The sequence below is a fragment of the Rickettsia endosymbiont of Pantilius tunicatus genome, from assembly GCF_964291875.1.
Lineage (GTDB): Bacteria > Pseudomonadota > Alphaproteobacteria > Rickettsiales > Rickettsiaceae > Rickettsia.
The window spans coordinates 922,007-978,449 of record NZ_OZ198175.1 but is presented as its reverse complement, the minus strand read 5'-3'; the positions used below and the strand labels follow the sequence as shown (position 1 = coordinate 978,449).

Below are 56,443 nucleotides of genomic sequence, written 5' to 3'. Positions count from 1 at the left end.
AAGCTACAAAATCAAGTATTACTTAATTTACAATGACTAAAATAAGACTTGATGAATTTTTACTGCAAAAAGGTTTTGCTCCAAGTATCCAAATAGCACAAAGTCTAATTATGCAGGGTAAAGTGCATAGTAAACATGAGCAATTAACCAAAGCCGGAACACAAGTTAATGTAAATGACACTGACATTAAGGTAAAACTGCCAAAACATAATTATGTTTCAAGAGGAGCATTGAAGCTAATTGGTGCTTTAGATCATTTTAAAATTAACCCGAGCGGTATGGTTTGCATTGATCTTGGAAGCAGTACTGGTGGTTTTACGGAAGTTTTATTAGAGCGGGAAGCAAAGTTAGTTTTTGCGGTAGATGTTGGTTATGGTGAGCTGCATCATAGATTGCGTGATAACCCACAAATTATAGTGCTTGAAAAGACTAATGCACGATATTTAACCGATAAACAAATAACTACTCAGCCTGATTTGATAGTTTGTGATGCAAGCTTTATTAGCTTAACTACTATTTTGCCAGCTTCATTTACCTTAGCTAAGAAAGATTGTTTGCTTATAGCTCTAATCAAGCCACAATTTGAAGTCGAAAAGCATGAGGTAGAGGAGGGGGGAATTATTAAAAATCTGTTACTCCATCAAAAAGTGTGCGATAAAATTAAAACTTGGCTTGAGGAAGAGCATCATTTTGAGATATTCGGTATTATAGAAAGCCCAATACTCGGAGCTAAAGGAAATAAAGAGTTTTTAATAGTAGGTCAGAGAAAAAAGACACTTTAAATCAATTTATTATTAATTGCATCCTCTAATGTATAATTATTAAGTGTTTTTATAAATGCATTGCTTGCCTCCTTAATAAAATGTTTAAATTGGCACGAATTAGTAATTCTGCATTGATTAGTATCCTTATTAAAACACTCTACTATATCCATATTAGGCTCTAACTTCTCTATTATATCTCCAAGTTTTATAGAAGAGGGGGGAGATGCTAATCTAATTCCACCTCCTTTTCCTTTACTACTACTAATATATCCTAATAGTACTAATTTGTGTATTACCTTTACTAAATGATTAAGTGAAATATTATAGTACACTGCTATTTCTTTAATACTACAAATTTTCCCCTGTTTAGATGCAAGATATATAAGACTACGTAATCCATAATCTGTAAAACTTGTTAACTGCATAAAAATTTTACTTATTTTTATCTTGAATATACAAAAAAACATTTATATAAGTCTATATATTATAATATGTATTTAAAATACATATTATAATATATTTACCATTATAAACAAGGAGTGACTATGTCTAAAGTAATTACAGCAAAAGAAATGAAAGATGCAACCAGACTATTTAAAAATTTCGATATTACTAAATCATTAAATTTTTATGGGAGTTTGGTAGCTAATTATAAAGCTGTGGTAGATGAATATTTTAATAGTAGTAGCTTCAATTCAAATGAACCAGAAAAGGGAATACAACCAAATTTAATGAAAAATTTTTTAAATCTTACTGGAAATGCTATTTTAAAGGTTTTAAATTCATATAATGAAACAGATGAAGTAAATATTTCAGAAATTATACAATCAGCTTTAGATAATGATCATAAATTCAATGAAGCGGTAGCAAAAATTGTTAGCTTACATGTAGGGCGTAATATTCCTGCACATCTATATCCCCCTGTTGCTGAAAAGCTTATATCAAATGTAGAAAATGGTAATGAGTTAGTAAAAGAAATATTAAATGAAGTAGGAGCGTATTTTGTAAAAACTGAAGAAAAGTAATATAAAGAGTTAAAAGAATATAAAATAGAAAGTTTTGAAGAGCATAAAATAAAGATAGAAATGAAAAATGCTGATGGAAATACAGCAAAAATAAAATTTTATAGACAGAATGAACAAGAAGTAACACCTCATAAACATGGACAAATTATTACTATTAAAGTAGGAAGCAAATATAGTGAATTTACAGTTATGAAAACTGGTCATGATGATGAGGGGCATTATTATGAATGTTTAATAAAGAAAAACCCTAATGGGACTGTAACAAATTATTTATTTAATAATGAAAATCAGCTAGTAAAAGTGCAGCCCTCATATATTGAGTCAGATATAGAAACCACAAAAGATCTTGTTCTTATTAGTGGTGGATCAGGAGAAAGCCATTCTATCTCTATAATAAATGAGATAATAAGTAAAAAGGATATTCCGTTCCAACAATACATCCATGTTATTCATTCTACTAAAAATGAAAATAGTGATACATTTCAATTAGATGAAGTAATCAATATTGCAAAGTCACATAATATTAACGTTTCTTATCATAAACATTATACTCATCATAGCGGTAGAATGACTAAAAAATCTTTAAGCGATATTTTAGAAAATCACGATAGCCATTATGAAGTTTGCACTTCTAGCTCTTTTAGTACTGCTATACAGCAGACATTAAAGGGATGGGGCGTTGAAGATGTTGATATTCATATAGAGGGGTTTGGTTCGATACCAGAAGCTTTTGATTCACCATTAATAGGTGTTTGTCCGTTTCATTAGAACATATAGTTCTTTTTATTGTCAAATAAATATTGCCAATATATATTTACTAGTGTATCCTGCCCTTATAAGGGAAACAAATATAAAAATAAATGAAGGTGGGTTATCCCACCTTTTTTGTTACAAATTTACAAATGCAAATTATTGAACAACAAATAACAGATCTGATAGAAGAAACCTTAAGTGATATGGGGGTTGAGTTAGTGCTTGTGCGTGTTAAAGGTCTAAGCTCTAAAGTAGTTGAGATATTGATAGACAAGCTTGATGATCAAAAAGTAACAGTAGAAGATTGCACTAAAGCAAGCAATACTATTTCGGCTATTTTAGATGTTGAAGATTTGATAGAAGAGGCATATTATTTAGAAGTTTCGTCAAGTGGTGTTGAACGTCCATTGGTAAAATTTGAAAATTATAAAAGATTTGCAGGACGAGAAGTTAAAATTAAGCTTAAAGAATTATTAAATGGTAGAAGCCGTTATCAAGGTACGATAATTGAGGCTAAAGACGATAAAGTATATTTAAAATGGGAAAACCAAGAAGTAATAATTAATTACGATTTAATTAAAAGTGCTAACCTAGTTTTAACGGAAGAAATGTTTAAAAAATTATTAGGTTCTGAGAATAAAAGTAATACAAGGTAATATAATATATGTCTAATATAGGTAACATAGAAATTTTACAAATTATAGATTCTGTAGCTCGTGAGAAAGGGATATCAAAAGAAGTTTTGATATCAACTGTAGAACAAGCAGTGCAAGTAGCAGGGCGAAAAAAATACGGCAATGAATATAATATCAAAGCACAAATAAATAGAAAGACAGGTGAAATAAATCTTTTAAGAGTGTTTAAAGTAGTAGAAAATGTAGAAGATTATTTAACACAAATTTCAATTACCGAAGCTTTGCAAAAAGATCCTGAAGCTAAAATTGATGGTGAAATATATGAATATTTGCCTTCAATTGATCATGCAAGAGTAGCAGCTCAAGCCGCAAAGCAAGTCATAACACAACGCGTTATAGAAGCAGAGCGTGAAAAACAATATCATGATTTCAAAGATAGAAAAGGTGAAGTTATAAATGGTGTTGTCAAAAGAATAGAATATGGTGATATAATAGTTGATCTTAATCGTGCTGAGGCAATAATAAAGAGAGAACAACAGATTAAAGGAGAAAATTTTAAAGTTGGTGATCGTGTTAAAGCATATGTGCAAGATGTAAGGCACGAAACAAAAGGTCCGCAAATATTTTTGTCTAGGGCAGATGATAGGATGCTTGCTAAACTATTTGAGTTAGAAGTAACAGAAATTTATGAGGGAATGATCGAAATAAAAGCAGTAGCACGCGATGCTGGTTCAAAAGCTAAAATAGCTGTATTTGCTTCAGAAAATGGTATAGATCCGATAGGTTCATGTGTTGGTATTAGAGGCAATAGAGTAAAAGCTATAACAAATGAGCTAAATGGAGAAAAAATTGATATAATATTGTGGAATAGGGATGTTGCACAGTTTATAATTAATGCTCTTGCACCTGCTGAAATTTTAAAAATTCTTATTGATGAAGATAAAAGAAAAGTAGAGGTAGTAGTTTCGCAGGAGAATCAAAGCCTTGCAATAGGCAGAAGAGGGCAAAATGTGAGACTTGCTGCTAAGCTCACAGGATGGAACATCGATATAATGACTGAAGAGCAAGAATCAAAACGAAGAAATGAAGAGTTTGTAACTTCTACAGAATTATTTATGGAAGCTTTAGACGTTGAAGAAGTAATCGGGCAGCTTTTATCAGTTAGTGGATTTAATACAGTAGAGCAAATTACAAATAGCGATATTAATGCTTTAATGAATATTGAAGGTTTTGAAGAAGAACTAGCTGTAGAGATTAGAAATAGAGCTATTAATTATGTTAATCTTAAAAATGAAAAGATTGTTAAAGAACTTGAAGAGCTTGGAGTTGAACAGGAATTAATAGATATATTAGAAATACATCCTGAATTAATATTAAAATTTGCTGAATATGGTATTAAGACTATAGAAGATTTAGGTGAAATGAGTGCAAATGAATTTAAAAATCTAGCTCCAAATTCTAATATAACAGATGAAAATATTAAATTATTAATTAAGACTGCTAAACAACATAGCGAGCTAAAAGAAGAATAGTGTCATCTCGTGGCGGCATTGCCTGTGTGGATCATTTTTCCCTGTCACCCCGTGGCTTGTACCTGCGGAGCCCAGCTAAAAAATACCAATATTATTAGTATTTTTTATTGTTTTTCTGGATGCCGTGGACAAGCCACGGCATGACATCGAGAGTGCTTTTCGATCCATGCAACAAAGCCAGCGTGTCCACAGGGTGACACCGGTACTAAACACAAAGGTTTAAATATGACGGATAACCAGGAAAACAAACCCAAAAAGTTGACACTTAGCAATACGAAATTGTCGCTTAACAAGTCTTTTGACTCTCTTGCGAGTACTCAAAATTTTGTCAATGCTAAGTCGAAAACATTAGTAGAGGTTAGAAAAAGCTCTAGTGGTTCTACTACCACCCTTTCATTAAATAAAGAGAAAGGTAGTTTAGAAACTGGTTCAAGTAGTGGTAGTGAAGAATTTAACAGACGCTTATCTATTCTAAAAAAAGCTGCAGAACAATCAAAATTAAATGATAATTCACAAATAAGTACTTTAAGTAAACTTGCAAGTATTAATCAATCTATTGCTTCACAAGAAGATCCTGTAGAAGTTGAGCAAGAAGAAAGCAGCGATACTAACAAAGTTAAAGAAGAGCCAAAAATAGAAGAAGTAAAAGATACTGAGGAGTCTGCACTTCAAACTCCTAAAAAGAAAGAAGATATTTTTGTAAAATCTCCGTTAGTAGGAACTAGAACACGTTACGGTATAGAATCAGAAAAAACTGTAGATAAAGTAACCGAAAATAAGGTGATTGCACCAAAGCCTAAAGTTGAAGAATCAAGAAAGTTTAAAAAGACTGACCTCTTCAATATGGTTGGTGACGATGAAAACGACAATAGAAATAGAACTAGAACTAGAACTAGAAGTCTTGCTTCTATAAAAAGAGCAAGAGAGAAAGAAAAGCGTAAATCATTAGTACAAGCCCCTGAAAAAGTATATAGAGAAATAACGCTACCTGAAGTTATTGGAGTTGGTGATTTTGCAAACGCAATGTCTGAGCGTGTAGCTGATGTTATTAAAGAGTTAATGAAACTTGGCATTCTTGCTAATGCTAGCCAAACAATTGATGCTGATACTGCAGAATTGGTAGCTACACATTTAGGACACACTGTCAAAAGAGTTCAAGAATCGGACGTTGAAAATATCTTAATTACCAATGATAAAGAAGAAGATTTAAGATCACGTGCACCAGTTGTTACAGTTATGGGACATGTTGATCACGGAAAAACTTCTCTACTTGATGCTTTGAAATCTACAGATGTAGCATCCGGTGAGACAGGAGGAATTACCCAGCATATTGGGGCTTATAGAGTAACGCTTGCTGATGGTAGAGCTATTACATTTATTGATACTCCTGGTCATGAAGCGTTCTCAGAAATGCGTTCAAGAGGGGCGGGTGTCACTGATATAGTTATCATAGTAGTTGCCGCAGATGATGGAATTAAGCCGCAAACTGTTGAAGCGATTAACCATGCAAAAGCAGCAAATGTTCCGATAATAGTTGCCATTAATAAGATTGATAAGTCTGATATTGATATTGAGCGTGTAAAAAACGAACTCTATATGTATGAAATTATCGGCGAGGAAGCTGGGGGTGATGTTATGGTTATTCCAATCTCGGCACTTAAAAAAATTAATCTAGACAAGCTTGAAGAAGCAATTTTATTGATTGCAGAAATGCAAAATTTAAAAGCTAGCCCGTTCGGATCAGCTAGTGGTGTCGTAATCGAATCAAAAATTGAAAAAGGAAGAGGTGCGTTAACAACCATACTAGTTCAGCGTGGTACTTTAAAAAGCGGTGATATTATAATAGCTGGAACTGCGTATGGTAAAGTCAAAAAAATGACTAACGATAAAGGAGTAGAGGTTTTAGAGGCTACCCCATCCGTTCCGATAGAAATTCAGGGCTTGAGTCATGTTCCTCATGCCGGTGATACGTTTAACGTAGTACAAACTGAAAAGCAAGCAAAAGACATAGCAGAATATAGAGAGCGAGTTGCTAAAGAAAAGAAAATATCTATAGCACCACGTTCAAGTTTAGAAGATTTATTCTTAAAAGCTTCTGGCAGTAGTAAAATTAAAGAGTTACCTTTAATTATTAAAGGTGATGTTCACGGGTCAGTTGAAGCTATTGCGGGTAGTTTATTAAAGTTACCAAATGATGAAGTTAAGCTACGCATTCTTCACAGTGGTGTAGGTCCTATAACAGAATCAGATGTATCACTTGCTCATGCCTCTTCAGCTATTATTGTTGGTTTTAATGTTAGAGCAGGTGCAAATGCAAAAACTGCTTCAGAGAAAGAAAAAGTTAAAATTAGATATTATAGCATAATATATGATCTATTAGATGACGTGAAAGCAATTATGAGCGGAATGCTTGATCCAATTATCAGAGAACAATATATTGGATCAGTAGAAATTAGACAGATATTTAACATTACTAAAATTGGTAAAATTGCTGGTTCTTATGTTACTAGAGGTATTATTAAGAAAGGAGCAGGGGTACGCTTATTACGTGATAATATAGTAATTCATGAGGGCAAGCTGAAAACTTTAAAACGCTTTAAAGAAGAAGTTAAAGAAGTTAGAGAAGGCTATGAGTGTGGTATCGCATTTGAGAATTACGAAGATATTAGAGAAAGTGATACAGTCGAGGTATTTGAGCTTATTCAAGAGAAAAAACAGTTATAGCTTAGTTCCTGTCACTGCAAGAAGAAACTGTAAGTTTCGATGAAGCAATCTAGTAAAATGCATAGCATTTTTTATTATTTTCTTAGGTTGCAGCTTTGCTTCATTCCTCGCAATGACGACTTTTGAGTCACTTAACAACAAGGTCATGTAAGATGACATATAATATATGACTATGGAACTTACCGGAAATGAGTTAATTAAGTCCAAGCTTATAGATACTCCTGAGCGTTCAGGAGTTTATCGTATGTTTGACGTTAATAAGCAGATTATCTATGTTGGTAAAGCCAAGAACCTTAAAAAACGTCTTACTAATTACATTAAAATAGATTTAGATACTAAAACGCTTCGGATAGTTGCAAATACTTGCTTTTTAGAGTATAGCATTACTAATTCTGAAGTTGAAGCACTGCTTTTAGAAGCTCAGCTAATCAAAAAATTTCAGCCAAAGTTTAATATTCTTCTTAAAGATGACAAATCTTTTCCTTTCATCAAATTACGTTTAGATCATGATTTCCCTCAACTACTAAAGTATCGTGGCAGAGCCTTAGATGATGGAAAGTTTTTTGGTCCGTTTGCTTCAGCAAGCCAAGTTAATACTACCTTGTCAGAACTACAGAAAATCTTTAAACTGCGTTCTTGTACAGATAATTACTTCAATTCACGTGCTCGTCCTTGCCTGCAATATGAAATCAAACGTTGTTATGCTCCATGCGTTGGTAAGATCAATAAAAAAGATTATGCGGAACTAGTAGGGCAGGTGAAAGATTTTTTACAAGGACGCAGTAAAGAACTTCAAGAAAATCTATCGAAGAAAATGGAAGAATTAAGCGAACAGATGCGTTTTGAAGAAGCGGCAGAAATCAGAGATCGTATTAAGGCATTAAGTTACGTGCAGCTTAAAGCCGGTATTACCGACATCATTAAAGATGCAGATATAATTGCTATTGTAGAAAAGAAAGGACATTATTGTGTAGAAGTATTTTTATATCGAATAGGGCAAGCTTGTGGTAATATTCCGTATTTTCCTACTTCTACAGAAAATAGTACTAAAGAAGAAGTATTAAAGCATTTTTTATCACAATTTTACCAAAAACAACAAGTACCTCCGGAAATTATTATCAATCATGAAATTGATGACAAAGAGAATATCATAGAAGCGATTAGGAACATTAATAACTTTGCTAAGCTTAGCATTACAATTCCTGCTAGCGGTGGTAAGCTTAAGCTAGTTCAAAATGCTGAAGAAAATGCCTTATTTTCGCTTGAGCAATATTTGAAAAAATTTGCGAAAAATCAAGAAATTATGTTTGAGGTTAAAGAGTTATTTAACCTTACTGAAATTCCTGAACGAATTGAAGTGTATGACAATAGTCATATTCAAGGCAAGTTTGCCGTCGGGGTTATGATAGTTGCTGGTAAATCTGGCTTTGATAAAAAAGAATATCGGGTTTTTAATGTAAGTGTAAGTCATTCCAGTTCTCTACAATGTCATTCCAGCAACGACATAAGAAATGATGCTGTAGGTGATGATTATGAAATGCTACGTCAAGTTCTTACCAGAAGGCTTACACGATTAAAACAAGAACCACATAGGTTGCCAAGTCTAATGATTATAGATGGCGGTAAGGGGCATTTAGGTATTGTTAAAGAAGTGATGAATAAGCTTCAAATGGATATTCCGTTTGTTTGTATGTCAAAAGGACCTGATAGAAACGCTGGTCTTGAGCAGTTTCATATGGTAGGTAGAGAAGTATTTACGTTAAACAAAAATTTACCGCTCATGAAATACTTACAAATTCTGCGTGATGAAGCTCATAATTTTGCAATAAAGAATCATAGACTTAGTAGATCACGAGCTATAAAAGTCTCAAGTCTTGATGAAATAGAGGGAATAGGGGATACACGTAAAAAAGCATTACTACATTATTTCGGTTCATATAAAGCGGTATCAGATGCGAGTGCAGATGAACTTTCTAAAGTAAAAGGCATTAGTAAATCACTTGCGAAAATGATCTTTAATGCCTTGCATAAAAGCTAAATTATTAAGCTTTGTCTGTAGGATTATTAGTAGTAGTGTTATTAGACTCACCTAACAATTTTTTTGCCCAAGCTTGTGCATCATCATTATTAGTATATTCAGCAATATCATGATGATTATCATATTCCTCAGCAAAAGCAAGTTCTTCAGGTGATAAAAATTCGTTATCTGTATCGTTTGGTTTCTTTGGCATATTATTACCTACCTAGTTGATTATGTTGTACCATTTTAACATTTTTATTACTATTTGTCAATCCATCAGAAGTTAATTTAGTTTCTAGTTTTTCTTTAATTATTTGAGCTAAATCAAGAACTTTTTTATAGCTTACTGTTAGATCTAAATTATTATCATTAAATTTATAAGTAGGAGTTTTTTGAGAATAACCTTCGTTATATAATTCCTGTGGGTTTTGTGCTTTAGGATTTAAGTTTTCTTTGCGTAAAAATTCATCTAACCTAGTTTTATCGTGTACCACTACTTTTTTTTCTTTAAGATTACCTTGTTCTATTAATATTGGTTTTTTACCTCTTTCCACATCATTGTCTACTATTTTATATTCAATATTTTTTCCAATATTCTTAGAGCCTGTCTTGAAATTAAGGTTTAGTCAATTTTTTAAGCATAAGTGTAATCATATTGATATAAATAATATGTTCAGAAGTTTTATAGTTATGCTCATAGTCTTTACTCATACGACGAAAATTATTGAGTCAGCTAAAAGTACGTTCAACTATCCAACGCTTGGGAATCACTTTAAACCCCACTTGATCAACAATTTTACGAGAAATTGTCAGTAATGCTCTTACAGTTAAAAAACACCAAATTTGTAATGCTCCAGCATAACCACTATCTGCAAAAAATTTGATAATACTAGGATATTTTGCTTTTGCCTTGATTATTACATTTTTAGTACCATCTCTGTCTTGTATACCTGCTGAATGTACTTCACATGATAATACTAAACCAAGTGTATCTGTAACTATATGGCGTTTCCTACCCTTAATCTTCTTGCCTGCATCATATCCTCTAGCTCCCCTTTTTGGGTAGTCTTAACAGACTGACTATCTATAATCCCTACAGTAGGAGTGGATTTCTTACTTTCTTTCTCCCTTACTTTTTGGACTAATCTATCATGTATTTCTTGCCATCTACCATTCTTACGCCAACGTAAATAATAGTCATATACTGTTTGCCATGGGGGAAAATCTTTAGGTAATAATCGTCACTGACAACTACTCCTCATTACGTAACGAATGCCATTAATTATATCTCTTATATTATGTTTACGTGACCGTCCTATCTTGCAAGGACCAACAAATGGAGCTAAATGTATCCTTTCTTCTTCCACTATATCACTGGGATACATATTCCTACTTTATTATTTTTTGACAATATAAATTATTTCTTATATCTTTTCAAGACAGGCTCTAAGACATAATATCATGAAAATTCTTTGGGACGTTAACATTTGCATTGATAATATAATCAGTTGGTACAAATCGTTGTTCTTCTTTTCCTCGTTCATATGCTCTTTCTACACATTTTTCTGCTGGAATTGAGATAACATCAATTAGAGCTTTACCACCATTTTTAACTGCCATATCAAATATATATTGATTAGGCATTATAGTATCAACTAGCATATCAGGAGCTTTATTGTCATTAACTTTTTTCTCTTATAAACGATATGACATATTAGAAATAAATCCTGCTTCTGCATGGTTAAGAGGTGATTTATTTTCAATTTTACTAGTAGTTAATCTATCATCTATAATAAAATCTCTATGACTGTCAGTATTAATTTTTACTATATCAGACCAATTTTTTCCTTGCTCGATTGCCTCCTTTCTACGCATTGCTACAGATGTTCCTTTTCCAGATGCCGGTGCCCCATAAAAACAATAAGTAGTTCTATCTTTTGAATGTTCGGTTAATTTTTTAAACCCTTGTTTTTCTGCTTCTTTTAATAATTTTGGTTCTAGATCAGATATTATTGTATCTTCCAAAGCTTTCATTTTAATGTCCCCCTTCGGGGATCAAAAATCCCTCGCCTTTAGGCGAAGGGAAGATATAATGAAATTGCTTTAGCAATGAATTTATATCAAGAAATATGAGAAGTTATAGAAAGAATAGTCATAGTCAGTATGATTTAAAAGTGTATCTTATATGGATACCAAAATATAGGAAGAGAATATTGATAGGCAAAGTATCGGAAAGGACTAGAGATTTACTGAGGCAGATTTGTATGGAACATGAAGTACATATAATTTCAGGGAAAATATCATGTGATCACGTACATATGTTTATCTCATATAAGCCGCAAATATCTCTTAGCAAGTTAGTACAGTATTTAAAAGGCATTAGCTCAAGAATTTTATTGCAAGAATTTACTCATTTACGAAAACAATTTTGGGGCAATCATTTGTGGGCTAGGGGCTATATGGCAGTCAGTTCAGGTAATATAACTGATGAAATGATACAGCACTATATTGATGAACAGGAAGGTGAACCTGTGAATGATGATCGATTTCTAATCGATTCCACTTTATAACCCCTCAGCTTATAGCTGAGGGTTGTTTAGTTTTATCAGATAATATTTTTTCTAAATATTGTTCTGGTGTTTTTGAACGAGAACTTTCAGGTAATTTGGAATAATTTGTTTTTATAGTTTCATATAAATTTTTTGCGTCTAGTTCTTCTTTATTTAATATTGTTGTATCTGTATTACTAATAGCTTTAGATTCTAAAGTTTTAGCTTTAGCTTCTGAGCTTAGAGTTACCGCATTTACTTTTTCTTTAAATTCCTTGCTGCTACTGTAATCTAACACATAAGAATATAGTTTTTCAAAAGTAGGTTTTAGATCTGCTTCTTTTTCTATCTGCAAATTAGTATTTATAATAGCAAGAGAGGCATATTTAGCCATACGCGTTGCTGGTAAGCTAGCTACGATTGTTAAATCAGTTGTACCTGTTAGTATTATATGTTCAGCAGTTGTTCTAGGATGGTTTTCTGAATTTTTAATAATGGTGGGGATTTCTGTATCCGTTCTTGTATTATTTAAATCTCGAGCTTTACTGAGTGTATCAACTCCAGTAACTTCCCAGGCTTCATTTGGTTTATCTTTCATAATATTAATTTTTTTTAAATGAAATTTTATATTAGAATTACTTATCACCTTATCAGAATGAATTAATAACTGAATTTAAACTTTAATAGAAAATACAGTGTATTTTTGCAATTTATATAATTATTGTTAAGTTTTGAAATATTTTTGTGTATTTCACCAATATTTAAATAATATAGTTGATTATTAATTAAAAAATTAATATTATATTAAATAATTAACTTTTTATTAAATAGTAGGAAAGGGGATATGATTATATTTAATTTTAAGGATAAATTTAGTTATTCTTATTTGTTGGAAGTTTTAAAAGAAAATGATCCTAATATAGTTGGTTTAGATATTAGGGGTAATTTTACGTCTAAGCAATTTATAGAATTATTTGAAGCATTAAAAGAAAATAGCACAGTTAAAAAATTGATTCTTAGGGGAAAAGCTTATAAATGTGATTTACATGATAAAAATATATATTTAGGTTTAAGCAGTTTTTTATAAAATAATAAAACTATTGAAGAGCTTACCTTATATCATACTGATATTCAAGATAATGGTATTAAATCTATAGCTAATGCTTTAGAAGAAAATAATGGCTTAAAATATTTTAAAATATGTGGGCATAGTCTAAAAGCAACAGGTGAAATAGCTTTATTTAATGGGACATGAAAGTATAATTATGTATAGCTCCAACCAATAAGGTTGATACATGAAATTGTCATCCCGCGACTTGATCGCGGGATCCAGTTAAAAATACTAATAAAATTAGTATTTTTTATTATTTTCTGGATACCGTGGTCAAGCCACGGTATGACACCGAGGGCGTTTTTTGATCCACGTGGGCAATGTCTTCCCGCGTAGGCGGGAATCCAGTATAAAGCGAGATAACCTAAACTTTTAATTTTAAAAATTTGCTACTTTTATGTTTATTTTTCTGGATTCCTGCTTTCGCAGGAATGACATCGGAACTACGCAACAATGCCTATGCAGGAATGACATCCAGGACGTTTTTCGATCCACGCAGGCAATCCCATCATATTAGTTAAATCCTAACTAATATATGCCTTTTCTTACCAGCAGAGAGTTTAATAACATTATTCTCAAGTAAGAAAGTAGTATTAATTACCATATTTTCGTCTTCTACAAGCTCATCATTCACCTTAGCACCTTTTCCTCTAATAAGCTTGCGTGCTTCTGATTTAGAAGTAGCAAGACCTGTTTCATGAAATAGTTCGAATGCAGTAATACCCGCTTGTAATATTTCCGGCTCTAAAACTATAGTAGTCAAGTTCTCATCAATTTGTCCGTGCTCAAATATTTTTACCGCAGTTTCTAAAGAAATCTTAGCCTCTTGTTCTCCATGGCATAGTTTAGTCAATTCATAAGCAAGCTGCTTCTTAGCTGCATTAATATCTTCAGCTGCTAAATTTTCAAATGCTGTAAGCTCTTCACTTGCTAGCTCGCTATATAATTTAGCAAATCTAATCACGTCAGCATCTTCACAGTTACGCCAATATTGGTAATAATCATATGAGCTTAGCAGATCTTCGTTAAGCCATACAGCACCTGCAGCCGTCTTACCCATTTTAGCACCTGAAGCGGTTGTAAGTAAAGGCGTTGTCATGCCAAATACTTCGCTGCCACTTATTTTGCGAGTTAAATCAGCCCCCATTACGATATTACCCCATTGGTCACTACCACCAAGTTGCAAACTACAATTATAATGTTTGCTTAAATAGTAAAAATCATAGGCTTGCAGCAACATATAGTTAAACTCCAAAAAGCTTAAATGTTGCTCTCGCTCTAGCCTTAACTTTACTGAATCCATAGTTAGCATACGGTTGACAGAAAAATGATTACCGAAATCTCTTAGGAAATCTAGATAATGAAGAGAGTCCAACCACTCCGCATTATTAAGCATTATAGCATCACTTTCACCATCACCAAATCTAATAAATTTTGACAAGGATTTTTTGATCCCTTCAGCATTTTTTGTTATGTCTTCTTTAGTTATAGTTTTACGTGCTTCATCTTTGCCTGAAGGATCACCGATTTTACTTGTACCGCCACCGATAATCACTATTGGCTTATGTCCATGCTTTTGCAATAATCGCAGTATCATTATTTGCATTAAACTACCGATATGCAAAGACGTTGCTGTACAGTCAAAACCGATATAAGCAGCGATCTTATTTTCTTTCGTTATACTAGTTAATCGCTCTAAATCGGTACATTGATGAAAATACCCTTTGTTTATAAATTCTTCTATAAAAGTCATATTATGTATTAGTTTTTTTAAATTATAGTTTGTTATGTAATGATGTCAATCCGAGCACTTTTTGTCATGTCCGCTTTTGTGGGAATGACATTGCATGTTTTTTTACTCCACGCAACAAAGTCTACGTGGGAATAGCATAGAACTCATAAGACAGAACTTTCACAAAAATAACATCCTACAATATAAGCTATTTTTGCTATATTGTTAAGTAAATTGTCAATATTCAAGAGTGTCATTTAGGTAATAATTTTATATTTATAATATATTTTAACCTAAATTAATTTTAATTAACTTGTTAGTATTTTTAAACAATGATTTAATTAAATAAACTTAATAAGGAATTTTGATATGTCAAAAGATAATGATGGAAAAGGAAAGGTAAATACGCTTACTAAGGAGCAAAAAGAAAAAATTATTTTAGAAAGATTAGATTATGTTGAAAAAGATATAAAAAATTTAGAAAATTTTGCAGCAGGTCAATTTGCAAATAAAGTTAAAGCTAGTAAAAAACCAATTGATGTAAAGGATGCAGAATTTCAAAAGGAATTAAATGCGACAATAGAAACGGAAAAGAATCAAGAAAGTAAAACTGGAGGGGTAAATGCGGTAATAAGCCTTAAAGCAACCCTAACAGATTTGAGGGAGTATTTAGTAGAAAAAAAGGTTCTTCCAGAGGTTTCTGATGGAAAAGATTTTGAAGAATTTCCTGCAATAAAAGAAAGAATAAGTAATTATGGTAAAGAATTTCGAGAAAAGTTTTCAACTAATGAAAAAGTGAATACAGCAGTAAAAAATCGTGTTGAATATGAAATTACAAATTAATCTTTGGATTTTAAAGAATTAAAAAATGATCAATATATACCATTGGATAAAGAAGCCAATAAAATGCTTATTAATCAAATATTTAATGAAGTAAAAATACCTGAAGAGCTTTATGAAAAAATCATGAAAGGTAATGAACAACTTAGATCAAAATTAACATATCAAGTAATTAGACCTGAAGTAGAAAAAGCTTTTGGCAATCCTAAATTTAATTTTACTCAAGATGGTTATGATTATGAGATAACCACATTAGATAATTCCAAATTAACGCCAGAAAATATAGCAAATTTCAAGAAGTCATTAAATGATAGACTTGAAAAAGCCAATGATAAGTTAATGGCGACAGAAAAACTAATGGATAATGTTAAGGCACAAAATCCTGATCTTACTGATACTCAAGTTCAGCAATTTGAAAAAGCTGTATCTAGATTAGATACCAAAGATTTAACGCAGCATAAAGATACGCTAGTAAAACCAAGCTTAGCTTTGCTGAAAAAATTTACACCATGGTTACTGGAAAAGATCAAGAAGTATATTTAAATAATAAAATAGACGGAATATTAGATAATAAATTTTCTAGCATTGTTAGCTCTCAAAATTCTAGCGTTCAAAGCCCTAGGGCTCAAAGTGTTGATATAAAGCAAATTTTAAACAGCCCAACAAGTAATTTTGTTAAAACAAAGGAAATGCAAAAATCTATCAATAGAGAAAAAAGTTCTTAAATTGCTGATATCAAACAAGTTTTAAGTAACCCAACAAGGAGTTTTGGTAAAACAAAAGAAATGCAAAAAGCCATCAATAGAGGAAGTATGATAAATACATCAAGCTCTATTTCAGTACCTATCACACCTAATAAATCTACACCTAATAAAAATAAAAAGGATGAGATATCTAGGTAACCTAAATGACTGCAAACTTCTTTAAGAAAGTCGGCAATCTCATAAAACAATATAGAATTTTTGAGATTGCTTCGTTAATTATTTCATAATTTCTTCGCAATAACTATTCAAGTTTTATCTAATAAACCCTATACATTTAAGCAATATTAATTATTTTTTAAAAAATTAATATTCTTGCTTGACATAGCATAATATTTTGTGTATAATGCATTTAAGACGAAAACTAACTCGTTGGAACGGGTTATAATTTTTGGTCGAAATAGTTTATTTGGTATTTAATTTTTTAACTAAAAGTTAGACTTAATTAACAAATATATTTATCTTTAAAAGAGGAATAACTATGCCAAATATAGGATCAAAATATCAAGGTGTTAAAATCTCTGAAACAACAACTAACTATTTTAATAATGCTACAGAACATTTTGCAAAAGCTGGTCAAGCTGCAGCAAATTGTGGTATGTACGCTGGTTTAACAGCTACTTATGGTGCTGGAGCAATATTTCAAGCTGCAACTGGTTTTGGTGCTTATGATCAATTTGCTGGTAAAGTAATGGGTGGTTACTCCGTTAATTTTGCTTTGCCAAAATTTGTAAGCGGTTTAGTAGCAAGTACTGCTAGTGCAATTTATTATCATCCTACTGCTGTTATGGCAGTTTTTGTTGGAGCAACACTTTTCGCTGCACCAGAAAATACAATAGAATGTGCAAAAAATGCATTCTGTACAGGAGAGAGGGAGTTAAATTTGTAGGGCACAATTTAGCAGGTATAGGATACAGAGCAGCAGGACTATGTAATCTTGTTTATGAAAACTTACCAAGCCATAGCGAAGTATCTAATATAGCATCTGTATTAGAAGACAGTGCACTAGAATTAGTTGGTAATGGTATGCTTGCACTTGAGTATAACGTATAATACAATATAGTAATCTTATAATCGTTCATAAGCTAAGCGATTACAAGAATTCATTCTAGCATGAAGCTTGCTAGAATGGATTAACTCTATCATGTTATCAACTACCTTTCAATTTCTTGGTCACTTCAACTATTCTTTTTCCAAATAAATTAGCAGTAAGTAAATCACCTTTTGTAGGAGCAATATCGGGAGCGGATTTATGATTTGATTGGGTCATAAGACCGGACCAGCTACCTAAGCGGTTAGTTTTATCGTGGTCAGGCATTTCGTGATCGGCAAAATTTGGAGCTTTTTCAGCTTGTCCAACCCAAATCATACCATGTTGCATGCTTAAGTGAAATAGTTGTTGTATACTGCAAAGCTTATCGCCTGAATAAGAAGCAGAATTAGTAAATCCTGCAGCTATTTTATCTCTCCATTTTTGATCATTCCATTTTATTGAAGTAGAATCCATAAATGTTTTGAATGGTCCTGCTAAACTTCCCATATAAGTTGGAGCCCCCAAAATAATAGCATCTGCATTGTCCAATAAACTCCAATCTACATTATCCGGTTTATCTTTATTTATTTGAATTAAAAAGGTTTCTGCTCCTGCTTCCTTTGCACTTTTATTTATTTCTTCGGCTACTTTAACAGTATGACCATATCCACTATAATATACGATAGCTACTTTAACCATTATTTTATCCTTATAAATTTACCACAAATTCAGCTTCAGTTTTAGATTTTATTTCTTCAACAGTAACGTCGTCAGGTTTTTTAGAGAGTATCATTTTATCTTTATCGATATCAAAAATTCCAAGGTCGGTAATTACTCTATTAACTACTCTAGCACCTGTTAACGGAAAATTACATTCTTTTAATAATTTAGCACCGCCATCTTTGGCATTATGTTCCATTATAACAACTACTCGTTTGGTGTTAGCAACCAAATCCATAGCCCCGCCCATACCTTTAACCATTTTACCCGGAATAGTCCAGTTAGCAAGGTCGCCTTTTTCTGAAACTTGCATAGCTCCTAAAATAGTCAGATCAACATGTCCTCCTCTAATCATCCCAAACGAAAAGCTACTGTCAAAATAACTACTTTCAGGCAAAACTGTTATAGTTTGCTTGCCGGCATTAATTAAGTCAGGATCTTCATCACCTACATAAGGAAAAGGTCCCATCCCAAGCATACCGTTTTCGCTGTGAAGCGTTATAGTTACGCCTTTAGAGATATAGTTTGCCACGTTAGTTGGCATACCTATACCAAGATTAACATATAATCCGTCTGTGAGTTCAAGCTCTGCTGTTATTTGATAAATTTGTTCTTTGCTCCAAGCCATTTATTTTGCTCTTGTTGTTAGTTGCTCAATGCGTTTTTCGTACTTTTCGCCGACGATCAGCCTCTGTACGAAGATATTAGGAGTGTGGATATGGTCGGGATTAAGCTCGCCAACTTCAACTATTTCTTCTACTTCGCAAACAGTGACTTTTGCCGCACCTGCCATTACTGCGTTAAAATTTCTTGCAGTTTTATTATAAATAACATTACCGCTTTTATCAGCTTTAAAACCTTTTATGATAGCAAGATCAGCGTGCAGAGCCGTCTCCATTATATATTTTTCGCCGTTAAATTCTTTAGTTTCTTTACTCTCTTCTACAATCGTTCCTATGCCGGTTTTAGTATAGAAAGCAGGAATCCCAGCACTAGCAGCTCTTATTCGTTCAGCAAGAGTTCCTTGTGGGTTTAATTCAAGCTCTAATACTTTATCTAAATATTGTTGCTCAAAAATTTTATTTTCTCCTACATACGAAGAGATCATTTTTTTAATTTGTTTAGTTTGAAGAAGTAAACCAAGACCGAAATTATCAACACCACAATTATTGCTGATAACAGTTAAATTTTGGACGTTGCTCTTAAGTAGAGCGTTTATTAGATTTTCAGGGATACCGCATAGACCGAATCCGCCCGACATGATAGTCATGCAGTCATAGAGTAATCCTTCAAGGGCTGTTTCAGCTGAAGGATAGATTTTATTCATAAATTTTTTTCATTTAATACTTACTATTAAGAAATTATGGTGATTTTCATAATAAGTCAAGGATATTAACATATTAATATATTAAAAAATCTACTTGTAAATTTTTTAAAAAAATATATAATATACCAACAAATATTAATAATTATGAAAATAAGTAAATTAAGTTTAGCATTTGCTACATGTGTTTTGTCAGTAGCAGCAAATGCATCAAGTATTGATAATACCCCAACCAAGAAAGGATATAGTTATGTAGTAACTTATAATAAAGATATGTCTTCTATATCAAGTAGTAATGCTGCTATGTCATTACTCGAAGGATATCGTGCATTAGACGATGCCGTATTTGCTAATTCTGATAATATAGCTATGAATATTTTAAGCTATGTCACAAGATTTACTGCTGCTTCATGGATTATGGTTGCTAATCATGAAATAGGTGGTCATGGTGCTAGGATGAGAGAGTTTGACTTAAAAGTAACAAAGTATAAAGTTAATCCTTTCGATGGATTTACTCAATATAAGGCAAAAGATTTTGATTCTTTACAGGTTCATAAAAAAGCAGCTATAGATGTTGGAGGAATGCAAGCAAGTTATCTATTATCTGAAAATATTAAAGATAGATATATGAGCAGTAATAAAATTAACCCTACTTATGGTATAGGTTATTTTATAGCAAGATTAGATCAAGCAACTTATATTTTTGACACTAATTTTAATGAAACTGATAAAAAGGGCAATGATATTAATGCTTATACAAAACTGATGAATAGCATATATGGTAATAATTATATTACCAAAAGCAAAATGCGTTCTTATGCTTATTTAGATTTAATAGATCCATTTTTATTCTATTCTGCTTATTCATTTGTAATGAATACTAACCTTGATAATATTCCGATGATTAATTTAGGAAGAGTGCAATATTTACCAGCTACCAGAGCTATACTTGCTCCATATGGTTTAGAGCGTGGTTTAGTTAATCATTTCGTCATTGATGATAAATATATCCAACTTAATATTAACTATGGGAAAAATCAAAAATTCAAGTCTTATGGCGTTGGAATTAAGGCAAATAACTTAGCAAAGTTTGATTTTATTTCTTTAGGTTTAGAAGCTGCTTATTGGAATCAGCCTAAAATGTTAACTGCTACTCCTTTAAAAGAAAAATGTAAAAAAGGCGGTTTTGGAGCTGTTAATTTTGAACTTAGCTTAAATGATACATTTAAAATAGTTGGTTCAGGCGGTTATAAAACAGCAGGATTTATAGAGGGTATGCCTTTAAAATCTTCAGCTATAGATAGAGCAGGTCTAAAACTAGATTTATAAGCCTTAACATAACGAGTATACTCGTCCATCAACTCTTCATTTATACTAGGTATACCAGAGATAAAAAGTGATTTTCATCTCTGGTATAAATTAAATAATTATTTTTTATTATTCTCAAATGTATACTTGTTTTATTTGAAAAATTGGCTATGTCGTCTTTGTAACCCTCAGATGCTCACGTACTAAATGTACGCTCCGCTCCTCGTCTTACAGACTCCATGCTCTTTTTCAAATAAAACTTCGTCTACCAACTTTTCATTTATTAGATGTATATGTATAATCATAATATTAAATAATGATATATAATTATATATGCTAACCGTTTTAGAGAAATTTCTATTTTCTCCTATCAAAGCTTTTATTAATATTCGTGAAGATACTACAGCTGCACTTAAAAGGCTTAGTATTAGTAATATTCGTGATTTGCTATTTTATTCCCCTGTTTCTTATCAAACAAAAACATTATCGCCTAATTTAACAGAAGTTAGAGAGGGTGATTTAATTCAATCAGAAGTAATAATTGAAAGTGTTAATCTACCTAATAAAAGCCATCAACCTCTAAGAATTACAGCAAGTAATGATACAGGTTCATTGCTATTAGTATTTTTTCATAAACCACCGCCATTTATTTTTAATAAACTAAAAGTTGGAACTAAGCATATTATTAGCGGTAAAGTACAGTTTTTTGATCATCACATACAAATTTCTCATCCTGAGTTTATTGTTAATCCCAAACTTACAAACGAACTAGAGCCTATTTATTCTTTGACATATTTAATTAGTAACAAACAGTTATATTCATATATTATAAAAGCAATAGATATGTTTGAAGAGAAATGTAAGAGTGTGCAGGATAAAGAGGTAAGGGAATATTTAGAGGAGGTGCTAGAGAGTTTGAAAGTGTTGCATGTAAGCGATGGTGTCATACCGTTACTTGACCACGGTATCCAGAAAAGTATTAAAAATGACTGGATCCCGCGATCAAGTCGCGGGATGACAATTAAAGAACAAGATATTCCTTTAAAACATCTTGCAGCCAAAGAGCTCGTTGCTAATCAAATATCTCTTTTTAAGGCACGTACGCAAATAGCAGAAAAGCATGGTAATATTTACCCTAAAGCAGAGCAACTTCAGACTAATATACTAAATAGCCTTGGGTTTGAGTTAACTTCTTATCAGCAGCAAGTAATAGAAGAGATAGAAAGAGATCAGGCTAGCAGTATTGAGATGATGAGATTACTGCAAGGTGATGTTGGATCAGGTAAAACTTTAGTAGCACTGCTTACCATGGTAAATGTAGCAGCTTCAGAATTTCAGGCAACCTTAATGGCTCCGACTGATCTACTTGCCAATCAGCATTATGAGTTTTTTGTTAGAGCTTTGAAAAATACCGATATAAAAATTGGATTACTTACCGGTAAAATACTCGGCTCGGCTAGAAAAAATATTATGATGCAGCTTGGAAATGGTGAAATTGATATATTAATTGGCACTCACGCTTTATTTCAAGAAAAAGTAAATTTCAAGAAGCTCGGTTATATAGTGATAGATGAGCAACATAGATTTGGTGTGCAACAAAGACTTGATCTAATAAGTAAAGGCATAAACCCCGATGTTTTAGTTATGACCGCAACACCAATTCCAAGAAGCCTTGCCCTCACTATGTTTGGGGATATGACTATATCTAAACTTCAAGGAAAGCCAAAAAATCGTTTGCCTATTGCTACAAACACTATATCTATTAATAAAATTAAACATATTATAGAAGCGATAAATAAGAAGCTTATTGCAGGCGAGCGAATATATTGGATATGTCCATTGATAGAGCAGGACGATAAAGAAAAAACAGAAGAAGATAGCCTATTAATGGATGTAATGAATCGTTTTAATTCGATTGAGAATATTTATAAGGGGTGTACTGGTATTATTCATGGTAAGATGAAAAATGAGCAAAAAGATGCTGTAATGAAGCAATTTAAGGGTGGAGAAATTAAGATATTAGTTGCAACAACTGTTATTGAGGTTGGGATAGACGTGCCAGAAGCAACTTTAATAATTATTGAAAATGCTGAAAGGTTTGGGCTTGCTCAGCTCCATCAGCTGAGAGGTAGAGTAGGGAGGGGCAGTTTACAATCATATTGTATATTGCTTTATAATCCTAAAAGACTTGGTAAAGTTGGGCGTGGTAGATTTGAGATAATGAAACAAACTAATGACGGATTTTATATTGCCGAGCAGGACTTAAAACTTCGTGGTAGTGGCGAAATTTTAGGCGTAAAGCAAAGCGGTGAGATGGATTTTTTCTTCGCTGATTTAGCAAGGGATTATGACCTGTTACTTAAAGCTAATAAGTTTGCTGAAATAGGAACAAAAGGTGATGCAGAGTTTATTAATTTCCAAATTAAACTATTTGCAAAATCGCAGATTAGTGAGCTGGTGTAAATATATTATTTGCTTTTTTTCTTTATTGTTGGTAATATGCGGTTTGTTGTCATCCCGTGATTTATTCACGGGATCTAGTTAAAAATATCAATATTATTGATATTTTTAGTTATTTTTCTGGATACCGTGGACAAGCAACTAGATGACACTGAATATCGGCTGGGTAGCAAAGTGGTAATGCCGTGGACTGCAAATCCTCTATTCGTCGGTTCGATTCCGACCCTAGCCTCCATCTAAAATTAAAAATTTTATGGAATTTATTTCACAATTCCTAGAAATGTTACTCGCTGAGCGAGCATTATCAAAAAATTCCATACTTAGTTATAAGCGTGATTTATTAGATTTTCGTAATTACCTTGCCAAGCAAAAGCTATCAGAATTAAATATTACTGCTGAAAATATTAGAAATTGGATTGAGTATCTAGCAGAAAATGGTTTGCAAGCTCGTTCTATTAACAGAAAAATATCAACTATAAAAAGTTATTATGAATTTTTAATTAGTGAAAACCATACTAACTTAAATCCTTTACTAAATATAGATTTACTAAAATATCAGAATAAACTTCCTGAAATATTATCCATAGATGATATTAAGTCATTGCTTGAATATTGCTCGCAAGATATTTCACCTGAAAGTATTCGGCTTAATGCAATGATTCATCTGCTTTATGCTAGCGGTCTTAGAGTGTCAGAGCTAGTTAGTCTCAAGCTTAGTGATATTCTAACTAATAAAATGTCAAGAGAAGTGAAAAAAATATTTTCTGTGCTTGGTAAAGGTAATAAAGAAAGAATTATAGTAATAAATGAGCAGGCTGTTAATAGTCTTGTTAAGTATTTAGCTGTTAGAGATAATTTTGTAAATAAAACAAAACCAAAAAATTTGATTTATTTATTTCCCTCTTCAGCTATTGCGGGTTATATGACTAGACAAAATTTTGCTATTCTCTTAAAATCAGCTGCTCTTTATGCAGGACTTAATCCTGAGAATATTTCCCCACATGTATTGCGTCATAGCTTTGCAAGTCATTTACTTGAGGGTGGAGCAGATTTAAGAGTGATCCAAGAGCTGTTAGGTCATGCTGATATCTCTACTACTCAAATATATACCCATCTTCAAACCAACCATCTTAAAAAAGCATTGTTACATCATCCCCTCAGTAAAAATTAAAATATTTTAACTTTTATACAAAATCATTATAATAAGAGTTTTGGGTCATGATGAGAATAATAATATGACTTATGAGCTACTATTATGAAGTTTCAATCACATAGTTGATAAAAATTTATAGTAATTAGTTTATTACATATTTAATATAATTGTGTCATTAAGTTATTACCATATATGCTAAAAGAATCAAAATTTTATTACAAATAAAAATCTAGCAGATTTAGTTATTGAAGAGTTAGAAAATAAGGATTTTGATTTAAAAGTTTTAGAAAAAATACAGCAAGCATTTAGTACTGCAAGTAAGCAAAAGCAAAGAGAAGCTTTTATATCTATTATAGATACAAATCTTAAAAATGAGCAGTTACATAAATTAAATAGGGCAGTAATGGAACATGCAGGCGAGCTAATGCCAACTAATGATCCAAATTTTGTTTGTCGTACTACTGATAATAAAATTTGGGGAGAATTATTATTATTGGAAGCAAAACGTCATGGTATGAAAGCCGAACTTAACTCTAAGTCAGAATTACAGCCTCTTAATGTCAAAAATATACCGCAAGAAATATTAAACCATTATTTCATTCTCAAACAAAAATTTTATCCTCAAAGAGATTCTAAAGATTCAATAGATAATAGAATTGCTCAAAGTATTAATTTTCTGCTATATGCTCCTCTTTTTCGAGGAACAAAAGAATACGAAAAGTTATCTGATATGGATAAACTGATTGCAGAAGGTGACATACGGAGCCCTAACTGTTGATATGTTCAAAATTTGGTAGAGAAAAAAATAGCATCATATGTAGAAAAGCATGCTAATACGCAAGAAAGATATGAAAATAAAAAAAATGAAGAAAAAGAAGCTGAAATATCTTCAATAATTGAAACATCAATAAAAAAGTTAGAACAAAACAAAAAAATAGCTATTGAAGGTCAGCAACGAGAGAAAATTAAGAGACATATATCTAGATTTTTAGAAGAATTTTCAATTGAAGTACTAACTTCTAACAAAAAAAAGTTAGTAGATATAATCCATCAAGAGCTTTATCAAAAACGATCTGTATGGTCAAAAATAGTTAATTATATCGGTATAAAATATTATAAAATTTCAAAAGAAAACCTTAAAAATATAAAAGAAATAATAGGTAGTAAAATTTGTTATTTTACTATGAAGCCAGAAGTACGAAAACAGTTAGAACAGCTTTCAAAAGAGCTACATAAATCAGGTGCAGTAATATCTTCAGTGGATAAAGATAAGCAGAAAAATCTAGAAGAATTAAAGGAAAATTTTAAAGAATTGAAAAAATTAAAAAAACCAGTATTGCCGTCGAAAGTTAAACAAACTAAATCTAAACCAAATCCTAATCTGCCTAGAATTTAGAATTTTTAAAAGAAGATATGTTCTAAGCTATAAATAAAAAAATTTATGCTACACTAGAAAGACGTGAGCAAGACTTAAAAATGTGAGGAAACCTAAAGCATCGGTTAGGGTGGTTAGGAAGACGCCAGAGCCGGCAGCTGGGTCAATATCGAAATAGTGCAGTAATATAGGAATAGCAGAACCAAATAACCCTGCTACCAGAAAGTTTAAGATTACAGCAATAGCGAAAATTACGCTAAGATTAAGATCCATCAACATCACAAAACTAAGTCCTGCACCGATAATTGCTAACACAAAGCCGTTAAAACCCGATACGGCTATTTCTTTCAAGATTATTTTACTTACGTTACTATAATGAATATCTTTATTGGCAAGTGCTCTAACTGTAACTGTCATAACTTGTGTACCTGCGTTGCCGCCCATAGACGCTACTATAGGCATAGTAGCAGCAAGTGTTACAAGCTTTGCAATAGTATCGTTAAAATGATTAATAATAAGTGATGTCAAGCAGGCGGTAATTAGATTAACAAACAGCCAAGGAAAACGATGTTTTACAGTATAAAAGAAATTAAAAAAGGTATCTTGTGTATGCACACCGCTTAGCGATAATATATCCTTTTCGGCTTGTTCTTCAATAATATAAATTATATTATCAATAGATACGCTACCAATTAATTTACCATTTTTATTGACCACCGGTACTATAGTTAAAGCATATTGTTTAAAAATAAAACTGAGTTCATTTAAATCGGTGAAACTATCAGCCAGTTTAAAATCTTTACTCATTAAATTTTTTACTAACTCATTTTTTTCATGCTTAATTAAAGTACTAAGAGAGATGATACCGATAGGGCGTAGTTTATTGTCTGTAATAATAGCAGCGTGGAAGTCATTTTTGACAGTTTTTATAAAATTTAATGACTCTTTAACGGTCCAATTTTCTTGAAGATTAACAAAGTCTCGCTCTATTACCCTTCCTACTGTATTTTCTGGATATGTACACCCAATAGTAATTTGATGTTTTTTTTCTTTAGAAAGATTGCTTAATATTAAATCTTTAATATCATCATCTAAATCAATTACAACTTCAATAGCATCTTCTATATCTAACTTATCAATTAATTCTGCTGATTTTTTTATACCAAGAGTTTCTATTATTAAAGGTTTGCTGTAAGCATTTAATGAAACCAAAGTTTCAGGTTTAATTTTGTCTTGTAGTAGGGGAATAATTATTTTATAGGTTTTAGGACTTAAATTATCTAAGAAATCAGCTAAATCAGCATAATGAAGTTCTGCAAGCCTGCTAGCTGCAGCACTATAATTATGATCTTCTAATAAATCATTAATTTGATCAAATTGATCATGATGATCAGGTAATATGCTTTTGAACATACTGAAATTAGGCATAATCCCTTACCTATAGTCAATTGATTTGAAATTTGTGCTTCGTTGTTCGTCGTCTCGCCTATTATTATAGGCGTCGCTCCTCACGCCTGTCACAAAATTTAACTGAATTGACTATACATAGTCTGGCTTGCAGACCTATTTAGTTATAATTAATTTATTGGTTAACTAGGCTTGACGTAGAATGGTGTACGATTTGTTAATCAGCATAAATTACAGCACACAAATAAGCAATAGTTTTTTAACTATATTCAATAATAGAACCTCGTTTATCTGCTCTTTAAATTTATTAAATGTATACTTATAATAGAAAAGCTTATATAATACTCTCTTATTAGTTATATCAAAAAATTGTTAACTTTAGTGAAAAGAGAAAGCCAGATGGAAATAGTAGAAACTATTAACACAACTCAATCTAATTATTTTCCTTTCTTCTTATATTACTATTCTTCTCTCATTTGCAATGACACTGCAATCTTTTTTAAAAAATTTAATATTAATTATTAGTTGCAACTTTAATTTTTAAATATTAATATTTTTTTGGCTCAACAATAGTTTTTTAAAAGTACTCTTCTAGCTTAACTTCCTAGTTAAAGTACAAATTACTGACAATACAATAATTTATTTAACAGGATGTAGAATATGTATCAAGAAGATTCACTTACCGAAAAACTAGCCTACCATACAAGTAATATTAAGTTACACCCTAAAGATAGTAATGGATATTACATGCTAGCACAAACTTTGGAAGAATTAGGTACTTTAAATATTAATGATAATGCTAATAATTATTTTCAGCAAGCATTAGAAAATTACAACAAAGCCATAAGCCTTTATAAGGACCTTATATATATGGCAAAACTTAGTAAATTATATGTAAAGCTTGGTGAGCATGATTTAGAGATTACAAGTATAAAAGAAATGCAAAAATATAAAACAAGTGATGTCTTAACTAAAGAATATGTGGATACTGTGGTCCACGATGTTATGGGAATGAATGAAGTACGGGATACTGTAAAAAATTTACAGTCTGCGGGCAAAATAACTAATGAATTTGCTATTAAATTACAAGAGCATATAAATATAACTGCCGAACTTGTTGCAGCAGTTGATGCACATAGTAGAGCATTAGATGAGCATGAAAAAAGAATTAATGAATTTCAAATAATAAACGAAAAATTTATAAACGGAATTCAAGTTGAAGCAGAAGAAATAGACAAAGTTAAAAATTGGGCAACAGAGTTAAAGAGAGAGCTATTAAAACGTGAAAAAGAAATTGAAAAAGAATTTAATGAATATGAAGACAAAAATAAAGAAATTGAAAGAATAGAAAGCGAAAAAGCACAAAAAGAAATTAAAAAATTAAAAAAAGAACTTGAGAAAAAAATAAAAAGCTTAAAGAAGAAAAAAATAAAAATAAAAATAAAACTAAAGAATTCGAAAACAGATTAAAGGAACTTGAAAATAAATTTGAAAAAAAAAGAAATCGAAGATGCAAAAAAGGATGAAATAATAAGATTTAGTGGTATAGAAGAAAAAGCAAAAATCAATAAAGAAATTCAAGAATTAAAACAAAATAATATCAGACTATACGATTATTGTAATACATTTTATTGGAATATAAAGAATATATCAGAGGCTTTTAGAATTGCACAAACAAATATATTAAATATTAATACTCAAAATGAAGAAACCAAGGTAGAAAAAGCAGTATCAGGAGGAACAACAATAGGATTGGCTTTTCTAAATGCCGCTTTACAAAGTTTACCTTTTTTTGGTGGAGCTGCAGATCTGATTACAGATTTTTTACAAATTGCAGTTGATGATATATTAGAAGAAAGGCAAAAAATAAAATTTGAAAACAAAGTAACTATTATAAATGACATTATTAATAATAAAGTAGGTACAGGAGATATAGACGATTATTTGAGGAAAATAGCTATATCAATGACAATTTCAAGAGAAGAAGAAATTAAAAAGCCAAAAGTACTGCTTTTACTTCAATCAAATTCAGAATTAAAAACGTTGCAGAAAAATATAAAAGAAATTGGTAATATTATTCATGATAATACCAGAGGTAAATTACTTCCTGAAGCTTTAGAAAGGTACGATAATAGTTTTGTTACACAGTTAGCTTTAAAAGATTCCACCTTACTAGTAGTATATTTTTGTAAGAATCGTGATAGTGTTATAGCAGTAAAGCAAGGTTTGGATGAACAATGTAAAGAAATTGTTAGTAAAGGTACGCTAGATGCATTATTGATTAAATCAAATCTACTATTAGCAGAAATAGCACAAAATAATATTTTTAATGAAATTGAAAAACTTATAGATAATAATAAAGCTGCATCTAAAGATAATATGCAATCGTTAAAAATAAAAATAGACAATGGCATGTGGTATAAACAAAAAGGAAACAAGTATTGGAGTAAGAATGCAATTGGTAGAGAAATAGAAGAATTTTTAGAAGAAGGATATATAAACTCACTTTTAGAAAATTCATCTACTTAGACTAATATTAGTATTTTTGATGTAAGGATGTTTATATTTAAGACTATTTGTGAAAGAATGATTATAAATACTCCTGACAAACAAGAGAAAAAAACAAAAGTAGTAAATGATAAAATAGAAAATAATAAAAGATGTGCAAAAGAGTTTATTAAGAACTATCCTATAGTTACTTTAGAAATCTCGAAAAAGTATCCTCAGCTGTTAAAAGACCAAGAAATAAAAGATATTATTTCAAAACTAGTCAATAATTTCAATACTGAAGAAAAAACAGATATAATGGATATATCGTCTGAAATTAATTTAAAAACAGAAGTAACCTTTGTGAATTTAATTGGTAACGAAGAAAGTCTGACTCCTCTTAATATAGAATAGAAAGTTTTTCTATATATTAAACATAGAAGTATAGAGTATAAAAGGATGGTGCGGTCGAGAAGACTTGAACTTCCAATCTTTTTACAGAACAGCACCCTCAATGCTGCGCGTCTACCAATTTCGCCACGACCGCTTAAGGCTTCTTGTATAGCAGATTATTAGTATAACATCAATAGAGTTCTTTTTTATCATTCTTAGCTAAAAGCAGGAATCTATAAATTAAATGGTAAAATATACTAAATTTTTAGTACTGAAAGCTCGATTTCTCTTGCTTTATCATGGATTCCTGCGATCAACGGAATGACATATCAGGTAGCCTCGATATGACAACTAACCTAAGATAAATTTACTACAAAACTTGGCATAACCGATTGTTTTTCAGCAACTTTTCTTAAATTAAATAGCTTGTCGTCGAGATTATTAAACTCAAGGTGATAATCTCTAGAATTTCCTGTTAATACTAACCCTGAATCTATGCCAAGCCAATTCGCTGCAAGTATATCAGTATAGAAAGTATCGCCAATCATTAACATCCGATTTTTAGAGACATTATGACACTCTTGCAAAACTTTGCTATATATTTCTTCGTAAGGTTTACCACTATAGATTACTTTACCGCCTAGCTGTTTTATTTTCTGAGCATAATAACCACTGCAATATCTATAAACTCCGTGTTGATTTATCCCAAGATCAGGATTAGCACAAATATTAACTATCTTACGTTCTACAACAATTTTAAGTAACTCATCAAATTCGTTTAAGTCTAAATTTTCACTTTCATCTCTATAAATTGTCATCAGGAGAATATTAGCTTTTTGAATATCATCAGTGATAGGGCATTGTATGCCGTTTATGATATCATTTTCTAAATGACCTAAATGATATATTACCGGTTTTTCGATACCAAAACGTTCTTTACTTTCTAAAATCATTTGTACTGCTACTTCACCAGAACTAATAATCATTTCTGGTTCAGCATTTAACCCCCAAGATTTAAGTGTCTGATGCAGAGAAAAAGTATTTCTTGGAGCATTGGTAACAAAATATACTTTTTTCTGTTCAATGATTTTATTAATATTCTGTACAACATTAGGGTAGGTATGCCCACCTTCAACTACTACGCCCCAAAGATCAAACAAAAATACGTCATAATCATCCATCACATCGAAAATATTTTTTAACTTTAATTTATCCATTGTTATCTCTAATACTATTGAAAAGATATAGACGAATCTAATAAGTTCCGTTATAGTTATTTTTATTGTTTCTAGCAACAAGTAAAAAATATTATGTCGGAATTTGAAGAAAAGTTGAATGAATCATCATATGGTGCTGATTCTATTAAAGTTTTAAAGGGTCTTGAAGCTGTAAGAAAAAGACCAGGGATGTATATTGGTGATGTCGGTGATGGATCTGGTTTACATCACATGATTTATGAGGTAGTCGATAATGCTATCGATGAAGCACTAGCTGGTTATTGTGATTTAGTAAGAGTTGTATTAAATAAAAACGGCTCGGTAACTGTATCTGATAATGGGCGAGGTATACCTGTTGAGATTCATGAGGAAGAGGGTATATCAGCAGCTGAAGTAATTATGACGCAGCTACATGCCGGTGGTAAGTTTGATCAGAATTCATATAAGGTTTCTGGTGGTCTGCATGGTGTTGGTGTATCAGTCGTAAATGCTCTTTCTGATTGGCTTGAGCTACGTATTTGGCGTAATAATACGGAACATCTTATTAGATTTAATAACGGGATAACGGAAGCACCGCTTGCAGTTGTTAAAGAAAATGTAGACAAAAAAGGTACGGAAGTTACTTTCTTCCCATCAGTAGAGACTTTTACTAATATAGAATTTGATTTTAATATAATAGAACATCGTCTTCGTGAGCTTGCTTTCCTAAATTCCGGAGTAAAGATTTTACTAACAGATAATAGATTTGAAGAGGTAAAAGAAGTAGAATTTTATTATACAGGCGGAATTGAAGCTTATGTAAAATATTTAGATCGTGCAAAACATGCTGTTCATTCATGTATCGTAGTTAATGCAGATAATACTGAATCCGGTATAAGCCTTGAGCTTGCTATGCATTGGAATGACTCTTATCATGAAAATATACTGTGCTTTACCAATAATATTAGACAACGTGATGGCGGAACTCATCTTAGTGCGTTTAAATCAGGAATAACACGCGTTATTACCGCTTATCTTGAAAATACTGGACTTAACAAAAAAGCGAAGAATGCTTTTAGTGGTGAAGATACTAGGGAAGGGCTATGCTGCGTACTTTCTGTTAAAGTTCCTGACCCTAAATTTTCCTCACAAACTAAAGATAAACTAGTAAGTTCTGAAGTAAGACCGATTGTTGAAAATGCTGTTTATACGAAAGTTCTTGAATGGTTTGAAGAACATCCGGCTGATGCAAAACTGATTATCAATAAGATCATGGAAGCAGCTAACGCTCGTGAGGCTGCTAGAAAAGCAAGAGAATTAACTAGAAGAAAATCAGTATTAGAAGTATCGAACTTACCAGGTAAGCTTGCAGATTGTCATGCCAAAGATCCGGCAGTTTCTGAGTTATTTATAGTAGAGGGAGATTCAGCGGGCGGTACAGCAAAGCAGGGTAGGGATAGCAAAATTCAAGCTATATTGCCTCTACGTGGTAAAATCCTAAATGTTGAGCGTGCAAGGTTTGATAAAATGCTTGGTTCTGATCAAATTGGTACGTTAATTACAGCTCTTGGAACAGGTGTTGATAACCGAGAATTCTCACTTGAAAAACTAAGATATCATAAAGTTATTATCATGACCGATGCTGACGTTGATGGATCGCATATTAGAACTTTATTGCTTACTTTCTTTTACCGCCATATGCCGGAGCTGATAAATAAAGGATATTTATATATAGCACAGCCACCTCTTTATAAGGTGAAGAAAGGAGCAAGTGAGCTTTACTTAAAAAATGAGCAAGCACTGCAAGATTACTTAGTAAAATCAGCAATTAGTGATGCTACTTTAACTTTAGATAATAAAGAGCAGCTGGCAAACGAAAATCTAGAAGAACTAATGAGTAAAGTGATAAAGTTCAATAGTTTACTTGATCATGCTAGCAAAAAATTTAACCGCTCTATCACTGAAATTTTGGCAATTAACGATCTACTTAATAATAAAATATTTAATAATGAAAGCGATTCAAGACTTATAAAAGCTTTAAATGCGTTAAATAGTTTGGAGCAATCACCTGATAAAACAGATTGGGAAGTTTTAAAACATGAAAATAAAATAGAATTTTTCCGGTTTAGTAGAGGCTTAAAAGAACGTAAAATCTTGCTAAGAGAGCAGTTAGAATCATTTGAGTTTATAAATATATCAAAACTCACTTTAACAATTTTTGATATATTTAATAAGCAATTAAAGCTTATAGTAAAAAACCAAGAATTTGATATTTTAACTCCTAGCATATTGCTAAATACTATTATAGACTGCGGAAAAAAAGGCATCAGCGTTCAACGCTTTAAAGGACTTGGTGAGATGAACTCAGATCAGTTATGGGATACCACCCTTGACCCTAAAAAAAGAACTTTAATGCAGGTAAGAGTAGCAGAAGTTGACGAAGCTGAAGGGATATTCTCCACTCTAATGGGTGATGTAGTCGAACCTCGTAGGCAGTTCATACAGTCTAATGCATTAAACGTTGTGAACCTGGACGTATAATACATTCCCCCTGTCATCCCGTGGCTTGACCACGGGAGGCATTGTTGCGTGGATCATTCTCTTCTATCATCCCGTGATTTATTCACGGGATCCAGTTAAAAATACTAATAAAATTAGTATTTTTTATTATTTTCTGGATCTAGTTCCCAAGCCACGGTATGACTACCTTAGGGCGTTTTTCGATCCACGCAACAATGCCACCACGGGATGACATAAATTAATACTTTTACAAAACATTTATGCAAAAATTAATTATTCACGGCGGTAAACCTCTTAAAGGTATTATCAATATTAGCGGTGCTAAAAACGCAGTGCTTCCTATTATGGCAGCTTCTATACTGACCGATAAACTACATATTACTAATGTTCCGAAATTAACGGATGTTAGTACTATGAAAGAATTGCTAAAAAGTCATGGAGCAGATATCGAAATAATAGAACATGAAAATGAGTTTGAATTAGTAATTAATACCTCAAATATCAATAATTTAACGGCAGATTATGAGATAGTTCGTAAGATGAGAGCATCTATTTGGGTGCTTGGTCCTCTGCTTAGCCGTTATGGTAAAGCAAAGGTCTCTCTGCCAGGTGGTTGTGCGATTGGAGCAAGACAAGTAGATCTTCATATTGCAGTTTTGAGAGCTATGGGAGCTGAAATTACAATTGAAGACGGTTATATTAACGCTTCAACTATGGGGCGTTTAAAAGGTGCACATTTCATTTTTGATAAAATTTCAGTCGGAGCTACTATTAATGCCGTACTTGCAGCCGTTCTAGCAGATGGCGAAACATTATTATTTAACTGTGCTAGAGAACCTGAAATAGTTGACTTATGTACCTGTCTTAATAAGATGGGGGCAGACATTTCAGGAATTGGTACTAGCGAAATAAGGATAAATGGTAAAGATTCTTTGCATGAAGCAAGTTATAAGGTATTACCTGATCGTATAGAGGCAGGAACTTATATGTTTGCCGCAGCTATTACTAAAGGTGATATAAAACTTAACGGCATTGATTATCATATCATAGAAAATATTGCTTTAAAGCTCATTGAAACAGGTATAATAGTTATGCCTATAGATAATGGAGTACAGGTAACTTATGCAGATAAGTTAAATGCTGTAAATTTAGAAACTAACCCATATCCGGGCTTTGCTACCGATTTACAAGCACAATTTATGAGTCTTATGACTATTAGCCAAGGTTCTTCAATAATTACCGAAAATATTTTTGAGAATCGTTTTATGCATGTACCTGAATTGTGTAGAATGGGTGCGGATATAACAGTGCGAGGTAATCAAGCAATAGTACAAGGCGTTAAAAGCTTAAAAGGTGCAGAAGTTATGGCAAGTGACCTTAGAGCTTCAGTATCTTTAATTTTAGCAGGCTTAAGTAATAATAGTGAAACAGTATTACATCGTATATATCATTTAGATCGTGGTTTTCAGAATTTAGAGAAGAAATTAAATAATTGCGGTGCAGATATAAAAAGAGTATAATATGTTATGTCATCCTCGCTAAAAGTAGGGATCTATAAAAAGCAAAAATCTAGTATATTAAATTTTTTTATTGCTAGATTTCTGCTTCCGTAGGAATGACACGACTAATCCCATGAGATGACGCAAAAAATTTATTATTTTAACGGAGAAAATAATGGCAAGAATTACAACAGAAGATTGTAGTAAAGTTATACCTGATAGGTTTCAGCTAGTTATTTATGCAACTAGATATGCTAAGTTATTAAATTATAAAGTAGAAACTAATCAAAGCAAAAAAGAAAAGCGTGACAAACCTCCAGTTATTGCATTACGCAGAATTGCTTCCGGAAAAGTATCAGTAGCTCAGTTAGAACAAGATTTTATTAATAGCCTACGTACAAGAAGTAGAATAGAACCTACTGTTGAACAAGATGAGTCAGAAGATTTAGAAGAAAAATTTGAATATTTACCAGAAGTTTACATTGGAGAAGATTATTCTGATTTAGATGATCAAATTTTTACTGAAGAAACTGGTGAAGACTTTGAAGATAAATAAATGATTATAGGTGTTGGTACGGATATAGTACAGATTCCTAGAATTGAAAAGATAATAAAGTTATATCCGAAAATTTTTCCTAAAAGAATTTTAAATACCGAAGAATTAAAAAAATTTGCTTTGCTAAAGAAAGAAAGTCACGCTACTTTTTTGGCAAAGCGTTTTGCTGCTAAAGAAGCAATTAGTAAAGCTTTTGGTGTTGGTATAGGTCGCGGTATTAATTTTAAAGATATCACTGTATTTAATGATGAATTAGGCAAACCGATAGTAAAGCTAGACTCAGATTATACTCAAAAACTTCTTCCTTTTAATATCCGCCTTTCCCTTTCTGATGATTACCCTATTTGTGTAGCGTTTGTAGTTGTTGAGAAAATTATTTCATAATTGCTAACATTCATAATATAAGTCAATAAGAATTAAGTTTAATAATAGCATGAATAAAAGCTAAGAATGACAAGTAAAGCAAGTTTAGGCTGTTTACGATAATCAATTTCCAATGATTTGTAGTTTATTTATTATCAATTTAATATTTTTTGCTCATAATTACTTGCTGTTATTAGTGTTTATAAAATTTATATATTAATTAGTTCAGAATGTAATTTTAAGACATGCTTGTCATTATCTCCTTTAATATAATAAGCTGGATTTTGCTCACTAGCTTTACGTTTAATTTCTTTATCTTTAATTTTTTTAATTACAGGGTCATAATAAACTTTTTGAATGGTACCCTTGAGCTTTTTTCCGTACCATTTCCAAAAAACTGTAGAACCTTCTTTATAAAAATTTGACATCGTATTGTTTATAATATGTTTTTTGCATGTATATATTATAATAACTGAGAAAGAAACAAGTTAGTACTAAAAACCATAATATATAATTTTAACAACTAAAAATCTATTTTTATCTTAGATAATATTATTTCTGATAAAATATAATTCATCTTTTCCAAGACCTCTATCACTCCAGCAATTTAGTGCTTTCAATAAATGAGAGGTAATAAAATTTTCAAACTTCTTACTTTTATCCTTTATTAATTACCAATCTACTAAATAAATTTTTGGTTCTTTAATTATGCTTCTAGATATATTAATAAACCATAATCATAGTATATATACTCGTTCTATTTGTACTATACTTTATTAGCTGTATTTAATCTAAAGTGTAGTTAATTTTAGGTAAAAGTAAATATTTAGATCTTAATGATATGGATATTTTTTTGCTTTCTGGATTTAGTTAGCAAGCAACTAGACGACATCGAAGATGTTTTTTGATCCACGCAAGCATTGCCGCCACGGGATGATACTGATAGTACTTTCAATCCATGCAGATAAAGCTGCAACAGAATGACAATATTTTTAACGTTTTACCAATTTATTATAGTATTCTGCTAGAACTTTTACGCCATATAGCCATAAGAGGCATACAATAATAAAGCTAAACATTAATAAACCAGCTATATCGTTATGGACAGCATTTGGAAAGATACTAAAGGATATGAATTGAATAATAGCACCTATCGATTTACCGATTTTAGTTCCCATAACATCGACTGCGGCCTTACCTTTGGTTTTCATTTCGCTATCCAGCGGAATATATACCATTTCTTTAGTAGCATCAAAAAGTGAGTATTTTACAGATTTAGAAAGCACGTGCCATAAACCGCCAATAAAAACTATAACAACTAGTGGCGAGCTATAACCAAGTGTATCTATGATATTTTTTAAGTGATTTTCGAAAACTGTAAAGGAGAAAAACATTACGCCTGCTCCAAACATCATAATAGGGGTAATAATTGCTCCCCAGAACCAACCGCATAATCTAATTAGACTGCTTCCTAAAAATGCACTAATTAAAGTAAGTACCCCAGTCCCAAAAAATACCTTACCGTGATATGAAATAAAATCTTTTGTATCAGGATATAGTTGTTTTACTTTGGACATCCATAATCCTTCAATTAAGCTAATACTCATCGAGTAAGAGATTAAAAGAATACAAATAAAACCAAGATATTTAGAAGTTAATATTATTTTTGTACTTTCAACTAAGCTTAATTTTAATATATCTGTTCTTTGATTTTTAAATTTAATATTTTTGTCTGATTCTACAATTTTTTTATCGATAAATTTATGCAGAGCTAAACAAATTAATCCTGAGACTAAAATAACGCTAACAAATGATTTTAAAAGAATTTCATTGGTGTCGCTTAAATGTGAAAATAACGGCAATAGGAAATGTTCGCTTTTAGCAAAATAGATAATTATAGTTCCGGAAATTAGTAGATTGGTTTGTCCAAATAAAGTAAAAAATGAGTAAAACCTAGGAGCTTCTTCGACCTTAGTAATTTTATTTGCTAGCTGCCAATATAAGAGAGTAAAAACTATTACAGGCCATAACTCACCTATAATATAGAATAATACTAAGCTCCATTGTCCCCAAATAATTATAAACCATTTTAAATGCGGAAGTAATGTTATGTAATGTTTGACTAATTCAGGATCAGGATGAAAAAATTCTCTATATGGAAATAGAATAAAACCGAAAATAGCGAAAAAAAGCAAAAAAGTACCGGTAATTATTCTAAAAACCTGTTCCGTAGTCATTATATTACAGAGTTTAGAATAGAGAATAACGAATAAAACACCCATTGGCATTTCACCCCAAAGCTTGATAAAACTAAGTACCTCCGTACTAATTAAAGTAACAACAAAACTATCCTTAATACTGCGAACTAGGTTTTGATTAAGTAAGATAAAAAACATTAACAAAGCCATAGGTATGAATTTGGTTAATTCATATGATCTAATCGGCCATACTATATGCCTAAATTTACTATTTCTTGCTTTATTCCAAAAGGTGAAGTTAGAATTCACGGCGTCCATTAATTTACCTATGAGATTATTTTATAGAATGTCAAAGAACTCTAATGCAACCTAGACTATAATAAAAATTATGTCAAGTTTTTTAAACAAGGTCATAGTATATTGTTAATTATTTTTAGTATATTTAATTGCAGCTTCAACAAATTTAATGAATAGGGGATGAGCTTCAAAAGGTTTTGACTTGAATTCTGGATGAAATTGTACTCCTACAAACCATTGTAGTTTTGGTAATTCAATTGCTTCCACAATCTTTTTATCTTCTGAAAATCCGCTAAACTTTACGCCATTTTTTTCAAAAATATCTTGAAAATCATTGTTGAATTTGTATCTATGACGATGTCGTTCACTTATTTTAAGTTCTCCATATGCATTAGCAGTAATACTATCCGATACTAAATTACATGTATAAGAACCAAGACGCATAGTCTTTTTTACGTTTTCTATTGTGATATCTAACGGATTAAAATCCTCATCATGTTTGCTTATTTTTTCAATAATTTTTGTACCAGCTGTTTTAAACTCTTCTGTTACAGCATCTTCAATACCAACCAAATTACGAGCTATTTCAATAGTAGCAAGTTGCATTCCAAGACATATACCAAAAAAAGGTATATTGTTTGTCCGAGCATAATTTACTGCTAGAATTTTTCCTTCTGTGGCTCGCTCACCAAATCCGCCTGGTACTAATATCCCGTCAACGCCTAATAATTTTTTAGAAATATTTTTACTGGTTACATTTTCTGCATTTATCCATACTAAATCAATTTTGTATTTATGATACATACCTGCATGGTCAAGAGCTTCGATTACCGATTTATAAGCATCTTTTAATTTATGATATTTAGCTATAATAGCGATTCGTACCTTTAAATGAGATTCTTTTAATCTTTCAATTATATCATGCCATCTATCTAATTTAGAAGGTGCAATAGTAAGATTAAAAAATTCTAATACTTTATTGTCAAGTCCATAATTATGGTAAGCAAGAGGTACCAAATATATATTTTTCTGATCTATTGCCGGAATAACATACTCAGGATCTATATTACAAAATAAAGCTATTTTTTCTATTTCGCTTTTAGCAATTTTACGTTCTGCTCGGCATACTAAAATATTTGGTGAAATGCCGATAGTACGAAGTTCTTTTACAGAATGTTGAGTAGGTTTAGTTTTTAGCTCACGAGCAGTTTTGACATATGGTAGTAAAGTTAAATGAATAAATAAACATTGTTTGCTTTTTAACTCATTCCCAATTTGTCTTATAGCTTCAAAAAAAGGCAACCCTTCAATATCTCCTACTGTGCCGCCTATTTCGCAAAGTACAAAATCAAAACCTTTAGTGTTAGAAAGTATAAAATCTTTTATTATATTTGTAACATGCGGAATAACCTGTACAGTAAGACCGGTATAATTTCCTAATCTTTCCTCTTTAAGTAGTTTTGAATATACAGCTCCTGTCGTGATATTATCAAACTTACAAGCAGGAACTCCTGTAAAACGCTCATAATGCCCAAGGTCAAGATCGGTTTCAGCCCCGTCATCGGTAACGTATACTTCACCATGTTGATGAGGATTCATTGTTCCCGGGTCAACATTTAAATAAGGATCTAATTTTCGTAAACAAACTTTAAAACCTTTTGCTTGCAAAAGCATCGCAAGAGAGGCGGCAGTTAGACCTTTACCTAAAGATGAAACTACTCCGCCTGTAATAAAGATAAAACGCACCATTCTTTAAACTAATTTACTCTTTTCATAAAATTTTACTGCTTTACTTAAATCTTCAGGTGTATCTACCGAAATGGGAACGTTATTAACTAAGCATGTGCCGATCGTCATGCCATTTTCAAGAAGTCGTAACTGCTCTAAACGTTCTGTTTTCTCTAAAAATGTTGGTTCAAGAGCAACGAATCTTTCTAAAGCATTTTTACGAAAACCGTACATTCCCACATGATATAAAAATTCTTCTGCACCATTTGGAATAAGACTGCGTGAAAAATATATGGCTTTTCCTTGAGAGTCAATAGCTACAGTAACATTACTTGCAGCTTCCACGGAATCTTTCTCCACTTTTACCACAGGAGTTACAATATCATAATGGCTATTTTTTAAATAGTCTATTACCTTTAAAATTGATTCCGGTTCAATGAAAGGCATATCACCTTGCACATTAACTATATAATTAATATTTTGATTATTTGGAATTAACTTAAAAGCTTCATAAGCACGATCAGTACCGGTTGGAATATTACTATCAGTAAATATAACCTTTCCTCCTAACTTTTCAATTACTCTTACTATTTCCTGTGAATCAGTCGCAACATAAATATGCTTAAGATTAGTTTGATTTACTTGTTTAAATACACGTTCGATTAAAGTAGATGAGCCGATTAGCTGTAGAGGTTTACGTGTAAGTCTAGTTGAACTAAGCCGTGAGGGAATAATTACAGCCACGTCTTGATGATGCATGCATTTACCTTATTTAAATTAAATCCGAAAATAATTGTTGACAGATTAGCCTTTTTCAGCGATAAAGTAAAACATAATTTTAAATATTATTTATTATACCAAGTATAAAACTTTAACGTATAAATTTAAAAAGTAATATAGACGAAGTTTTATTTGGAAAAGAGCGAGGAGTTCATAAGACGAGGAACGAAGCGTATACTTAATACGTGAGTACCGCAGTACTTATAGAACGACGTAGCCAATTTTTCAAATAAAACGAGTATATAAGTATATTTAAGAGCTCGTAGCTCAGTTGGTAGAGCATTTGACTTTTAATCAAAGGGTCCCGGGTTCGAATCCCGGCGAGCTCACCACATTATTTAACCATTTTACGGAGTTAAAATAATTTCTTACCCTAACTTCGTGTTCTATAGTTAATTCAGCCTTGTTTGCTGACAGGTGTGATGATAAACCTATAAGCATCAGTTAACTATGGGTTTGTAGCTCAGCTGGTTAGAGCACACGCCTGATAAGCGTGAGGTCGGAAGTTCAAGTCTTCTCAAACCCACCATTCATTACTTTTTGGTATTTTTACAAAAACATCAAACATAACTTAAAATCAAGCTTTTCAGGTTTTAACGTTAGGTTAGAGATGCTAGGTTTAATAAATTCCTTTTTTCTGTAATTTTCGAACTATTCTAAAAATCATGAGAGTTATACTCCTAATATAACTTTATAATCTTCCATCCTATCACACTTTAAAGATATAAGAACCTAAGTACTTAAAACATTATAACAGTTTATTATTCAGGGTGATTATCAAGGAAGTTATTAATATCACCTATCAAAGTGTCTACAACAGATAATTTTAGTTGTGCTTTTGAATCTTGTTCATAATTATTAGCTTTATGTAATAATCCTGTGTGAATACTATAAAGCTCTAAAAGAACGTTGCTAAGAGCCTGTCTTGAAAAGATATAAGAAATAATTTATATTGTCAAAAAATAATAAAGTAGGAATATGTATCCCAGTGATATAGTGGAAGAAGAAAGGATACATTTAGCTCCATTTGTTGGTCCTTGCAAGATAGGACGGTCACGTAAACATAATATAAGAGATATAATTAATGGCATTCGTTACGTAATGAGGAGTAGTTGTCAGTGACGATTATTACCTAAAGATTTTCCCCCATGGCAAACAGTATATGACTATTATTTACGTTGGCGTAAGAATGGTAGATGGCAAGAAATACATGATAGATTAGTCCAAAAAGTAAGGGAGAAAGAAAGTAAGAAATCCACTCCTACTGTAGGGATTATAGATAGTCAGTCTGTTAAGACTACCCAAAAAGGGGAGCTAGAGGATATGATGCAGGCAAGAAGATTAAGGGTAGGAAACGCCATATAGTTACAGATACACTTGGTTTAGTATTATCATGTGAAGTACATTCAGCAGGTATACAAGACAGAGATGGTACTAAAAATGTAATAATCAAGGCAAAAGCAAAATATCCTAGTATTATCAAATTTTTTGCAGATAGTGGTTATGCTGGAGCATCACAAATTTGGTGTTTTTTAACTGTAAGAGCATTACTGACAATTTCTCGTAAAATTGTTGATCAAGTGGGGTTTAAAGTGATTCCCAAGCGTTGGATAGTTGAACGTACTTTTGGCTGGCTCAATAATTTTCGTCGTATGAGTAAAGACTATGAGCATAACTATAAAACTTCTGAACATATTATTTATATCAATATGATTACACTTATGCTTAAAAAATTGACTAAACCTTAATTTCAAGACAGGCTCTTAGAGTCTTTAGATAAGATATTTGGTATGTCTTCAGTAAGTATTTGTTTAATTTTAGTATTTTGAGGGGTTTCAATAATATCAATAATTTTATTAGCAATATCTTGATTTTTAACATTTGATATATTTTGCATCAAGGATAATATATTATCCAATTCTTTTTGCTTGTCTAATTCTTGTATAATTTCAGATAATTTTGGTAATGGTTCTATTGCCATATTTAATACTAGTTGCAAAGATTCAGGATTTGAAGTTATATATTTTACATGCTTATTATTAAGAGGAGATTTTAACGTTTCAAAAACTTCATTGTGATCTAACATCTTATTTGTTTCGGATAATTTTTTTGCTGATTCTTCATCTTTGTTACTAAATATAGCTATAGAATTAGAGAGAATAGTTTGAGTAGTGGATTTATGCTTGTGGAGTACAGTAATTAATTCTTGAATTGTGGGAAATGTTTCTGATTTTATTAAAGAGCTGGATAAAATTTTAGCCACATTTAAATATTTGTTTATTTCCTCTTTATCTAATTGTTTTACTTGTTCTATATTAGATACTGAAGCTACTTTTTCTTTAAAATCACTAAATATAACAAGTTTTAATGCCTCATATAATTTATTTGTATCGGTTTCATTTTCTAAGGTTTTACCCATAAGTTTTGAGCTAATAGGTATAGCATCTTGTAATATATCTAAATTATTAATACCCTTTAAAAATTCTTTCTTTATCGTATCATTCGATTCAATATTTTTTATTATAATTTCAGATAAAAAATTGCCTACCTTATCATTGTGGCTTAAAAATATCCCTATATCTTTTAATATTGGAGTAATATTTACTTCATTAAATAATTTTTGAATATCATTTTTTGAAGCCATCTTTAGAGTAGATTTTACAGCTTAATTAGCAATAGTCATAAAATTTTTAGGATCATCAAAACATTTATCTGATATTTGATGAATAAGAGGGAGGAATGCTTGAATAGCTTTTTCATCATTTTTAAGAGCAAAGTTCAAGGCATTGGGTAAAATTTTAGAAATTGTTGTTTTAATTATTTCTTTATTCTTTTCTAAAAATGCTACACTATCAGGATCTTCTATCAATTTTAGTAGAAAGCTTTGATTTTCTAATTTGTTTTCCTTATCTTTGTTTACAAATATTTCTTCTATTTTTTTATATCATTTACTAAGAGCCTGTCTTGAAATTAAGGTTTAGTCAATTTTTTAAGCATAAGTGTAATCATATTGATATAAATAATATGTTCAGAAGTTTTATAGTTATGCTCATAGTCTTTACTCATACGACGAAAATTATTGAGCCAGCCAAAAGTACGTTCAACTATCCAACGCTTGGGAATCACTTTAAACCCCACTTGATCAACAATTTTACGAGAAATTGTCAGTAATGCTCTTACAGTTAAAAAACACCAAATTTGTAATGCTCCAGCATAACCACTATCTGCAAAAAATTTGATAATACTAGGATATTTTGCTTTTGCCTTGATTATTACATTTTTAGTACCATCTCTGTCTTGTATACCTGCTGAATGTACTTCACATGATAATACTAAACCAAGTGTATCTGTAACTATATGGCGTTTCCTACCCTTAATCTTCTTGCCTGCATCATATCCTCTAGCTCCCCTTTTTGGGTAGTCTTAACAGACTGACTATCTATAATCCCTACAGTAGGAGTGGATTTCTTACTTTCTTTCTCCCTTACTTTTTGGACTAATCTATCATGTATTTCTTGCCATCTACCATTCTTACGCCAACGTAAATAATAGTCATATACTGTTTGCCATGGGGGAAAATCTTTAGGTAATAATCGTCACTGACAACTACTCCTCATTACGTAACGAATGCCATTAATTATATCTCTTATATTATGTTTACGTGACCGTCCTATCTTGCAAGGACCAACAAATGGAGCTAAATGTATCCTTTCTTCTTCCACTATATCACTGGGATACATATTCCTACTTTATTATTTTTTGACAATATAAATTATTTCTTATATCTTTTCAAGACAGGCTCTAAATTAGGTATTGTTTTCAACGTTGAAATAGCTAATTTTGGATTTTTAAATATAAATTTAATACCTTTATACCCAGCTTTTAGTTTTTTATCTTCTACTAAAGCTTTGAATATTTTATCTATGTCATTATTTTTTTGTAAAGCTTTCTCTGATATTTTAAAAAGCTTTTGTTTTAACTTTTCATAATCATAAGTTTTTTCTTTCTTATTTTTAGCTTTAGTTGTATTATCTTCCGGAAGATTTATTATTGTTTCAGTATGAATATTATCTTTAATTTTTTCCTTTTTATTAATTTTAAATATATTTTTCAGCTTCTTTTTCATACATATTCTTCCATTAAAATTCTAAATCTAAAACCTAATTAGAATAAATATCTAATGCTATAATATTTTTGTGTATCCTTATTACTGGTTGACTATTAACTAACATATTAAACTATTAAGATTTATTAACTTTATTGTAATAAAGCTATAATACATTGTCAATGTTTAAATAATCTTAATGTCTACAGCTACTTCCATGAACATGAGGAGGATGCATTTTTATATGCTTCAGCATTTTTTTAAGCAAAGTGTCACGTTTTAGCTTAGATAGGTGATCTAAAAAAACTTTGCCATTTAAATAATCTACTTCATGCTGGATTACTGTTGCTAAAAAATCCTGTGCTTCTAGCTCTTGTTTATTACCGTGATAATCAAGGTAATTTATTTTTATTGCTTTTGATCTGGTAACAGGTGCTTCTATTCCTGGAAATGATAAAGATCTTTCCACAAATGTTTGTTTGTCATTTGAGAAATAAGTTATTTCCGGATTAATAAAAATAATAGGTGCTGATTTGTTATTCTCATGCAAATCAACTACTGCTATACGTTTTAATATACCTACCATATTAGCACCAAGCCCTACAGCTCTTTCTATCTGCATAGTATTAAGCATTTTGTCTACAATAGTGCGAATATTATCATCAACAACTTCTATATATTCTCCTTGCTTCTTAAAGATATTGTTTGGAGCGTAAACTATTTGATAGTAAGATTTTTCGTGGTTCATAATATTCGATCATTTAATAATAATGGTTGATAATATATTTTGATTATAGGGTTCTTGCAAGTGATAAGAACGTCTTTTGCTGGGATATTTTGCTGGGTTTGCATAAGTATCTTCTGCAATTTTTTTAATATCTTTAACTCCTACTTGTTTAAGCTGTAATTCTACGAATCCTGGCAAATCAAACATATAATGATTTTCTTTTTTTGAGTTTATGAAGAATTGCTTATTATTAAGATCTTGATCTAAAAAAGCTTTATAATATTCTGCATCAACTTCATATGATTCTTGAGCTATAGCAGGACCTATCATTGCAGTTAAATTTTCTGTACCTTTTTCTATCATCTTATTAACTATGTTATGGATAATACCGTTTATAGCACCTTTCCATCCTGTATGTGCTGCTCCAATTATTTTACCATCACCGCTTGCAAGTAACACTGGTACACAATCTGCAGTTTGCACTGCTAGAACCAAATTTTTTCTAGTAGTAATACTGCCATCAGCTTCAGGTGTGATAATAGAATTATCATCTGCATCAATAATATCCGTGCCATGAACTTGATTTAAAATTAGGATATTTTCTGCTTTAAAATAATCAGTTATGGCTTTTTTGTTTCTTATTATTTCTATTTCATCTGTAGAATTATTTTTTTTTACATATCTATGACTAGAACCCTTGAATGTTCCGTCAAAAATTTTATAATATACTAGTCCGTTTATTAGTGCTTCCATGCAAATATCCTATAATAATTTTATTAATACCTTATCTAATAACCTACAAAAAAAGAAACAGCTAGAAAAAATTATTTTCCAATTTCATAAAGATTATAATTTAATACCTATTATTGGGGTAGAGGTAGAGTTTTACTTAAGCCCTAATATTGATATATCTAAATTTGAAATACTTGCAAGAAAATATCTAACAAAGTTTAAAATTTCAAAAATAAAAAAAGAAAAGGGTAATAATCAATTCGAAATAGATCTTCCTCCATCTCATGATTTAATAAATTATGCAAAGAAGATAATCAAGATTAAAAATACTTTAACAAAGATAGCAGAGTATTTAAATGGTTATATAGATTTTTCCCCTAAACCTTTTTTAAATGATTATGGAAATAGTATGCATTTCCATATAAGTTTTGATATAGAATCTGGAGAATATATAGTTTTAGCAGCACAAGGTCTATGCCATTATATGCTAGATACTTTACTTGCTTTTATGCCGAGTAGTATTGATTATTTACGCCTTGACAAAGATTTTATGGCACCGACTCATGTATCTTATGGAGGAAATAACAGAACTGTAGCTATTCGAACTCCAAATGTTGCCCCTAAACGTTTAGAGCATCGCTTATCTTCTCCTGAAACCGACCCTTACATAGCAATTTTTACTATTTTAAAGTCTATATTATTATCTTTAAAATTTCCAAATTCAATTAAAAAAACAGAAAAGATTTATGGAAATGCTTTTGATCCACAATATAATTTAACACCATTACCAACGTCAGCTCAAGAAAGTTTTAAACTATTTAAGCCAGAGTTTTTTAGATAATTGCTGATTCTAATAATGGTATTAAATATATAAAAAGTACTTTAAGTTACTCTACGACTAAAGTAGAGTAAACTGATAAAATAAAGTTAGAAAATATGCTTAAAGCAAGTTTAAGTCCTAAAATATAAGAGGAAATTATGGGAAGCGTAATACATCATTAATAGATTAATATTAAAAAATTAAGATAACTTCTTTGTTACATATTCTAATAAATAAGGAGTGATATATCTTTCTTCAAGTTACTATCGATTAGAGGTATAAATATTAGCAAGTTCAACGTAATTCCTTACATTATCCTGCATCTCTTCTAATTCTTGATCCGTCAGATATCTAACAAATTTTGCAGTACGACCCATCCATAATTCTTTAGATTTAATTATTTTTTTAGAAGGCACAAGGCTTCCTGCAGCAACAAAAGCATATTCTTCTATTACTGCACCATTATTGTGCTACTCATACCAATAAAGGCATTATTACGGATAATACAAGCATGAATAAGCGATAAATGACCAATAGTTATATTATCGCCTATTTCTACAGGACCATTAAACCTTGAAGTATGAATTACACTGCCGTCTTGTACATTAGTATTATTCCCTATCTTTATTGATTCAACATCTCCTCTTAGAACAGTATTAAACCAAATGCTTGATTTACTTCCAATTTTAACATCCCCTATTATAGAACTGCTTGGAGCAATATAAGCCATTTTATTAATGTTAGGTTTAATTCCTTTATAGGGGATAATAATCATTAATTATAATCTACCCAAGAAATATTACCATCTTTACGATAATACACTATATTTATACGATTATTATTAACGTTCTTGAATACTACTGCTGGTAAATTTTCTAAATCCATTTTCATTACTGCGTCTTTTACAGACAGCTTTAATATTTCTACAGGCTTTTCAGCTATAATTATTGGATAGTTAGTATCATTTGCATCATTAGTATTCTCTTGGTCTTGAGAGCTAATAATATATTTAGTGCCCTCAGAATCAATTTCAGATATTTTTACTTTACCTGCGTGATGATTTTTTAGTTTTGATTTATATTTTCTAAGCTGCTTTTCAAGTTTTGCCATAGCTTTGTCAAATGCTACATATATATCATTACAGCTTTCGTTACTCTTAACGATATTATGCTTACCTGAACCATATTTTGCTATAATATTGCATTTAAAATTTATTCCTTCTTTTGAATAATGTATATCTGCACTTATTATATCGGAAAAATATTTTGTTAGAACTTGGTTAACTCTTTCTTTTGAATATTCTTGTAAATTATTACCAATAGAAATATGTTGTCCTGAAACTGAAATAATCATAAATAACCTTATAGCTTGAAATTGGAACTATAACGTAAATAGTAGTTATAGTGTGTATAGATGTTACTAGGTAACATCTATACAATTAATTTATATTTAGCGTAATTTCAAGTTTTTATTACAAAATAAATCTCTTTCATGGGTAACTGATTTATTTTGTTGTAGTCTAATTAAGTCCTTAGTAATTTTTTTACTAAAGAGGGCTCTATCCCTGCTTCAGAACATATAGTCATAAAATCTTCGTTATCCATAAAAATCCATTTTTTAGCTGCATCTTCTGCTTTTTTAGCCTCTTTTTTTTGAGAAGTATTAGTTGAATCAATTATTGCTTGCATAATAACAGCAAGCCTAAGGGCAATATCAGGTAAGGGATTATGAAATTTTAAGCGTTCAAAAGGGGTAGCTAATTTAATAACGGATGGTTTTGTCATATTATTCTCATAATTATTGATTAATAAAATAAGATTCCTTAATATGAGCAACCAGCTTATATACTGCCCTTATTAAGAAAATCTTAAAAAAGTATAATAATTTTTAGGAATTCAACTAAGGGTAGAAAAAAAGATTACTGATGATTATTTTAGATTTTATTATAAATACTGACTCATATAGCTCAATTAGCTAGAACATCTATCTGTCACACAGAAAGTCGAGGGTTTGAGTTTTCTTACTTTTGCTCTATTTCTAAAGCTTTTTATTCTTTTATAAGCTATTCAAATATTTCATATACTGTATATATGCTGAAAAAAAAATGAAAATAAGCTATTTTATCCTTGCACGATTGAAAGAATTGTTATATATAATTTGTTATCCCTTAAAAGGGGGTGTAGCTCAGTTGGTTAGAGCGTCTGCCTGTCACGCAGAAGGTCGCGGGTTCGAGTCCCGTCACTCTCGCCAACATCCTATAAGACTTCAAACTTTTCTAAATTTTTTATCTAAAACAGCTTAATATTAAGTTAAACAGTTACATATATTAAAATTATTTAAGTATTTTTAATTAAATTTATTTGCAGTTTGTAATATTATAGTGGATTATTAATTATATAGGTTTCGATTTGTCACTGCAAGGATATGCAAAGCATCGACGTGGCAATCTTATTAAGCATTCTTTAAATACAACGTAAATTAATTATGATTAATATCTTTCTAATTATCATTTCTTTATTTATTTCTTTAATAACCTATCTATTTATTAGAAAAACGGATATTTTTACTAAGCTATTAATTCTAAACAGTTTAACTAGTGTAGTGAGTTTATTTATTTGTTGCTTGGGGTTGTATCTAGGCAATAGCTCATATTTAGATATAGCGATTATTTATTTTTTATTAAGCTTTATAGCAACAAACGGTTATTTAAAATATTTTGTATATGAATCAAGTAAAAACAAGGCAGATTGATAAAGTGATTTTGGGGTGCGGTTTGAGTGGTATGCTAACTGCTCTTGCTTTTGCAAAAAATGGTATAGAAACTACTATATTTGAAAGTAAATCTGTTAAAAGCCATAGCTTTTTTAATGATATTAGAACAACTGCCTTAACTCCAGCTTCCAAAGATTTTTTATTTTCCATCGATATATGGCAGGAGCTGGAAGAATTTGCAAGCAGCATGAAAGATGTTTATGTAGTTGACAATAAAGCTCCTGAAATGTTAGAGCTACGGAATGATAGCTCCTTAGGATATGTAGTTCAAAATAATGATTTTAAAAAAATATTACTATCAAAAGTAATTGATAATCCGCTGATAACATTAATTGATAATAAAGAATATCAAGAAGTTATAAGTCATGACGAATATTCTATTATTAAGTTTAATAACGAAACCTACGTTAAATGTAATTTACTAATTATATGTGACGGTAGCAATTCAAAAGTTAGGTCACATTATTTTGCGAATGAAATAGAAAAGCCATATCAAACAGCTTTAGTATTTAATATTAAGCATGAAAAACCGCATGAGAATTGTGCTATGGAGCATTTTCTGCCTTTAGGACCTTTTGCATTATTGCCAATGAAAGATCAACATAGTTCTTCGGTAATATGGTCAACTTCTTCTGAGCAGGCTGCTTTAATTATGCAGTTGCCTATTGAAGAGGTTAGATTCTTAACGCAAAGAAATGCTGGTAATTCACTTGTAAAAATTACTATCGATAGTGAAATAAAAGGTTTTCCTCTTAAAGCTCGTATAGCAAATAGATATTTTCATAATAAAATAGTACTTATTGCCGATAGTGCTCATGTGGTACATCCGTTAGCCGGTCAAGGACTTAATCAAGGTATAAAAGATATTGAAGCCCTAATTAGGGTGATAAATAATAATTTACCGCTATCAGAATACCAAAAATCACGACAAACAGATAATTTTATTATGTATAAGTTAACTGATGAGCTTAATAATATTTTCTCAAATCATTCAAAAAGTTTAAAGCATTTAAGACAAATAGGGTTTAAAGCAATAAATAATTTTAAGCCCATTAAAAATCTGATTACTAGCTACGCAATGGGTAAAAGGTAGAGTATACGTAGATAGAACTTGAAAAATTGGCTACGTCGTCTTATAAGATCTATGGTGCTCACGTACTATTTGTACGCTCCGCTCCGAGGGCTTTAGACTCCTTGCTCTTTTTGAAGTTGATCTTCGTATACTCAACTCTTTATTTATTAGATATATATTTTTTAATTTATTTTTTGTTGTTTTAATTCTTAAGGATAAGGATGTAAATTTATGAGTAAGGAAAGTTTGAAGTCGTCAATTAATACGCCTGAAGAGGGGGTAAAAAACGCCGAAGAAAGTAATAAGCTTAAACCCTCTATAAATACGCCTGAAGGAGTTAATATAAAAAATCCTGAACCTATGCAGGAGCAAGAACAACCAGTCCCCTCAACTCCCCAAGAAGAAAAAAACAAGAAAAATATTAAAGGATGATCCTAAGCTTAAAAGGCACCAGGATGGCACGAGCCGGAGCTGCAGCTACTGCACTTGCCGGAGCTACCGCTGAGGCAGGATATCATGTAACTGCAGGGGTAGTTAAAGGAGTAGGTAAGATTGCTGCACATGATATTGTCGGCGGTGTTGAGCATATAGTAGAAGGAGTAGCTAAAGTCGGGTCTAAAGTAGCAACAGCTGTTTCAAAAGCAGCTGATCCACTTGATAAAGCTCGGAAAGGTAGAAAATTAAGGAAGAGGGGTAGCATAGTCCTGGCTTATATGATAAGGCTCTTAATAAAATTAGAACTAGTGTGCCTGGCGGTAATACGATAGCGGATGGTTTAGATAAGACGTATAAGGTAATATCAAGCAAAGGTACTAAAAGAATGCTTAAAGTGGGTGGTGCTATCAGTTCGGTAGTACTAAATCCAACGCCTATAGGTGTCGGTATTGCAGCACTTTCTCTAACTGCTGTGGCATATAACGTTACGAAAGAAACATTGGAAGTAAGAGAAGACAAAAAATTAGATAGAGAGAAAGCGGCTTTAGAAAGTATTAAAGGAGCTAAAGCACAGCAACTTAATAAGGTATTAGAAGCTAAAGAAAATATAGCTAAAGATGCTCCGAATTTACAAAAGTTTTTAGATACTAAAATACCAGATATTTATAAAAATCCGCCTGAACCTTCGCCTGATAAAACTTTTGAAGGTGGGTGGGCTAAACAATTTGTAAAATCAGTGCGGGATACTACTTTAGAAGCAGCATCTTTATTTGCTGATGGGATAGCTACCGGAAGTATTGGTGGTATTGCATTCGCAGCAACAGCAGCTTTTGTTAATATTACGGGTGAAGTAGATTCAAATGTAGTACATATGGAGAGGGGAAACGATAAAAAAAATAAAATAAATAATTTAAAACTATCTTCTGGAAATTATGAAAATGAAAAAGAATTAAAAGAATTAGAAAGACAAGAGCGGATAAATAATCAAACATTAAAAGAATTTTTAGATACACCTAATATAGATAAGTTAAACCAGATACAGCTCGAAGCAGCATTTGTCACAAAACAAAAAGAAGTAGGAGAAAGAGATGGATTTAAAGAACCTCCTGAGAAAACTGGCTTTCAAAAAGTTAAGTCAGCAGTAAAAGCCGGAGCTAGTTATTTTGTTGAAGCACAATTTGGGGAAGTAAAAGAAGCATTTAGCAAAGAAAATAAACAAACACAAACTCCTGTAACTCCAAATGTTGCTAATAAAAAACCTGAAATAAGTAAAGCACAAGAGCAAGCACAGCAGCAAGTTCATAATATGCAAGAGAATCTGACGCATGGGAAAATTAGTGGTTATAGTAATAGTATAACATCGCCACAACCAACGCAAAATACTTCTAAACATCATGAATCTTCAGTGGGGTGTTAATTGTTAGTAAAGGCTTATAATTATTTGATAGACGATGTTTTACCACAAAGGTGTTTAAGCTGCTTAGAAATATCAAATAGTAGAGGTGAATTTTGTGGGGATTGTTGGCAGAAATTGGAGTTTATAGCAAAGCCTTATTGCAATATATGCGGTCAGAGATTTAGCGTAAAGATTTTAGATAACGTGATTTGCGGAAGTTGTTATAGCAAAAAACCTAATTATAATCTCGCGCGTAGTCTATTTAAGTTTAATGAATATAGTAAAAAAGTAGTTCATCAATTTAAATATCAGGATAAAACGATATTTGCTAAAACTTTTGCAAAGCTTTTATGTAATAGATATTTAGAAGATATAAAGGATGTTGATTTAATCATAGCTGTACCGATGAATAGGTTTAAAAGGTTATTGCGGATGTATAACCCGCCTCAAATACTTGCGGAAGAAATAGCAAAAATTATGAATCTTACAGTAAAAGCCGATATATTGATTAAGTCAAAATGGACAAAAGCACAAACTTTTTTATCAAAAAGACAACGTAAAAACAATATAAGCGGTAGTATCAAATTTAATACAAAATATAATATTTTAGGTAAAAAAATCTTATTAATTGATGATGTAATCACTACCGGTGTTACTATAAATGAATGTAGTAAAATATTGCGAGCAGCAGGAGCAAAAGAGGTTAAAGTAGTGTCTGTGGCTATGACATAATATACTCGATGAACTTCGTCTATTAATAAATTCTTCATTAAATAACAGGAGTAGTTTATGCAAAATGAAATAAAAAAGGTTTGTGTTATTGGCTCAGGGGTGATGGGGTCAGGGATTGCTGCCTTGATTGCTAATTCATCTCATCAAGTCGTCTTGCTTGATATTGTTGATAAAAATTCTAGTGACCCAAATAATATAGTAAAAAATGCTGTAGAGAATTTGCATAAACAAAAACCACCTCCGCTAACTTTTCCTGATAAAGCAAATTTAATTAGTATCGGTAATTTAGAGCATGATTTAGCTCTAATTAAAGAATGTGATCTAGTAATTGAAGTTATCGTTGAAAAGCTAGAAATCAAACACCAATTATATAACAAAATTATTCCTTATCTTAAAGAAGATGCAATTATAGCCTCTAATACTTCTACCTTGCCGCTTAAAAGGCTTAAAGAAAATTTACCCGAAAATATAAAGTCTCGATTTGTTATTACGCATTTCTTTAACCCGCCAAGATATATGGAGTTGCTTGAGCTAATCATCGATCCAGTAGTAAAACCTGAAATAATAGATCGTGTATCAGAGTTTTTAATAAGAACGCTTGGTAAGACTATAGTAAAATGTAATGATACTCCAGGCTTTATTGCAAATAGAGTAGGGTGTTTTTTACTTGAGCTAGTAGCTAGAAAAGCAATAGTTGAGAAACTTGATTTTGTGACTATAGATAAGATTTTTACTTCATGTTTAGGGTTGCCAAGTACTGGGATTTTTGGGTTATATGACCTAATTGGTCATGATGTGATGAAGCTAATTTCTAGCTCGTTACTGGCTAGCCTGCCTAGCGATGATGCCTATCACAAAATATATGTAAATACTCCTGTACTTGATAAAATGATTGACCAGAAATTAATAGGGCGTAAAGGGGGTGGTGGTTTTTATCGTTTATCAGTAGCAAATGGTAAGAAAACTAAGGAAGTTATAAATATTAATGACTTATCTTATAAACCTGTTGGAAAAGCTGATATTTCATTTAATAATCTTGATGAGCTGCTTGCTAGTAATTCGGTTTATGGCAAGTTCTTTAATGAAATCATTACAGAATTTTATGCTTATTTAGCAAACTTAGTGCCGTCTGTTACCGATAATATTTATGATATTGATGCTGCTATGAAACTTGGTTATAGCTGGAAATATGGACCATTTGAATTGCTGACTTCACAAGCTAAAAATGGTTGGGATTTAGTAGTTAAAAATGCAAATTCAATTCCACCATATCTAGCAAATAAAGAATATAAAAAAATCGATAAACAGAAATTTCATGCCTATAAAGATATATTAAAGGAAAGTAAAATAGTTTTAGAAAATGATTCAGCAAAGTTAATAGACTATCAAGACAATCTAGTTTTTGTTATTACTACGAAAATGAATTGTCTAAATCATGACGTGTTTTATTTACTCCAAGAATCAGCAACAAAAGCAGAAGAGCAGGGGAAGCATCTATATATCTATCCGCAAAGTAATAATTTCTCAGCTGGGGCAGATTTAAAGCTGCTACTTTCGTATATTGAAGATGAAAATTTCCATGATTTAGAGAATTTACTAAAAGTAGGGCAGCAAACTATGTTGCATTTAAAATATTCTGCGGCTCATATTATTAGTGCTGCGAAAGGCGTAGCACTTGGCGGTGGATGTGAGATATTGCTGCATTCAAGCCATATTGTTGCAAATGTAGATTTAAATGCTGGACTTGTAGAGCTTGGCGTTGGTTTAGTTCCAGGATGGGGCGGAATTACTGAAATGTTTGTAAGAAGTAAAGGTGATAGAGCTAAATTAATTAGAAATATTAGGAATATTTTAGAGCAAAATAAATCAAGTTCAGCAGATTATTTTAAAACAGATTATAGTATAGAAAATATTTCTATAAATATGAATAAGCATTATATTTTAGATGAGGCGTTAGAACTAAAATTACCAAACAAAATAGTTCCAATTCCAAGTAAGATTATTTTACCAAAAATAGACCCAGCGAAAGAAATAGATACCTCAAGATATGATGATCTGCAAAACAAAGTACTTACTAAGTTCCAGAATATTTTAGATAAGCATAACGAAACAAATGAAGAAGAATTAATGGAATATGAACGGGAAATATTCTTAGAACTTGCTAAAGATCCTAAGACAATAGAGAAGCTGAAAACTATTATTTAGAGATATTTCGTCATTGCGAGGAGGTTATTTTAATAACAGATGCGGTAATCTGTAGAAGTCAAGATTTGATCTTACAGACACTATAAAAATTATATCTGAATATCTGATAAATTATGACTGTCAGATGAGTATTCAAGATATAAGATTTCATTGTTCTTTTCAATAGCTAATTTCTTACTATCCTTAAAAGTTTGCATAGGCGTT

60 protein-coding genes, 5 tRNA genes and 9 pseudogenes (2 of these 74 cut by a window edge) are annotated in these 56,443 nt (G+C 31.3%); 41 read left to right on the top strand and 33 right to left on the bottom strand.

Annotation, left to right across the window (positions count from 1 at the left end):
* Together rph and ACICQC_RS05645 are read left to right on the top strand one after the other, a co-directional pair.
* Positions 1-36, top strand: the 3' end of a protein-coding gene (rph, locus tag ACICQC_RS05650; RefSeq protein ID WP_395476314.1) for a ribonuclease PH. It extends 687 nt beyond the left edge of the window; only the last 36 of its 723 coding nucleotides appear in the window; the start codon falls outside the window, past its left edge; it ends in the stop codon at positions 34-36.
* Entirely contained in the window at positions 33-782 is a 750-nt protein-coding gene (locus ACICQC_RS05645; protein ID WP_395476313.1) for a TlyA family RNA methyltransferase, read from the top strand. Before rph ends, ACICQC_RS05645 begins: the two co-directional genes overlap by 4 nt.
* Here ACICQC_RS05645 and ACICQC_RS05640 read toward each other — a convergent pair.
* On the bottom strand, positions 779-1,189 hold the full coding sequence (locus tag ACICQC_RS05640) for an Rrf2 family transcriptional regulator (protein WP_395476312.1): 411 nt from the start codon (positions 1,187-1,189) through the stop codon (positions 779-781). The genes ACICQC_RS05645 and ACICQC_RS05640 overlap by 4 nt on opposite strands.
* Positions 1,190-1,309: 120 nt before the next feature.
* On the opposite strand from ACICQC_RS05640, the gene ACICQC_RS05635 reads away from it, so the two are divergent.
* The 6 genes from ACICQC_RS05635 to uvrC all read left to right on the top strand — a co-directional run bounded on the left by ACICQC_RS05635 (position 1,310) and on the right by uvrC (position 9,471).
* Entirely contained in the window at positions 1,310-1,789 is a 480-nt protein-coding gene (locus ACICQC_RS05635) for a hypothetical protein (protein ID WP_395476311.1), read from the top strand.
* A gap of 60 nt (positions 1,790-1,849) precedes the next feature.
* Complete coding sequence (locus tag ACICQC_RS05630) at positions 1,850-2,557, top strand: FAD-dependent oxidoreductase (protein WP_395476310.1); 708 nt, start codon at positions 1,850-1,852, stop codon at positions 2,555-2,557.
* 134 nt (positions 2,558-2,691) lie between these two features.
* Entirely contained in the window at positions 2,692-3,198 is a 507-nt protein-coding gene (rimP, locus tag ACICQC_RS05625; RefSeq protein ID WP_395476309.1) for a ribosome maturation factor RimP, read from the top strand.
* An 8-nt stretch (positions 3,199-3,206) separates the two neighbouring features.
* Positions 3,207-4,709 (top strand): transcription termination factor NusA, encoded by a 1,503-nt coding sequence (gene nusA / locus ACICQC_RS05620; protein WP_395476308.1) that lies wholly within the window; start codon positions 3,207-3,209, stop codon positions 4,707-4,709.
* A 225-nt stretch (positions 4,710-4,934) separates the two neighbouring features.
* Entirely contained in the window at positions 4,935-7,433 is a 2,499-nt protein-coding gene (gene infB, locus ACICQC_RS05615; RefSeq protein ID WP_395476307.1) for a translation initiation factor IF-2, read from the top strand.
* Positions 7,434-7,599: 166 nt separating this feature from the next.
* Positions 7,600-9,471 (top strand): excinuclease ABC subunit UvrC, encoded by a 1,872-nt coding sequence (gene uvrC, locus ACICQC_RS05610; protein ID WP_395476306.1) that lies wholly within the window; start codon positions 7,600-7,602, stop codon positions 9,469-9,471.
* Between the two features lie 4 nt (positions 9,472-9,475).
* On the opposite strand, the gene ACICQC_RS05605 is transcribed toward uvrC, so the two are convergent.
* The 7 genes and pseudogenes from ACICQC_RS05605 to ACICQC_RS05575 form a co-directional block, all read right to left on the bottom strand.
* Entirely contained in the window at positions 9,476-9,664 is a 189-nt protein-coding gene (locus ACICQC_RS05605) for a hypothetical protein (protein WP_395476305.1), read from the bottom strand.
* Between the two features lie 4 nt (positions 9,665-9,668).
* Entirely contained in the window at positions 9,669-10,007 is a 339-nt protein-coding gene (locus tag ACICQC_RS05600) for a hypothetical protein (protein ID WP_395476304.1), read from the bottom strand.
* A 175-nt stretch (positions 10,008-10,182) separates the two neighbouring features.
* The gene (locus tag ACICQC_RS05595; protein WP_395477660.1) at positions 10,183-10,455 is read right to left on the bottom strand and encodes a transposase; all 273 of its coding nucleotides are present in this window, start codon (positions 10,453-10,455) and stop codon (positions 10,183-10,185) included.
* Positions 10,452-10,652: pseudogene (locus ACICQC_RS05590) on the bottom strand (transposase); the annotation flags it as partial. The gene ACICQC_RS05595 and the pseudogene ACICQC_RS05590, both read right to left, overlap by 4 nt.
* 42 nt (positions 10,653-10,694) lie before the next feature.
* Positions 10,695-10,838: a hypothetical protein gene (locus ACICQC_RS05585; protein WP_395476275.1), complete on the bottom strand. Its 144-nt coding sequence runs from the start codon at positions 10,836-10,838 to the stop codon at positions 10,695-10,697.
* 61 nt (positions 10,839-10,899) lie between these two features.
* Entirely contained in the window at positions 10,900-11,097 is a 198-nt protein-coding gene (locus ACICQC_RS05580; RefSeq protein WP_395476303.1) for a hypothetical protein, read from the bottom strand.
* 51 nt (positions 11,098-11,148) lie between these two features.
* Positions 11,149-11,487 (bottom strand): hypothetical protein, encoded by a 339-nt coding sequence (locus tag ACICQC_RS05575; protein ID WP_395476302.1) that lies wholly within the window; start codon positions 11,485-11,487, stop codon positions 11,149-11,151.
* Between the two features lie 95 nt (positions 11,488-11,582).
* Here ACICQC_RS05575 and tnpA point away from each other — a divergent pair, with 95 nt between their 5' ends.
* Positions 11,583-12,023 (top strand): IS200/IS605 family transposase, encoded by a 441-nt coding sequence (gene tnpA, locus ACICQC_RS05570; protein WP_395476231.1) that lies wholly within the window; start codon positions 11,583-11,585, stop codon positions 12,021-12,023.
* A gap of 4 nt (positions 12,024-12,027) precedes the next feature.
* On the opposite strand, the gene ACICQC_RS05565 is transcribed toward tnpA, so the two are convergent.
* Positions 12,028-12,600, bottom strand: coding sequence for a hypothetical protein (locus ACICQC_RS05565; RefSeq protein WP_395476301.1), 573 nt, complete (start codon positions 12,598-12,600; stop codon positions 12,028-12,030).
* Between the two features lie 246 nt (positions 12,601-12,846).
* Between ACICQC_RS05565 and ACICQC_RS05560 the strand changes: the two genes are divergently transcribed.
* On the top strand, positions 12,847-13,089 hold the full coding sequence (locus ACICQC_RS05560) for a hypothetical protein (RefSeq protein WP_395476300.1): 243 nt from the start codon (positions 12,847-12,849) through the stop codon (positions 13,087-13,089).
* Positions 13,090-13,630: 541 nt separating this feature from the next.
* Here ACICQC_RS05560 and tyrS read toward each other — a convergent pair.
* Positions 13,631-14,866 carry a tyrosine--tRNA ligase gene (tyrS, locus tag ACICQC_RS05550; RefSeq protein ID WP_395476299.1) on the bottom strand — a complete coding sequence of 412 codons (1,236 nt, stop codon included), beginning with the start codon at positions 14,864-14,866 and terminating at the stop codon, positions 13,631-13,633.
* 348 nt (positions 14,867-15,214) lie between these two features.
* On the opposite strand from tyrS, the gene ACICQC_RS05545 reads away from it, so the two are divergent.
* From ACICQC_RS05545 to ACICQC_RS05530, 4 genes are all read left to right on the top strand, one after another.
* On the top strand, positions 15,215-15,688 hold the full coding sequence (locus ACICQC_RS05545; protein WP_395476298.1) for a hypothetical protein: 474 nt from the start codon (positions 15,215-15,217) through the stop codon (positions 15,686-15,688).
* Positions 15,689-15,751: 63 nt separating this feature from the next.
* Positions 15,752-16,228 carry a hypothetical protein gene (locus ACICQC_RS05540; protein ID WP_395476297.1) on the top strand — a complete coding sequence of 159 codons (477 nt, stop codon included), beginning with the start codon at positions 15,752-15,754 and terminating at the stop codon, positions 16,226-16,228.
* Positions 16,195-16,410, top strand: coding sequence for a hypothetical protein (locus ACICQC_RS05535; RefSeq protein ID WP_395476296.1), 216 nt, complete (start codon positions 16,195-16,197; stop codon positions 16,408-16,410). Before ACICQC_RS05540 ends, ACICQC_RS05535 begins: the two co-directional genes overlap by 34 nt.
* A gap of 517 nt (positions 16,411-16,927) precedes the next feature.
* The gene (locus ACICQC_RS05530; RefSeq protein ID WP_395476295.1) at positions 16,928-17,335 is read left to right on the top strand and encodes a hypothetical protein; all 408 of its coding nucleotides are present in this window, start codon (positions 16,928-16,930) and stop codon (positions 17,333-17,335) included.
* Between the two features lie 261 nt (positions 17,336-17,596).
* Here ACICQC_RS05530 and ACICQC_RS05525 read toward each other — a convergent pair whose 3' ends face one another.
* The 4 genes and pseudogenes from ACICQC_RS05525 to ACICQC_RS05510 all read right to left on the bottom strand — a co-directional run bounded on the left by ACICQC_RS05525 (position 17,597) and on the right by ACICQC_RS05510 (position 19,526).
* A complete protein-coding gene (locus ACICQC_RS05525) occupies positions 17,597-17,815 on the bottom strand; it encodes a transcriptional regulator (protein WP_395477658.1) in 219 nt (72 codons plus the stop codon).
* Between the two features lie 39 nt (positions 17,816-17,854).
* Positions 17,855-18,178 (bottom strand): annotated as a pseudogene (locus ACICQC_RS05520) (flavodoxin family protein); the annotation flags it as partial.
* Positions 18,179-18,188: 10 nt separating this feature from the next.
* Positions 18,189-18,827 (bottom strand): 3-oxoacid CoA-transferase subunit B, encoded by a 639-nt coding sequence (locus ACICQC_RS05515; RefSeq protein ID WP_395476294.1) that lies wholly within the window; start codon positions 18,825-18,827, stop codon positions 18,189-18,191.
* Positions 18,828-19,526 (bottom strand): CoA transferase subunit A, encoded by a 699-nt coding sequence (locus tag ACICQC_RS05510; RefSeq protein WP_395476293.1) that lies wholly within the window; start codon positions 19,524-19,526, stop codon positions 18,828-18,830. It abuts the gene before it with no gap.
* Between the two features lie 144 nt (positions 19,527-19,670).
* On the opposite strand from ACICQC_RS05510, the gene ACICQC_RS05505 reads away from it, so the two are divergent.
* The 6 genes and pseudogenes from ACICQC_RS05505 (at position 19,671) to ACICQC_RS05480 (ending at position 25,840) form a co-directional block, all read left to right on the top strand.
* Positions 19,671-20,852 (top strand): hypothetical protein, encoded by a 1,182-nt coding sequence (locus ACICQC_RS05505; RefSeq protein WP_395476292.1) that lies wholly within the window; start codon positions 19,671-19,673, stop codon positions 20,850-20,852.
* A 312-nt stretch (positions 20,853-21,164) separates the two neighbouring features.
* Positions 21,165-21,764 (top strand): annotated as a pseudogene (locus ACICQC_RS05500) (ATP-dependent DNA helicase RecG); the annotation flags it as partial.
* A 111-nt stretch (positions 21,765-21,875) separates the two neighbouring features.
* Positions 21,876-23,294, top strand: a pseudogene (locus ACICQC_RS05495) (ATP-dependent DNA helicase RecG); the annotation flags it as partial.
* A gap of 157 nt (positions 23,295-23,451) precedes the next feature.
* A tRNA-Cys gene (locus ACICQC_RS05490) sits at positions 23,452-23,526 on the top strand.
* 18 nt (positions 23,527-23,544) lie between these two features.
* Positions 23,545-24,462, top strand: a complete 918-nt coding sequence (locus ACICQC_RS05485; protein WP_395476291.1) for a site-specific tyrosine recombinase XerD — start codon at positions 23,545-23,547, stop codon at positions 24,460-24,462.
* Between the two features lie 196 nt (positions 24,463-24,658).
* Positions 24,659-25,840: pseudogene (locus ACICQC_RS05480) on the top strand (DUF5410 family protein).
* A 48-nt stretch (positions 25,841-25,888) separates the two neighbouring features.
* Here ACICQC_RS05480 and mgtE read toward each other — a convergent pair.
* A complete protein-coding gene (gene mgtE / locus ACICQC_RS05475; protein WP_395476290.1) occupies positions 25,889-27,247 on the bottom strand; it encodes a magnesium transporter in 1,359 nt (452 codons plus the stop codon).
* Between the two features lie 639 nt (positions 27,248-27,886).
* Here mgtE and ACICQC_RS05470 point away from each other — a divergent pair.
* From ACICQC_RS05470 to ACICQC_RS05460, 3 genes are read left to right on the top strand one after another with little or no spacing between them, the layout of a single operon-like run.
* Entirely contained in the window at positions 27,887-28,696 is an 810-nt protein-coding gene (locus ACICQC_RS05470) for a hypothetical protein (protein ID WP_395476289.1), read from the top strand.
* Between the two features lie 18 nt (positions 28,697-28,714).
* Positions 28,715-29,755, top strand: a complete 1,041-nt coding sequence (locus ACICQC_RS05465) for a hypothetical protein (RefSeq protein ID WP_395476288.1) — start codon at positions 28,715-28,717, stop codon at positions 29,753-29,755.
* A gap of 27 nt (positions 29,756-29,782) precedes the next feature.
* Positions 29,783-30,127 (top strand): hypothetical protein, encoded by a 345-nt coding sequence (locus tag ACICQC_RS05460; RefSeq protein ID WP_395476287.1) that lies wholly within the window; start codon positions 29,783-29,785, stop codon positions 30,125-30,127.
* A 46-nt stretch (positions 30,128-30,173) separates the two neighbouring features.
* Here the strand turns inward: ACICQC_RS05460 and ACICQC_RS05455 are convergent.
* Together ACICQC_RS05455 and ACICQC_RS05450 are read right to left on the bottom strand one after the other, a co-directional pair.
* Positions 30,174-30,260 (bottom strand) — tRNA-Leu (locus ACICQC_RS05455).
* A 202-nt stretch (positions 30,261-30,462) separates the two neighbouring features.
* Positions 30,463-31,323 carry a TIGR01459 family HAD-type hydrolase gene (locus ACICQC_RS05450; protein WP_395476286.1) on the bottom strand — a complete coding sequence of 287 codons (861 nt, stop codon included), beginning with the start codon at positions 31,321-31,323 and terminating at the stop codon, positions 30,463-30,465.
* Between the two features lie 93 nt (positions 31,324-31,416).
* Here ACICQC_RS05450 and gyrB point away from each other — a divergent pair, with 93 nt between their 5' ends.
* From gyrB to acpS, 4 genes are all read left to right on the top strand, one after another.
* Positions 31,417-33,843, top strand: a complete 2,427-nt coding sequence (gyrB, locus tag ACICQC_RS05445; protein WP_395476285.1) for a DNA topoisomerase (ATP-hydrolyzing) subunit B — start codon at positions 31,417-31,419, stop codon at positions 33,841-33,843.
* 239 nt (positions 33,844-34,082) lie between these two features.
* A complete protein-coding gene (gene murA / locus ACICQC_RS05440; RefSeq protein ID WP_395476284.1) occupies positions 34,083-35,342 on the top strand; it encodes a UDP-N-acetylglucosamine 1-carboxyvinyltransferase in 1,260 nt (419 codons plus the stop codon).
* A 154-nt stretch (positions 35,343-35,496) separates the two neighbouring features.
* The gene (rpoZ, locus tag ACICQC_RS05435; RefSeq protein WP_395476283.1) at positions 35,497-35,877 is read left to right on the top strand and encodes a DNA-directed RNA polymerase subunit omega; all 381 of its coding nucleotides are present in this window, start codon (positions 35,497-35,499) and stop codon (positions 35,875-35,877) included.
* Complete coding sequence (gene acpS, locus ACICQC_RS05430; RefSeq protein ID WP_395476282.1) at positions 35,878-36,261, top strand: holo-ACP synthase; 384 nt, start codon at positions 35,878-35,880, stop codon at positions 36,259-36,261.
* Between the two features lie 188 nt (positions 36,262-36,449).
* On the opposite strand, the gene ACICQC_RS05425 is transcribed toward acpS, so the two are convergent.
* The 4 genes from ACICQC_RS05425 to ACICQC_RS05410 form a co-directional block, all read right to left on the bottom strand.
* Positions 36,450-36,668: a DUF2945 domain-containing protein gene (locus ACICQC_RS05425; RefSeq protein ID WP_395476281.1), complete on the bottom strand. Its 219-nt coding sequence runs from the start codon at positions 36,666-36,668 to the stop codon at positions 36,450-36,452.
* Between the two features lie 564 nt (positions 36,669-37,232).
* Positions 37,233-38,756: a nucleotide exchange transporter Tlc2 gene (gene tlc2 / locus ACICQC_RS05420; RefSeq protein ID WP_395476280.1), complete on the bottom strand. Its 1,524-nt coding sequence runs from the start codon at positions 38,754-38,756 to the stop codon at positions 37,233-37,235.
* A 105-nt stretch (positions 38,757-38,861) separates the two neighbouring features.
* Positions 38,862-40,484 (bottom strand): CTP synthase, encoded by a 1,623-nt coding sequence (locus ACICQC_RS05415; protein WP_395476279.1) that lies wholly within the window; start codon positions 40,482-40,484, stop codon positions 38,862-38,864.
* Between the two features lie 3 nt (positions 40,485-40,487).
* Positions 40,488-41,222: a 3-deoxy-manno-octulosonate cytidylyltransferase gene (locus tag ACICQC_RS05410; RefSeq protein WP_395476278.1), complete on the bottom strand. Its 735-nt coding sequence runs from the start codon at positions 41,220-41,222 to the stop codon at positions 40,488-40,490.
* A gap of 277 nt (positions 41,223-41,499) precedes the next feature.
* Here ACICQC_RS05410 and ACICQC_RS05405 point away from each other — a divergent pair.
* From ACICQC_RS05405 to ACICQC_RS05385, 5 genes and pseudogenes are all read left to right on the top strand, one after another.
* Positions 41,500-41,575, top strand: a tRNA-Lys gene (locus tag ACICQC_RS05405).
* Positions 41,576-41,695: 120 nt separating this feature from the next.
* Positions 41,696-41,772, top strand: a tRNA-Ile gene (locus ACICQC_RS05400).
* A 449-nt stretch (positions 41,773-42,221) separates the two neighbouring features.
* Positions 42,222-42,365: a hypothetical protein gene (locus ACICQC_RS05395; protein WP_395476275.1), complete on the top strand. Its 144-nt coding sequence runs from the start codon at positions 42,222-42,224 to the stop codon at positions 42,363-42,365.
* Between the two features lie 42 nt (positions 42,366-42,407).
* A pseudogene (locus tag ACICQC_RS05390) lies at positions 42,408-42,608 on the top strand (transposase); the annotation flags it as partial.
* Positions 42,584-42,991, top strand: a complete 408-nt coding sequence (locus ACICQC_RS05385) for a transposase (RefSeq protein ID WP_395477656.1) — start codon at positions 42,584-42,586, stop codon at positions 42,989-42,991. The pseudogene ACICQC_RS05390 and the gene ACICQC_RS05385, both read left to right, overlap by 25 nt.
* A gap of 2 nt (positions 42,992-42,993) precedes the next feature.
* Here ACICQC_RS05385 and ACICQC_RS05380 read toward each other — a convergent pair whose 3' ends face one another.
* From ACICQC_RS05380 to pgeF, 8 genes and pseudogenes are all read right to left on the bottom strand, one after another.
* Positions 42,994-43,887 (bottom strand): hypothetical protein, encoded by an 894-nt coding sequence (locus tag ACICQC_RS05380; protein WP_395476277.1) that lies wholly within the window; start codon positions 43,885-43,887, stop codon positions 42,994-42,996.
* A 21-nt stretch (positions 43,888-43,908) separates the two neighbouring features.
* Entirely contained in the window at positions 43,909-44,112 is a 204-nt protein-coding gene (locus ACICQC_RS05375) for a hypothetical protein (protein WP_395476276.1), read from the bottom strand.
* A gap of 101 nt (positions 44,113-44,213) precedes the next feature.
* Positions 44,214-44,600, bottom strand: coding sequence for a transposase (locus tag ACICQC_RS05370; RefSeq protein WP_395477655.1), 387 nt, complete (start codon positions 44,598-44,600; stop codon positions 44,214-44,216).
* Positions 44,597-44,797 (bottom strand): annotated as a pseudogene (locus tag ACICQC_RS05365) (transposase); the annotation flags it as partial. The gene ACICQC_RS05370 and the pseudogene ACICQC_RS05365, both read right to left, overlap by 4 nt.
* Before the next feature lie 42 nt (positions 44,798-44,839).
* Positions 44,840-44,983 carry a hypothetical protein gene (locus tag ACICQC_RS05360; protein WP_395476275.1) on the bottom strand — a complete coding sequence of 48 codons (144 nt, stop codon included), beginning with the start codon at positions 44,981-44,983 and terminating at the stop codon, positions 44,840-44,842.
* A gap of 32 nt (positions 44,984-45,015) precedes the next feature.
* The gene (locus ACICQC_RS05355) at positions 45,016-45,369 is read right to left on the bottom strand and encodes a hypothetical protein (RefSeq protein ID WP_395476274.1); all 354 of its coding nucleotides are present in this window, start codon (positions 45,367-45,369) and stop codon (positions 45,016-45,018) included.
* A gap of 175 nt (positions 45,370-45,544) precedes the next feature.
* Positions 45,545-46,096, bottom strand: a complete 552-nt coding sequence (gene def / locus ACICQC_RS05350) for a peptide deformylase (protein ID WP_395476273.1) — start codon at positions 46,094-46,096, stop codon at positions 45,545-45,547.
* A gap of 9 nt (positions 46,097-46,105) precedes the next feature.
* Complete coding sequence (gene pgeF / locus ACICQC_RS05345) at positions 46,106-46,828, bottom strand: peptidoglycan editing factor PgeF (protein WP_395476272.1); 723 nt, start codon at positions 46,826-46,828, stop codon at positions 46,106-46,108.
* Here pgeF and ACICQC_RS05340 point away from each other — a divergent pair.
* Entirely contained in the window at positions 46,827-47,648 is an 822-nt protein-coding gene (locus ACICQC_RS05340; RefSeq protein WP_395476271.1) for a glutamine synthetase, read from the top strand. The two genes, pgeF and ACICQC_RS05340, sit on opposite strands and share 2 nt — an antisense overlap.
* 242 nt (positions 47,649-47,890) lie before the next feature.
* Here the strand turns inward: ACICQC_RS05340 and ACICQC_RS05335 are convergent.
* The 3 genes and pseudogenes from ACICQC_RS05335 to ACICQC_RS05325 all read right to left on the bottom strand — a co-directional run bounded on the left by ACICQC_RS05335 (position 47,891) and on the right by ACICQC_RS05325 (position 49,411).
* Positions 47,891-48,402: pseudogene (locus tag ACICQC_RS05335) on the bottom strand (gamma carbonic anhydrase family protein).
* Positions 48,402-48,980 carry a ribosome hibernation-promoting factor, HPF/YfiA family gene (gene hpf, locus ACICQC_RS05330; RefSeq protein WP_395476270.1) on the bottom strand — a complete coding sequence of 193 codons (579 nt, stop codon included), beginning with the start codon at positions 48,978-48,980 and terminating at the stop codon, positions 48,402-48,404. The pseudogene ACICQC_RS05335 and the gene hpf overlap by 1 nt, the downstream one beginning before the upstream one ends.
* Before the next feature lie 170 nt (positions 48,981-49,150).
* Complete coding sequence (locus ACICQC_RS05325; protein ID WP_395476269.1) at positions 49,151-49,411, bottom strand: hypothetical protein; 261 nt, start codon at positions 49,409-49,411, stop codon at positions 49,151-49,153.
* Positions 49,412-49,800: 389 nt separating this feature from the next.
* Here ACICQC_RS05325 and ACICQC_RS05320 point away from each other — a divergent pair.
* From ACICQC_RS05320 to ACICQC_RS05285, 8 genes are all read left to right on the top strand, one after another.
* Positions 49,801-49,877 (top strand) — tRNA-Asp (locus tag ACICQC_RS05320).
* Positions 49,878-50,111: 234 nt separating this feature from the next.
* Entirely contained in the window at positions 50,112-50,378 is a 267-nt protein-coding gene (locus ACICQC_RS05315; RefSeq protein ID WP_011477293.1) for a monovalent cation/H+ antiporter complex subunit F, read from the top strand.
* A complete protein-coding gene (gene ubiH, locus ACICQC_RS05310) occupies positions 50,350-51,492 on the top strand; it encodes a 2-octaprenyl-6-methoxyphenyl hydroxylase (RefSeq protein ID WP_395476268.1) in 1,143 nt (380 codons plus the stop codon). The genes ACICQC_RS05315 and ubiH overlap by 29 nt, the downstream gene beginning before the upstream one ends.
* Positions 51,493-51,702: 210 nt before the next feature.
* On the top strand, positions 51,703-51,903 hold the full coding sequence (locus tag ACICQC_RS05305; RefSeq protein WP_395476267.1) for a 2-octaprenyl-6-methoxyphenyl hydroxylase: 201 nt from the start codon (positions 51,703-51,705) through the stop codon (positions 51,901-51,903).
* Complete coding sequence (locus ACICQC_RS05300; protein ID WP_395476266.1) at positions 51,900-52,238, top strand: hypothetical protein; 339 nt, start codon at positions 51,900-51,902, stop codon at positions 52,236-52,238. Before ACICQC_RS05305 ends, ACICQC_RS05300 begins: the two co-directional genes overlap by 4 nt.
* Positions 52,217-53,323: a hypothetical protein gene (locus ACICQC_RS05295; protein ID WP_395476265.1), complete on the top strand. Its 1,107-nt coding sequence runs from the start codon at positions 52,217-52,219 to the stop codon at positions 53,321-53,323. Before ACICQC_RS05300 ends, ACICQC_RS05295 begins: the two co-directional genes overlap by 22 nt.
* Positions 53,324-54,034, top strand: a complete 711-nt coding sequence (locus ACICQC_RS05290) for a ComF family protein (protein ID WP_395476264.1) — start codon at positions 53,324-53,326, stop codon at positions 54,032-54,034. It abuts the gene before it with no gap.
* 57 nt (positions 54,035-54,091) lie between these two features.
* A complete protein-coding gene (locus ACICQC_RS05285) occupies positions 54,092-56,239 on the top strand; it encodes a 3-hydroxyacyl-CoA dehydrogenase/enoyl-CoA hydratase family protein (RefSeq protein ID WP_395476263.1) in 2,148 nt (715 codons plus the stop codon).
* 89 nt (positions 56,240-56,328) lie between these two features.
* On the opposite strand, the pseudogene ACICQC_RS05280 reads toward ACICQC_RS05285, so the two are convergent.
* Positions 56,329-56,443, bottom strand: a pseudogene (locus tag ACICQC_RS05280) (IS481 family transposase) (it continues 970 nt past the right edge of the window).

Bases quoted from the DNA above. Each gene is read 5' to 3' on its own strand.
- ACICQC_RS05645 (WP_395476313.1), top strand. From the start codon at position 33: ATGACTAAAATAAGACTTGATGAATTTTTACTGCAAAAAGGTTTTGCT.
- ACICQC_RS05640 (WP_395476312.1), bottom strand. From the start codon at position 1,189: ATGCAGTTAACAAGTTTTACAGATTATGGATTACGTAGTCTTATATAT.
- ACICQC_RS05635 (WP_395476311.1), top strand. From the start codon at position 1,310: ATGTCTAAAGTAATTACAGCAAAAGAAATGAAAGATGCAACCAGACTA.
- ACICQC_RS05630 (WP_395476310.1), top strand. From the start codon at position 1,850: ATGAAAAATGCTGATGGAAATACAGCAAAAATAAAATTTTATAGACAG.
- rimP (WP_395476309.1), top strand. From the start codon at position 2,692: ATGCAAATTATTGAACAACAAATAACAGATCTGATAGAAGAAACCTTA.
- nusA (WP_395476308.1), top strand. From the start codon at position 3,207: ATGTCTAATATAGGTAACATAGAAATTTTACAAATTATAGATTCTGTA.
- infB (WP_395476307.1), top strand. From the start codon at position 4,935: ATGACGGATAACCAGGAAAACAAACCCAAAAAGTTGACACTTAGCAAT.
- uvrC (WP_395476306.1), top strand. From the start codon at position 7,600: ATGACTATGGAACTTACCGGAAATGAGTTAATTAAGTCCAAGCTTATA.
- ACICQC_RS05605 (WP_395476305.1), bottom strand. From the start codon at position 9,664: ATGCCAAAGAAACCAAACGATACAGATAACGAATTTTTATCACCTGAA.
- ACICQC_RS05585 (WP_395476275.1), bottom strand. From the start codon at position 10,838: ATGTATCCCAGTGATATAGTGGAAGAAGAAAGGATACATTTAGCTCCA.
- ACICQC_RS05580 (WP_395476303.1), bottom strand. From the start codon at position 11,097: ATGCCTAATCAATATATATTTGATATGGCAGTTAAAAATGGTGGTAAA.
- ACICQC_RS05575 (WP_395476302.1), bottom strand. From the start codon at position 11,487: ATGAAAGCTTTGGAAGATACAATAATATCTGATCTAGAACCAAAATTA.
- tnpA (WP_395476231.1), top strand. From the start codon at position 11,583: ATGAGAAGTTATAGAAAGAATAGTCATAGTCAGTATGATTTAAAAGTG.
- ACICQC_RS05565 (WP_395476301.1), bottom strand. From the start codon at position 12,600: ATGAAAGATAAACCAAATGAAGCCTGGGAAGTTACTGGAGTTGATACA.
- ACICQC_RS05560 (WP_395476300.1), top strand. From the start codon at position 12,847: ATGATTATATTTAATTTTAAGGATAAATTTAGTTATTCTTATTTGTTG.
- tyrS (WP_395476299.1), bottom strand. From the start codon at position 14,866: ATGACTTTTATAGAAGAATTTATAAACAAAGGGTATTTTCATCAATGT.
- ACICQC_RS05545 (WP_395476298.1), top strand. From the start codon at position 15,215: ATGTCAAAAGATAATGATGGAAAAGGAAAGGTAAATACGCTTACTAAG.
- ACICQC_RS05540 (WP_395476297.1), top strand. From the start codon at position 15,752: ATGCTTATTAATCAAATATTTAATGAAGTAAAAATACCTGAAGAGCTT.
- ACICQC_RS05535 (WP_395476296.1), top strand. From the start codon at position 16,195: ATGGTTACTGGAAAAGATCAAGAAGTATATTTAAATAATAAAATAGAC.
- ACICQC_RS05530 (WP_395476295.1), top strand. From the start codon at position 16,928: ATGCCAAATATAGGATCAAAATATCAAGGTGTTAAAATCTCTGAAACA.
- ACICQC_RS05525 (WP_395477658.1), bottom strand. From the start codon at position 17,815: ATGATTTGGGTTGGACAAGCTGAAAAAGCTCCAAATTTTGCCGATCAC.
- ACICQC_RS05515 (WP_395476294.1), bottom strand. From the start codon at position 18,827: ATGGCTTGGAGCAAAGAACAAATTTATCAAATAACAGCAGAGCTTGAA.
- ACICQC_RS05510 (WP_395476293.1), bottom strand. From the start codon at position 19,526: ATGAATAAAATCTATCCTTCAGCTGAAACAGCCCTTGAAGGATTACTC.
- ACICQC_RS05505 (WP_395476292.1), top strand. From the start codon at position 19,671: ATGAAAATAAGTAAATTAAGTTTAGCATTTGCTACATGTGTTTTGTCA.
- ACICQC_RS05485 (WP_395476291.1), top strand. From the start codon at position 23,545: ATGGAATTTATTTCACAATTCCTAGAAATGTTACTCGCTGAGCGAGCA.
- mgtE (WP_395476290.1), bottom strand. From the start codon at position 27,247: ATGCCTAATTTCAGTATGTTCAAAAGCATATTACCTGATCATCATGAT.
- ACICQC_RS05470 (WP_395476289.1), top strand. From the start codon at position 27,887: ATGTATCAAGAAGATTCACTTACCGAAAAACTAGCCTACCATACAAGT.
- ACICQC_RS05460 (WP_395476287.1), top strand. From the start codon at position 29,783: ATGTTTATATTTAAGACTATTTGTGAAAGAATGATTATAAATACTCCT.
- ACICQC_RS05450 (WP_395476286.1), bottom strand. From the start codon at position 31,323: ATGGATAAATTAAAGTTAAAAAATATTTTCGATGTGATGGATGATTAT.
- gyrB (WP_395476285.1), top strand. From the start codon at position 31,417: ATGTCGGAATTTGAAGAAAAGTTGAATGAATCATCATATGGTGCTGAT.
- murA (WP_395476284.1), top strand. From the start codon at position 34,083: ATGCAAAAATTAATTATTCACGGCGGTAAACCTCTTAAAGGTATTATC.
- rpoZ (WP_395476283.1), top strand. From the start codon at position 35,497: ATGGCAAGAATTACAACAGAAGATTGTAGTAAAGTTATACCTGATAGG.
- acpS (WP_395476282.1), top strand. From the start codon at position 35,878: ATGATTATAGGTGTTGGTACGGATATAGTACAGATTCCTAGAATTGAA.
- ACICQC_RS05425 (WP_395476281.1), bottom strand. From the start codon at position 36,668: ATGTCAAATTTTTATAAAGAAGGTTCTACAGTTTTTTGGAAATGGTAC.
- tlc2 (WP_395476280.1), bottom strand. From the start codon at position 38,756: ATGGACGCCGTGAATTCTAACTTCACCTTTTGGAATAAAGCAAGAAAT.
- ACICQC_RS05415 (WP_395476279.1), bottom strand. From the start codon at position 40,484: ATGGTGCGTTTTATCTTTATTACAGGCGGAGTAGTTTCATCTTTAGGT.
- ACICQC_RS05410 (WP_395476278.1), bottom strand. From the start codon at position 41,222: ATGCATCATCAAGACGTGGCTGTAATTATTCCCTCACGGCTTAGTTCA.
- ACICQC_RS05395 (WP_395476275.1), top strand. From the start codon at position 42,222: ATGTATCCCAGTGATATAGTGGAAGAAGAAAGGATACATTTAGCTCCA.
- ACICQC_RS05380 (WP_395476277.1), bottom strand. From the start codon at position 43,887: ATGGCTTCAAAAAATGATATTCAAAAATTATTTAATGAAGTAAATATT.
- ACICQC_RS05360 (WP_395476275.1), bottom strand. From the start codon at position 44,983: ATGTATCCCAGTGATATAGTGGAAGAAGAAAGGATACATTTAGCTCCA.
- ACICQC_RS05355 (WP_395476274.1), bottom strand. From the start codon at position 45,369: ATGAAAAAGAAGCTGAAAAATATATTTAAAATTAATAAAAAGGAAAAA.
- def (WP_395476273.1), bottom strand. From the start codon at position 46,096: ATGAACCACGAAAAATCTTACTATCAAATAGTTTACGCTCCAAACAAT.
- ACICQC_RS05340 (WP_395476271.1), top strand. From the start codon at position 46,827: ATGCAAATATCCTATAATAATTTTATTAATACCTTATCTAATAACCTA.
- pgeF (WP_395476272.1), bottom strand. From the start codon at position 46,828: ATGGAAGCACTAATAAACGGACTAGTATATTATAAAATTTTTGACGGA.
- hpf (WP_395476270.1), bottom strand. From the start codon at position 48,980: ATGATTATTTCAGTTTCAGGACAACATATTTCTATTGGTAATAATTTA.
- ACICQC_RS05325 (WP_395476269.1), bottom strand. From the start codon at position 49,411: ATGACAAAACCATCCGTTATTAAATTAGCTACCCCTTTTGAACGCTTA.
- ACICQC_RS05315 (WP_011477293.1), top strand. From the start codon at position 50,112: ATGATTAATATCTTTCTAATTATCATTTCTTTATTTATTTCTTTAATA.
- ubiH (WP_395476268.1), top strand. From the start codon at position 50,350: ATGAATCAAGTAAAAACAAGGCAGATTGATAAAGTGATTTTGGGGTGC.
- ACICQC_RS05305 (WP_395476267.1), top strand. From the start codon at position 51,703: ATGAGTAAGGAAAGTTTGAAGTCGTCAATTAATACGCCTGAAGAGGGG.
- ACICQC_RS05300 (WP_395476266.1), top strand. From the start codon at position 51,900: ATGATCCTAAGCTTAAAAGGCACCAGGATGGCACGAGCCGGAGCTGCA.
- ACICQC_RS05285 (WP_395476263.1), top strand. From the start codon at position 54,092: ATGCAAAATGAAATAAAAAAGGTTTGTGTTATTGGCTCAGGGGTGATG.